This window comes from Romboutsia sp. (assembly GCF_051659545.1).
Lineage (GTDB): Bacteria > Bacillota > Clostridia > Peptostreptococcales > Peptostreptococcaceae > JBOFOR01.
Genome location: NZ_JBOFOR010000218.1, coordinates 1 through 52,512, shown reverse-complemented (window position 1 = coordinate 52,512; position 52,512 = coordinate 1). Strand labels below are relative to the sequence as shown.

Annotated in this window: 59 protein-coding genes and 1 riboswitch; of the genes, 50 read left to right on the top strand and 9 right to left on the bottom strand. The window is 28.4% G+C overall.

What is annotated here, in order from left to right:
* Positions 1-290 precede the first annotated feature (290 nt).
* Positions 291-335, top strand: a riboswitch (PreQ1 riboswitch).
* A 100-nt stretch (positions 336-435) separates the two neighbouring features.
* From ACRC03_RS11990 to ACRC03_RS11840, 31 genes are all read left to right on the top strand, one after another.
* Positions 436-1,404: a nucleoside hydrolase gene (locus ACRC03_RS11990; protein WP_438652802.1), complete on the top strand. Its 969-nt coding sequence runs from the start codon at positions 436-438 to the stop codon at positions 1,402-1,404.
* 1 nt (position 1,405) lies between these two features.
* Positions 1,406-1,993: an ECF transporter S component gene (locus ACRC03_RS11985; protein WP_438652801.1), complete on the top strand. Its 588-nt coding sequence runs from the start codon at positions 1,406-1,408 to the stop codon at positions 1,991-1,993.
* Positions 1,980-2,669, top strand: coding sequence for a radical SAM protein (locus tag ACRC03_RS11980; protein WP_438652800.1), 690 nt, complete (start codon positions 1,980-1,982; stop codon positions 2,667-2,669). The genes ACRC03_RS11985 and ACRC03_RS11980 overlap by 14 nt, the downstream gene beginning before the upstream one ends.
* Positions 2,670-2,775: 106 nt before the next feature.
* Positions 2,776-3,438 carry a DNA-binding protein gene (locus ACRC03_RS11975; protein WP_438652799.1) on the top strand — a complete coding sequence of 221 codons (663 nt, stop codon included), beginning with the start codon at positions 2,776-2,778 and terminating at the stop codon, positions 3,436-3,438.
* A 123-nt stretch (positions 3,439-3,561) separates the two neighbouring features.
* On the top strand, positions 3,562-4,395 hold the full coding sequence (locus tag ACRC03_RS11970) for a hypothetical protein (RefSeq protein ID WP_438652798.1): 834 nt from the start codon (positions 3,562-3,564) through the stop codon (positions 4,393-4,395).
* A 78-nt stretch (positions 4,396-4,473) separates the two neighbouring features.
* Positions 4,474-4,656 (top strand): hypothetical protein, encoded by a 183-nt coding sequence (locus ACRC03_RS11965; RefSeq protein ID WP_438652797.1) that lies wholly within the window; start codon positions 4,474-4,476, stop codon positions 4,654-4,656.
* A gap of 53 nt (positions 4,657-4,709) precedes the next feature.
* Complete coding sequence (locus ACRC03_RS11960; protein WP_438652796.1) at positions 4,710-4,925, top strand: hypothetical protein; 216 nt, start codon at positions 4,710-4,712, stop codon at positions 4,923-4,925.
* Positions 4,926-5,093: 168 nt separating this feature from the next.
* The gene (locus ACRC03_RS11955) at positions 5,094-5,765 is read left to right on the top strand and encodes a response regulator transcription factor (protein WP_438652795.1); all 672 of its coding nucleotides are present in this window, start codon (positions 5,094-5,096) and stop codon (positions 5,763-5,765) included.
* Positions 5,755-6,993: a sensor histidine kinase gene (locus ACRC03_RS11950; RefSeq protein ID WP_438652806.1), complete on the top strand. Its 1,239-nt coding sequence runs from the start codon at positions 5,755-5,757 to the stop codon at positions 6,991-6,993. The genes ACRC03_RS11955 and ACRC03_RS11950 overlap by 11 nt, the downstream gene beginning before the upstream one ends.
* Before the next feature lie 149 nt (positions 6,994-7,142).
* Positions 7,143-7,460 carry a thioredoxin gene (gene trxA, locus ACRC03_RS11945; RefSeq protein ID WP_438652794.1) on the top strand — a complete coding sequence of 106 codons (318 nt, stop codon included), beginning with the start codon at positions 7,143-7,145 and terminating at the stop codon, positions 7,458-7,460.
* Positions 7,461-7,478: 18 nt separating this feature from the next.
* A complete protein-coding gene (locus ACRC03_RS11940) occupies positions 7,479-8,357 on the top strand; it encodes an NAD(P)/FAD-dependent oxidoreductase (protein WP_438652793.1) in 879 nt (292 codons plus the stop codon).
* A 103-nt stretch (positions 8,358-8,460) separates the two neighbouring features.
* Complete coding sequence (locus ACRC03_RS11935) at positions 8,461-8,619, top strand: hypothetical protein (protein ID WP_438652792.1); 159 nt, start codon at positions 8,461-8,463, stop codon at positions 8,617-8,619.
* Positions 8,610-9,356, top strand: a complete 747-nt coding sequence (locus tag ACRC03_RS11930) for a protein kinase family protein (protein WP_438652791.1) — start codon at positions 8,610-8,612, stop codon at positions 9,354-9,356. The genes ACRC03_RS11935 and ACRC03_RS11930 overlap by 10 nt, the downstream gene beginning before the upstream one ends.
* A gap of 238 nt (positions 9,357-9,594) precedes the next feature.
* Entirely contained in the window at positions 9,595-11,013 is a 1,419-nt protein-coding gene (locus ACRC03_RS11925) for an alanine/glycine:cation symporter family protein (protein WP_438652790.1), read from the top strand.
* Positions 11,014-11,251: 238 nt separating this feature from the next.
* A complete protein-coding gene (ilvB, locus tag ACRC03_RS11920; protein WP_438652789.1) occupies positions 11,252-12,859 on the top strand; it encodes a biosynthetic-type acetolactate synthase large subunit in 1,608 nt (535 codons plus the stop codon).
* Between the two features lie 2 nt (positions 12,860-12,861).
* Positions 12,862-13,356, top strand: a complete 495-nt coding sequence (gene ilvN / locus ACRC03_RS11915; RefSeq protein WP_438652788.1) for an acetolactate synthase small subunit — start codon at positions 12,862-12,864, stop codon at positions 13,354-13,356.
* A 30-nt stretch (positions 13,357-13,386) separates the two neighbouring features.
* On the top strand, positions 13,387-14,949 hold the full coding sequence (locus ACRC03_RS11910; protein ID WP_438652787.1) for a 2-isopropylmalate synthase: 1,563 nt from the start codon (positions 13,387-13,389) through the stop codon (positions 14,947-14,949).
* Positions 14,942-16,531 carry a citramalate synthase gene (gene cimA, locus ACRC03_RS11905; protein WP_438652786.1) on the top strand — a complete coding sequence of 530 codons (1,590 nt, stop codon included), beginning with the start codon at positions 14,942-14,944 and terminating at the stop codon, positions 16,529-16,531. The genes ACRC03_RS11910 and cimA overlap by 8 nt, the downstream gene beginning before the upstream one ends.
* Positions 16,532-16,548: 17 nt before the next feature.
* A complete protein-coding gene (gene leuC / locus ACRC03_RS11900; RefSeq protein WP_438652785.1) occupies positions 16,549-17,832 on the top strand; it encodes a 3-isopropylmalate dehydratase large subunit in 1,284 nt (427 codons plus the stop codon).
* Between the two features lie 14 nt (positions 17,833-17,846).
* Positions 17,847-18,338: a 3-isopropylmalate dehydratase small subunit gene (gene leuD, locus ACRC03_RS11895; RefSeq protein WP_438652784.1), complete on the top strand. Its 492-nt coding sequence runs from the start codon at positions 17,847-17,849 to the stop codon at positions 18,336-18,338.
* 14 nt (positions 18,339-18,352) lie between these two features.
* The gene (leuB, locus tag ACRC03_RS11890) at positions 18,353-19,432 is read left to right on the top strand and encodes a 3-isopropylmalate dehydrogenase (protein ID WP_438652783.1); all 1,080 of its coding nucleotides are present in this window, start codon (positions 18,353-18,355) and stop codon (positions 19,430-19,432) included.
* 253 nt (positions 19,433-19,685) lie between these two features.
* Entirely contained in the window at positions 19,686-22,148 is a 2,463-nt protein-coding gene (gene recQ, locus ACRC03_RS11885) for a DNA helicase RecQ (RefSeq protein WP_438652782.1), read from the top strand.
* A 78-nt stretch (positions 22,149-22,226) separates the two neighbouring features.
* On the top strand, positions 22,227-22,448 hold the full coding sequence (locus tag ACRC03_RS11880) for a hypothetical protein (protein WP_438652781.1): 222 nt from the start codon (positions 22,227-22,229) through the stop codon (positions 22,446-22,448).
* A gap of 394 nt (positions 22,449-22,842) precedes the next feature.
* Positions 22,843-23,688 (top strand): DegV family protein, encoded by an 846-nt coding sequence (locus tag ACRC03_RS11875; protein ID WP_438652780.1) that lies wholly within the window; start codon positions 22,843-22,845, stop codon positions 23,686-23,688.
* 162 nt (positions 23,689-23,850) lie between these two features.
* Complete coding sequence (locus ACRC03_RS11870; protein ID WP_438652779.1) at positions 23,851-24,219, top strand: CoA-binding protein; 369 nt, start codon at positions 23,851-23,853, stop codon at positions 24,217-24,219.
* A 153-nt stretch (positions 24,220-24,372) separates the two neighbouring features.
* The gene (gene yqeB, locus ACRC03_RS11865) at positions 24,373-25,188 is read left to right on the top strand and encodes a selenium-dependent molybdenum cofactor biosynthesis protein YqeB (RefSeq protein ID WP_438652778.1); all 816 of its coding nucleotides are present in this window, start codon (positions 24,373-24,375) and stop codon (positions 25,186-25,188) included.
* A gap of 27 nt (positions 25,189-25,215) precedes the next feature.
* Positions 25,216-26,016 (top strand): XdhC family protein, encoded by an 801-nt coding sequence (locus ACRC03_RS11860; protein ID WP_438652777.1) that lies wholly within the window; start codon positions 25,216-25,218, stop codon positions 26,014-26,016.
* Positions 26,017-26,131: 115 nt separating this feature from the next.
* Entirely contained in the window at positions 26,132-26,635 is a 504-nt protein-coding gene (locus tag ACRC03_RS11855) for a MogA/MoaB family molybdenum cofactor biosynthesis protein (protein WP_438652776.1), read from the top strand.
* 47 nt (positions 26,636-26,682) lie between these two features.
* The gene (moaA, locus tag ACRC03_RS11850; protein WP_438652775.1) at positions 26,683-27,642 is read left to right on the top strand and encodes a GTP 3',8-cyclase MoaA; all 960 of its coding nucleotides are present in this window, start codon (positions 26,683-26,685) and stop codon (positions 27,640-27,642) included.
* Between the two features lies 1 nt (position 27,643).
* Complete coding sequence (gene moaC, locus ACRC03_RS11845) at positions 27,644-28,111, top strand: cyclic pyranopterin monophosphate synthase MoaC (protein WP_438652774.1); 468 nt, start codon at positions 27,644-27,646, stop codon at positions 28,109-28,111.
* 21 nt (positions 28,112-28,132) lie between these two features.
* Positions 28,133-28,564 (top strand): MOSC domain-containing protein, encoded by a 432-nt coding sequence (locus ACRC03_RS11840; protein ID WP_438652773.1) that lies wholly within the window; start codon positions 28,133-28,135, stop codon positions 28,562-28,564.
* A 20-nt stretch (positions 28,565-28,584) separates the two neighbouring features.
* On the opposite strand, the gene ACRC03_RS11835 is transcribed toward ACRC03_RS11840, so the two are convergent.
* Positions 28,585-29,334 carry a lysophospholipid acyltransferase family protein gene (locus ACRC03_RS11835; RefSeq protein ID WP_438652772.1) on the bottom strand — a complete coding sequence of 250 codons (750 nt, stop codon included), beginning with the start codon at positions 29,332-29,334 and terminating at the stop codon, positions 28,585-28,587.
* A gap of 259 nt (positions 29,335-29,593) precedes the next feature.
* On the opposite strand from ACRC03_RS11835, the gene ACRC03_RS11830 reads away from it, so the two are divergent.
* A complete protein-coding gene (locus ACRC03_RS11830; protein ID WP_438652771.1) occupies positions 29,594-29,857 on the top strand; it encodes a hypothetical protein in 264 nt (87 codons plus the stop codon).
* Positions 29,858-29,890: 33 nt separating this feature from the next.
* Here ACRC03_RS11830 and ACRC03_RS11825 read toward each other — a convergent pair whose 3' ends face one another.
* Positions 29,891-31,507 (bottom strand): Na/Pi cotransporter family protein, encoded by a 1,617-nt coding sequence (locus ACRC03_RS11825; protein ID WP_438652770.1) that lies wholly within the window; start codon positions 31,505-31,507, stop codon positions 29,891-29,893.
* Positions 31,508-31,846: 339 nt separating this feature from the next.
* Between ACRC03_RS11825 and ACRC03_RS11820 the strand changes: the two genes are divergently transcribed.
* The 4 genes from ACRC03_RS11820 to ACRC03_RS11805 all read left to right on the top strand — a co-directional run bounded on the left by ACRC03_RS11820 (position 31,847) and on the right by ACRC03_RS11805 (position 33,373).
* A complete protein-coding gene (locus ACRC03_RS11820; protein WP_438652769.1) occupies positions 31,847-32,137 on the top strand; it encodes an arginine deiminase family protein in 291 nt (96 codons plus the stop codon).
* A complete protein-coding gene (locus ACRC03_RS11815) occupies positions 32,080-32,274 on the top strand; it encodes an arginine deiminase family protein (protein ID WP_438652805.1) in 195 nt (64 codons plus the stop codon). The genes ACRC03_RS11820 and ACRC03_RS11815 overlap by 58 nt, the downstream gene beginning before the upstream one ends.
* Positions 32,253-32,408: an arginine deiminase family protein gene (locus tag ACRC03_RS11810; RefSeq protein ID WP_438652804.1), complete on the top strand. Its 156-nt coding sequence runs from the start codon at positions 32,253-32,255 to the stop codon at positions 32,406-32,408. The genes ACRC03_RS11815 and ACRC03_RS11810 overlap by 22 nt, the downstream gene beginning before the upstream one ends.
* A gap of 392 nt (positions 32,409-32,800) precedes the next feature.
* Positions 32,801-33,373: a 3D domain-containing protein gene (locus ACRC03_RS11805; protein ID WP_438652768.1), complete on the top strand. Its 573-nt coding sequence runs from the start codon at positions 32,801-32,803 to the stop codon at positions 33,371-33,373.
* A 65-nt stretch (positions 33,374-33,438) separates the two neighbouring features.
* On the opposite strand, the gene ACRC03_RS11800 is transcribed toward ACRC03_RS11805, so the two are convergent.
* From ACRC03_RS11800 to ACRC03_RS11775, 6 genes are all read right to left on the bottom strand, one after another.
* Positions 33,439-33,633 carry a hypothetical protein gene (locus ACRC03_RS11800; protein ID WP_438652767.1) on the bottom strand — a complete coding sequence of 65 codons (195 nt, stop codon included), beginning with the start codon at positions 33,631-33,633 and terminating at the stop codon, positions 33,439-33,441.
* Positions 33,634-33,708: 75 nt separating this feature from the next.
* Positions 33,709-34,821: a DEAD/DEAH box helicase gene (locus tag ACRC03_RS11795; protein ID WP_438652766.1), complete on the bottom strand. Its 1,113-nt coding sequence runs from the start codon at positions 34,819-34,821 to the stop codon at positions 33,709-33,711.
* A 180-nt stretch (positions 34,822-35,001) separates the two neighbouring features.
* Positions 35,002-35,307, bottom strand: a complete 306-nt coding sequence (locus ACRC03_RS11790; protein ID WP_438652765.1) for a hypothetical protein — start codon at positions 35,305-35,307, stop codon at positions 35,002-35,004.
* Positions 35,308-35,325: 18 nt separating this feature from the next.
* Positions 35,326-35,634, bottom strand: coding sequence for a hypothetical protein (locus tag ACRC03_RS11785; RefSeq protein WP_438652764.1), 309 nt, complete (start codon positions 35,632-35,634; stop codon positions 35,326-35,328).
* Positions 35,635-35,712: 78 nt separating this feature from the next.
* Positions 35,713-36,051 (bottom strand): hypothetical protein, encoded by a 339-nt coding sequence (locus tag ACRC03_RS11780; protein WP_438652763.1) that lies wholly within the window; start codon positions 36,049-36,051, stop codon positions 35,713-35,715.
* A 23-nt stretch (positions 36,052-36,074) separates the two neighbouring features.
* The gene (locus ACRC03_RS11775; RefSeq protein WP_438652762.1) at positions 36,075-36,374 is read right to left on the bottom strand and encodes a hypothetical protein; all 300 of its coding nucleotides are present in this window, start codon (positions 36,372-36,374) and stop codon (positions 36,075-36,077) included.
* A 191-nt stretch (positions 36,375-36,565) separates the two neighbouring features.
* Between ACRC03_RS11775 and ACRC03_RS11770 the strand changes: the two genes are divergently transcribed.
* A complete protein-coding gene (locus ACRC03_RS11770; protein ID WP_438652761.1) occupies positions 36,566-38,719 on the top strand; it encodes an FkbM family methyltransferase in 2,154 nt (717 codons plus the stop codon).
* A 15-nt stretch (positions 38,720-38,734) separates the two neighbouring features.
* Here the strand turns inward: ACRC03_RS11770 and ACRC03_RS11765 are convergent, their stop codons facing one another.
* Positions 38,735-40,081 carry a hypothetical protein gene (locus ACRC03_RS11765; protein ID WP_438652760.1) on the bottom strand — a complete coding sequence of 449 codons (1,347 nt, stop codon included), beginning with the start codon at positions 40,079-40,081 and terminating at the stop codon, positions 38,735-38,737.
* 194 nt (positions 40,082-40,275) lie between these two features.
* On the opposite strand from ACRC03_RS11765, the gene ACRC03_RS11760 reads away from it, so the two are divergent.
* From ACRC03_RS11760 to ACRC03_RS11700, 13 genes are all read left to right on the top strand, one after another.
* The gene (locus tag ACRC03_RS11760) at positions 40,276-41,463 is read left to right on the top strand and encodes a D-alanyl-D-alanine carboxypeptidase family protein (RefSeq protein ID WP_438652759.1); all 1,188 of its coding nucleotides are present in this window, start codon (positions 40,276-40,278) and stop codon (positions 41,461-41,463) included.
* 207 nt (positions 41,464-41,670) lie between these two features.
* Entirely contained in the window at positions 41,671-42,390 is a 720-nt protein-coding gene (gene rpsB / locus ACRC03_RS11755; protein WP_438652758.1) for a 30S ribosomal protein S2, read from the top strand.
* A gap of 68 nt (positions 42,391-42,458) precedes the next feature.
* Positions 42,459-43,367 (top strand): translation elongation factor Ts, encoded by a 909-nt coding sequence (gene tsf, locus ACRC03_RS11750; protein ID WP_438652757.1) that lies wholly within the window; start codon positions 42,459-42,461, stop codon positions 43,365-43,367.
* 81 nt (positions 43,368-43,448) lie between these two features.
* Positions 43,449-44,153, top strand: a complete 705-nt coding sequence (gene pyrH, locus ACRC03_RS11745) for a UMP kinase (RefSeq protein ID WP_438652756.1) — start codon at positions 43,449-43,451, stop codon at positions 44,151-44,153.
* Between the two features lie 108 nt (positions 44,154-44,261).
* Positions 44,262-44,819 (top strand): ribosome recycling factor, encoded by a 558-nt coding sequence (gene frr / locus ACRC03_RS11740; RefSeq protein WP_438652755.1) that lies wholly within the window; start codon positions 44,262-44,264, stop codon positions 44,817-44,819.
* Between the two features lie 2 nt (positions 44,820-44,821).
* Positions 44,822-45,025 carry a hypothetical protein gene (locus tag ACRC03_RS11735; RefSeq protein WP_438652754.1) on the top strand — a complete coding sequence of 68 codons (204 nt, stop codon included), beginning with the start codon at positions 44,822-44,824 and terminating at the stop codon, positions 45,023-45,025.
* 30 nt (positions 45,026-45,055) lie between these two features.
* Positions 45,056-45,778 (top strand): isoprenyl transferase, encoded by a 723-nt coding sequence (locus ACRC03_RS11730; RefSeq protein WP_438652753.1) that lies wholly within the window; start codon positions 45,056-45,058, stop codon positions 45,776-45,778.
* A 12-nt stretch (positions 45,779-45,790) separates the two neighbouring features.
* A complete protein-coding gene (locus ACRC03_RS11725; protein WP_438652752.1) occupies positions 45,791-46,570 on the top strand; it encodes a phosphatidate cytidylyltransferase in 780 nt (259 codons plus the stop codon).
* Between the two features lie 202 nt (positions 46,571-46,772).
* Positions 46,773-47,918, top strand: coding sequence for a 1-deoxy-D-xylulose-5-phosphate reductoisomerase (locus tag ACRC03_RS11720; protein WP_438652751.1), 1,146 nt, complete (start codon positions 46,773-46,775; stop codon positions 47,916-47,918).
* Positions 47,919-47,923: 5 nt separating this feature from the next.
* The gene (rseP, locus tag ACRC03_RS11715; RefSeq protein WP_438652750.1) at positions 47,924-48,931 is read left to right on the top strand and encodes an RIP metalloprotease RseP; all 1,008 of its coding nucleotides are present in this window, start codon (positions 47,924-47,926) and stop codon (positions 48,929-48,931) included.
* Between the two features lie 31 nt (positions 48,932-48,962).
* The gene (ispG, locus tag ACRC03_RS11710) at positions 48,963-50,018 is read left to right on the top strand and encodes a flavodoxin-dependent (E)-4-hydroxy-3-methylbut-2-enyl-diphosphate synthase (RefSeq protein ID WP_438652749.1); all 1,056 of its coding nucleotides are present in this window, start codon (positions 48,963-48,965) and stop codon (positions 50,016-50,018) included.
* Between the two features lie 148 nt (positions 50,019-50,166).
* Positions 50,167-51,255 carry a non-hydrolyzing UDP-N-acetylglucosamine 2-epimerase gene (gene wecB, locus ACRC03_RS11705; RefSeq protein ID WP_438652803.1) on the top strand — a complete coding sequence of 363 codons (1,089 nt, stop codon included), beginning with the start codon at positions 50,167-50,169 and terminating at the stop codon, positions 51,253-51,255.
* A gap of 280 nt (positions 51,256-51,535) precedes the next feature.
* Positions 51,536-52,483: a polysaccharide deacetylase family protein gene (locus ACRC03_RS11700; protein WP_438652748.1), complete on the top strand. Its 948-nt coding sequence runs from the start codon at positions 51,536-51,538 to the stop codon at positions 52,481-52,483.
* Positions 52,484-52,512: the final 29 nt, after the last annotated feature.

The window sequence follows — 52,512 nt, the reverse complement described above, 5'->3', positions numbered from 1 at the left end:
CCCCCTATGTCAAAATTATAATTTAAATATATAATATTCTACACCATGGGATATTATACCATAATAACTAAAAGGATATATATAATAGTAATAACAATTATAAAAAAAGACATAACATATGTATGGAATCATATATTATTTCTATATAAATATAAAAACATTTTATATAGAAAAGTAATTCTGCTTATGTTAAAATAATAAAAGTCAGCTAATTATGAATAAAACTCAATTAACAATTAAGGTTATAAAACTTAATAAAATGTTGATAAATCTAGTGTTTAGTATTTTCACTAGGACTTGTTCGAGAACCTCCAAGTATAAAAAACTAAGGTATTTATATAGTGGCAGTATATAAGTTATATCCTTAGATATGGCTTTTTTTATGCAAAAAAGCTATTAGGTTCTCCTTATAAAATTTAAGGAGGAGAGAAATAAATGGAAAAAAGAAAAGTAATAATTGATTGTGATCCAGGGATAGATGACTCTCTGGCAATACTTCTAGCAGTAAACTCACCAGAGCTAGAAGTATTAGGAATAACAGTATGTAGTGGGAATGTACCTGCTAAGCTAGGAGCAAAAAATGCTCTAAAAGCACTTCAAATGTGCTCTTCATTGCATATACCTGTATATATAGGAGAAGAAGAGCCGCTCAAAAGAAAACTTGTAACAGCACAAGATACTCATGGAGAAGACGGAGTAGGAGAAAAATTTTATGAAGAAATAAAAACTCCTAGTATTAAAGACGGTGGTGTTGATTTTATAATTAATATTTTAAAGAATCATGACAAAGTATCTATTATAGCGTTAGGACCTCTTACAAACATAGCAAAAGCAATTATGAAAGACAAAGAGGCCTTTAATAACTTAGATGAAATTATATCTATGGGGGGAGCATATAGAATCCATGGTAATTGTTCTCCGGTAGCAGAATTTAATTATTGGGTAGACCCACATAGTGCTGACTATGTATACAAGAATTTATCTACTAAAATTCATATGGTAGGATTAGATGTAACTAGAAAGATTGTACTTACACCTAATATAATAGAATTTATTAATAGGCTAGACGAAAGAATGGCTAAATATATAACGGAAATAACAAGATTCTATATTGACTTTCACTGGGAACAAGAAGGCATTATAGGATGTGTAATAAATGATCCATTAGCAGTAGCGTACTTTATAGATAGAAGCATATGTAAAGGATTTGAATCCTATGTTGAAGTTGTAGAAGATGGAATAGCTATGGGGCAATCAATAGTAGATTCTGTTGGTTTTTATAAAAATAAAACTAATGCAGTAGTACTTACAGAAGTTGAAGAAAAAAGATTTATGTATATGTTTTTAAAGAGAGTATTTAAAGGATATGAGAATGTTATAGACTCTGTGGAAGGAGTAATATAACATGAAAAAAAGTATGGATATTAGAAATATTACTTTAATTGGTCTAGGTATAGCTTTAAATGTTACAGGAGCTTTTATAGCGTTTAGCTTAAAACTTCCAATATATTTAGACTCTATAGGAACAATACTAATAGCGTGCTTATTAGGACCTAAATATGCAGTTATAACAGGGGTATGTGGTAGTTTAGTTAGCGGATTTACATTTGATATATATTCGATGTATTTTGCACCTGTACAGATTACTACAGGATTTATAGCGGGTATGATGTATAAGCATGGATTTTTAAATGGAAAAAAAACGCCTTTAGGTGTGCTTATCTTTACAATTCCAACCTCAATAATAAGTGCAATAATAACAGCATTTTTATTTGGAGGCATTACATCCTCTGGTTCTTCTTATATAGTTCAGTTGTTGAAAGTAGTAGGAATGCCAGAGATAGCTAGTGTATTTATTACACAAATATTAACAGATTATGCAGATAAATTTATAGCGGTGGTTATGGTAGGATTAGGTGTGAATGCCTTACCTAAAAATATTAGACTATCTATGACTGAGGGCAAACAAAGGAGAACGTATGGAAAGATATAGTGAAGTAACAAATAAAAATACTAGAGAAATAGTACTTCTAAAAGGATTTCCGTGTATATGGGGAAAATGTAGTTTTTGTGATTATATATTAGATAACTCTACTTCAGAAGAAGAAATAAATGAATTGAATTTTAAAGTTTTAGAAAATATAACAGGAAAGTATAAGGTGCTTGAGGTAATAAACTCAGGAAGCTGTTTTGAATTGCCAAAAGCTACTTTAGAAAAGATAAAAGAAATAGTAGTACAAAAAAAGATAGAAAAATTATTTTTAGAGAGTCATTGGTGCTATAAAAATAAAATAGAAGAAATGAGAAGTTTCTTTCCAATACCAATAGTTTTTAAAATAGGTGTTGAAAGTTTTGACTACAATTTTAGAAATGTAACTTTAAATAAAAATGCAAAATTTAAGACACATGAAGATGTAAAAAAATACTTTGATTCACCTTGTATGATGGTAGGGATTAAAGGTCAAACGAGAGAAATGATAGATAAAGATATAGAAATAGTATTAAACAATTTTCAACATGCAACAATAAATGTATTTATAAATAATACTTCAAAATTAAAAAGAGATGAAGGATTAGTAAAATGGTTTATAGAAAAATATAAATTCTTAGACGAAAATAAAAATATTGAAGTTTTATATAATAATACTGATTTTGGAGTAGGAGATTAGTAAAGAGCTTCCTAGGTAACTAGGGAGCTTTTGATATTTTGAACAAAATTTTAGAATATGGTAGAATACTAATAAGTTAAAATTAGATATTGACGGAGGGAACAATATGAAAGGCAACGAGAGGATAGCAAAATTTTTAGAATTACAAAATAAAAATATAGATATTGAGGATATAGCAAAAGAAATAGGTATTACAGTAAAAACATTAAGGGTTTTTTTAAATAAAAATAACTATAAGCTTAAAGATGGAAAATATATATTTAATGAAGAAGAATATTCTAAAAAAGATAATCAGATGTCATTTAATCAAATAGAAAAAAAACAAAAAAAGGTTGTTTCATCAAATGAAAAATTAGAAAAAAATAAAAAAAACAAGACTAAAGTAGAAAATAAACCTAAAAATAAAGCTAAAGTAGAAAATAAACCTAAAAATAAAGCTAAAGTTGAAAGTAAGCCTAAATCAGTAAAGGTAATAAAAGATAAAAAAATAAATATAACTCAAGAAGACTTAGATAAATTATGCGAGGTTTATGATTGGTACTTGCAAGTGAGAGATTATAAATCTATGAAACCAAAAAGTATATCCTCTAAAAAAGATATCGTTATAGAAGATAATAAAGTAAAAGAATTAAAAACTGCAAGTATAAGATTAGACAAGAAAACTTGGGAAAATTTTGAAAGGCTTTGCAGTAACTCGAATTTTACCAAACAAGAAATAATTACACAAGCATTAAAAGACTTTATGAAGCAGTATAAAAATTTATTATAAAGAAAATATGAAAAAATATGAAAAAATATAAGTTTTTAAAAAATATGAAAATTAAAGAATGTAATGACTTTCTTGCAAAAAATGAATATAATATATAGTAATATTAAAATTGAGGTGCTTAATATGAAAAAACTTCTAAAGAAATCGTATGTAATATTAATTGCAGCGTTTATAGGAATATTTACTTTAGCTGCATGTACAAATAAGGATGATGTGAAAAGCCGAGGGAGCTCTTTAGGAAGTAGTGCAGATATAAATGAAGACAGTGCAAAAGCAATCAGTATTGAAAATGAAGAGATAGTAAATATATCTACAAGCAATGAAAATAAAATAGATATAGCCACTAGAATAGAGAATACTTCTAATTTTGATATATCAAACATTTTAATAAACTATGAAGAATATGATAAAAATAAAAATGTTATATCAAAATCTCAATCTTTTTTAGATATAACATTAAATCCCAATGAATCAGCACATATTGGATTTAGTCATGTAAAATATGCAGATAGTATAAAGATTATATCTTATACTTATATTTTAGCAAATAAATCTGTTTTTGTAGATTTAAAAAATGATAGTGTATCAATAACGAAAAATTCTGCCAAAATAGAAGATAGTAAGAGTTATGAAATTTTAGCTATGGAAGAACCCTATAAAAAAGATGATTCGAGCAATTTAAATAATTATAAAATAAAAATAAAAAATACATCATCTAAAAATATAGGTAATATAACTCTAAAAATAGGTGAGTTAAATGAAAATGGAGAATATATTACTGCAACTGATATATCTGAGTATGATATTTTAAAGCCTAAAGAAGATATGGAAATTGAGATACCAGTTTCACAACATGCAAAAAAAATAGAGTTAATAGGTTATAGTTATGACGATGTTAAAGAAAATTCTAATGTAAAAGTAGATATTAAAACCCACAAGGTTGAGATAAATAAATAATAAATAAAAGGGGTGAAGTAGAATGTATAAATCCTATATCTATGACGAATAATAATTATATTCTAAGGGGTGATAAAAATGAATGAAGAAAACAAATTAAATCAAGAGAATTTAGATTTTGAAAAAATGAATGCAACACTTGCAAATCCAGAATTTGCAAATTGGTATTATAGCCAAATGGTAAATGGAGTAAATAATAATATAAGTATTGAAGATTTTGTACAAATAGTTCAAAAATACAATTTAAATAAAATGGATTAAGAACATACTAAGAATAGATAAAAGTTTTATTCTAACAGAAAGAAGGATTAGTTATGTTCAACAAAACAAAAAAAACAAAAGATATAAGCTATACTGGAATGTATAAAGCTTCTGTAGATCCAACAGATATAGTAAGTTGTTACTTTAATGCTTTAAATCAAGTGAAAGGATGTTCTTATACTGGACAATGCAATTGGATTGATATGTATAATAATTTATCCAGTTTAGAATACAGAACAAATGTGATTTATGAAAATGAGTACAAGTAGTAGGTGCCCGTTATATTTACTAATTATAAATTAGGTAATATAGCGGGCTTTTATTTTATAAAATTTTATACTTAAAATTATCTAACGAAAGTTGTATAATTTATAAGTAATAAGAAAATGATTAAATCGAATTTTATTTATGATTATAGATTATATGAGGAGAGAAAAATGAGAATTTTAGTGGTAGAGGATAATAAAAAAATATTGCAGAGTATTTATAAAGAACTAAGCTATAATTTTGAAGTTGAAACTTGTGAAGATGGAGAAGAAGCTTTGTTTACAATAAGTCAAAATATATATGATTTAATGATATTAGACTTAATGCTTCCTGGAATAGGAGGAATTGATATATTAAAAAATATGAGAAATAATAATATTGATACACCAGTATTAATATTAACAGCAAAAGAGGAATTAGATAATAAGGTAGAGGCATTTACCATAGGAGCAAATGACTATTTAACAAAGCCTTTTTATATGGAAGAATTAGTGGCAAGAGTCTATGCAATACTTAGGACTAATGGTAAATTAAAAACAAATAACGAGTTAAACTTTAAAGACTTACATTTAGATATTAATAAAAGAAGAGTATTTATAAATGACAACGAAATAGAATTACAAAATAAACAATTTAATTTATTAGAATACTTTTTATTAAATAAGGGAGTTATTCTTTTAAAAGAACAAATTTATGATAGAATATGGGGTATGGACTCTGATGCAACTATAGAAATAGTAGAAGTATATGTAAGTAATTTAAGAAAAAAATTAAGTGATTTTGGATATGAAAAATATATAAAAACTAAACGTAAGGTAGGTTATATATTTGATGATAAATAAAAATGTATTCTCTAAGACTAAAAATAGTTTAATAAAAATGAATATAGCAGTAGTATCCATTTTTTTGATTATATTTTCAAGTCTTATATGTTTATATTTCGGAAAGATAACATATGATAGTATAGATAATAAACTAAAAGAAGAAATAGAGTATATTACCATTCAATTAAGTAGCAAGTCCTTATTTTATCCTATTGTACTTAAGTATCCAAGTAATATGGTTTATGTCTACGAGGGGAATAGAATAAGATACTTTACAGAAAATGGATACTTTGATGAGATACTTCCAAATAAAAAAGATACTAAAGAAAATGGATTTTTTACATATACTGAAAATGGATATACATTTAGAGAATTAAGTGTAAATGCAGGTAAGTACGAAATTCAAATAATAAGAAATATTGACTCAGAAATGAGTTCTTTAAAACAACTTATATTTATATTTACAGTAGGTGTTTTTATATCGGTTTTAATTACTTATTTTATAGCATTATACTTAACTAAAAGAGCATTGGTTCCAATAGAAACTGCATGGAGCAATCAAGCTAAGTTTATACAAGATGCGTCTCATGAACTTAGAACTCCAATAACTATAATTTCATCTAAATTAGAATCTTTGCTAAAGGCACCAGATAATACTGTAAATGATGAAGTTGAAACTATAGCAGATGCTATGAGGGAAACTAGACGTGTAAAAAAAATGATAAATGATTTATTATCTCTTACAAAAGAAGAAGCTATAATAAAACCAATTTTGGAAAAAATAGATTTAGAAGAATTAGTAGAAGAAATTTCAAAAAACTATGTAGAGATAGCAGAAATTCAAGAAAAATTATTTAACTTATATAGTAATTTAAAAAATAAAATCATTATTACAGATAAATCTAAACTAAGGCAATTAATAATTATATTTATAGATAATGCATTTAAATATACTAAAATGGAAGATAAGATATCAATAGAAGTAAGACAAAAAGACAATAATTTTATAAGTTTATATATAATTGATAGTGGGATTGGTATTGCAGAAAAGGATATTCCATATTTATTTGATAGATTTTTTAGAAGTGAAAATGTAAGAAATAAAGATATAGATGGCTCAGGAATAGGATTATCCATTGCGAATATGATAGCTTTAAATTTAAATATACATATAAATGTAGATTCTATATTAAATGAATATACAAAGTTTGAACTTGTAATACCTATAAATAAGTCAAAAATATAGATTTAGATTTAATTTTAATAAAATGATTTAATAATATTATATTGGGTATATTTAGAATAAAATAATATAAAATAAAATTATTGTAATAATTAATAACTATATTATGAAAAGTATCATATTATATATTAGAATATTAGGAGGTTAAGAGTATGGCTAAGATTATAAACACATCTCAATTTAGAGGAAATGTAGAAGAAAGTAAAGGGGTAGTTGTAGTAGATTTTTATGCTACATGGTGTGGACCTTGTAAAATGTTAGCTCCAGTATTTGAATCATTAGGAGACGAAATGAAAAATGAAGCTAAATTTCTAAAAATAGATATAGATCAAAGTTTAGAAATAGCTCAAAGATTTAATGTATCTACAGTACCTACAATGATAATATTTAAAAATGGAAGAATGGTAGAATCATTAATTGGATTTATGCCAAAGGAAAAAATAAAGGCGAAAGTTAAGTCACATTTATAAAAAAGATAGGTGAGAATAATGAGATATGATATAGCTATAATAGGTAGCGGACCAGCGGGTTTATCAGCTGCTATAAATGCTAAAATTAGAAATAAGAGTATAATACTGCTTGGAAATGAAAATTTAAGTAATAAGCTTATAAAAGCACCGATGATAGATAATTATTTAGGATTTTATGAAATAAGTGGAGAAGACTTAAAAGATAAGTTTAGAGACCATTTAGAGCAAATGGATATAAATATAACTTCTAAAAAAATAAATAATGTATATGCTATGGGTGATTATTTTGCACTAATGTCAGGTGACGAAATGATTGAGGCAACTACTGTAATACTAGCTACAGGTGTTGAATATGGTAAGCCAATAAAGGGAGAGGAAGAATTCTTAGGAAAAGGTGTAGGATATTGTGCAACTTGTGATGCACCATTATATAGAGATAAAAAAGTAGCTATAATAGGGTATAATGAAGAAGCGAAAGAAGAAGCTAACTTTTTAAGTGAAATAGCTTCTAAAACTTATTTTATACCTATGTATAAAAAAGAAGGTTTAATGAGATCTTCTAATATTTTAGATAACTCTATTGAAGTTATAAACGATAGACCGATTCAAATACAAGGAGATAACCTTGTAAATAAAGTTGCTTTCAAAGAAAAAGAAATTGATGTAGATGGAGTGTTCGTAATAAAAGACAGTACGTCTCCAAAAGCATTAGTTCCTGGAATAGAAACTGAAGGTGCTCATATTAAAGTAGATAATAACATGAACACAAGTATACAAGGGTGTTTTGCAGCAGGAGACTGTGTAGGTAAACCTTACTCATATATAAAAGCAGCAGGTCAAGGTCAAATAGCAGCATTAAGTGCCGTTTCATACTTAGATAAATTGAAAATAAAATAGAATAATAGCGAAAAACTCTAGTATATTTCTAGAGTTTTTTTGTGAAAATATTTAACTAATCGACTATAATATTAGTAAGAAAGATATATAGAGGGGGAGTGTAATGGGATTATTTAGTAGTTTTTTTAGTTTTAGTAGATCATCACACAGAAGAAAAAGATCACATCAAGGTTCTAATTACTATAAAAGAAGAAAATTAAGTAGTGGAATAATAAGCGCTATTTTTTCTAGCAAATCTTTTTCTAGCTCTAGATGGTCATAATATATCTAAAATCAATTTTTCAAAAGGATAAAAGATACGGAATAGGAGATAAGGTTAGTAATTATAAAATAGAAAAAATAATAGGTCAAGGAAGATTTGGAATTGTTTATTTAGCTATAAATGAACTTAATGAAAAGGTAGTTATAAAACAATTAAAAAAAAATATGTTAAAAAAATCAAAAGATAAACTTAAATATGAAAAAGAAATATTAACAAAATTAAATGACAAAAGATTTCCTAAATTTATAGTCCAATTTAAAGATAAAGATAAAATTGGTTACATTTTAGAATATAAAGAAGGCAAAACATTTGATGAAATAATTTATAAGGATAAAGTTATATTTCAAAAAAATGAGATATACAATGTAGCATCGGAGTTGGTAAATATAATAAAAACATTGTATGAAAATAATATAATACATAAAGATATAAGGGTATCGAATGTAATCCAACAAGAAAATAAGGAGGTAGTATTAATAGACTTTGGATTAGCTAGATATATCAATGATTTTAAGTATAAAAAAGAAGAAGATTTTTGGTATCTTGCAGATTTTTTAATACACTTACACTATACTTCTTATAATCAAAAAAGTATTACAGATAAACCTTGGTATGAAGAGTTAAGTTTAATAAAAGACGAAGAAAAATTCCTTAAAAAACTAATGGGTTTAGATGGAGAGCACAGTAATATATATGAGGTAGAAAATGAATTGAATAAAATAAAACTTAACTTATAACTCTAGGTGTATTATATCTAGAGTTTTTTATTTTGAAATTAAAACTGGAAAACATTCTCTTTACTGCTAATTGCGAAAAATGCAACTTTTAAAAAAAAAATTGCATAATTCTATTGAATTTTGTTTAAACAAAGGGTATAATGAGTTTAAATGAATAAAGAACATATAACTATTCATTAGTTATGAACTTTTGAAAATTTATCAGACATAAATAATTAATCTTATAGGGGGAATTAAAATGGAATTTTTACTTAATATAGTAGACACAATGAATACTTTTTTATGGTCATATATACTAATAGCCATGTTATTAGTGTTAGGAGTGTATTTTACGTTTAAAACTAAATTTGTTCAGTTTAGATATTTTGGAGAAATGTTTAGACTACTAGGAGAAGGAACTTCTAAAGTTGAAGGAAAGGTATCATCTTTCCAAGCATTTTGTATAAGTACTGCATCAAGGGTTGGAACAGGTAATATAGCCGGTATTGCAATAGCAATAATTGGTGGAGGACCTGGAGCAATATTCTGGATGTGGTTAATAGCATTAATAGGTTCAGCATCTAGTTTTGTTGAGAGTACACTAGCTCAAATTTATAAAATAAAAGATGGAAAAGGATATATAGGCGGACCTGCTTACTATATGGAGCAAGGTTTAAATAAAAAATGGATGGGTGTTACATTTGCAGTATTGATAACGATATGTTTTGGATTTGTATTTAATGCAGTTCAAGCAAATACAGTAGCAGCTGCATTCAACAATGCATTTGGTATAGATAAATTAACTATAGGTTTAATACTTGCAGCATTAACAGCAGCAGTAATATTCGGTGGAGTTCATAGAATAGCTAAAGTTTCTGAAATAATAGTACCAATATTTGCAGGAGTATATATATTAGTAGCTTTATTTGTAATAGTAACTAATATAAACATGTTACCAGATGTATTTGCATTAATATTTGAAAGTGCATTTGGAGTAAGAGAAGTTACAATGGGTACGATGGGTGGTATGATGTTAATTGGTATAAAGAGAGGATTATTCTCTAATGAAGCTGGTATGGGTTCTGCACCAAATGCAGCGGCTACAGCAGAAGTATCTCACCCTGTAAAGCAAGGTTTAATACAAACATTAGGTGTTTTCACAGATACAATAGTTATATGTAGTTGTACAGCGTTTATAATATTATTATTCCCTACTTACCAAGCAACGGGTCTTGAAGGGATAGAATTAACTCAAGCAGCTTTAACTTATCACATAGGTCCAATGGGAGCTATATTTATAGCCGTATGTATTTTCTTATTTGCATTTAGCTCTATAGTAGGTAACTATTATTATGGAGAATCTAATATGGGATTTGTTAAATTAAATAAAGCAGGAATAAATGTGTTTAGAGTTTTAGTTGTAGGAATGGTATTATTTGGTGCAGTAACTAAAGTACAAATAGTTTGGGACTTAGCAGATGTATTTATGGGATTAATGGCAGTAATAAATCTAATTGCAATAGCATTATTAGGAAAATATGCTTTCATTGCATTAGATGATTATACCGCTCAAAAAAAGGCTGGAATAAAAGATCCTATATTTGATGCGTCAAAAATAAAAGGACTTGAAAATGTTCAGTGCTGGAATGATAAAGAACAAACACAAAAAATTGGATAATAGAAATTCAAGGCTCTCATTAATAATGAGAGCCTTTTTTACGCTTAAGGAAATTATATTGCCATCAAATCTTTATTTTATTAAGTAAATAATCTTAAATAAATCTATTTATAAATTAAACAACATATAAAATTTAAATTTTTAAAATATAGTTATTGAAATAATCTGAAAATTCAAATAGAATATAGTAATATTACCATTTTATAAACAAAAATAAAAAAGGGAGGAGGATAGATAAATGAAATTATCAGATGTACTTATTCGATGTTTAATGGAAGAAGGAGTAGATACTGTATTTGGTTATCCAGGTGCATCAGTTATATCAATATATGAATCTTTAAGAATATCTCAAATACATCATGTTCTTGTAAGACAGGAGCAAGCATCAGTACATAGTGCTAGTGGTTATGCCAGAATTACCAATAAAGCTGGTGTATGTGTAGCTACATCAGGTCCAGGAGCAACAAATCTTATTACTGGAATAGCGACAGCATATATGGATTCGATACCTATAGTAATAATAACAGGGCAAGTAAAGTCCACGCTTATAGGAAGAGATGTATTCCAAGAAGTAGATATAACCGGTGCTACACAACCATTTATAAAACACAGTTATTTATTAAAAGATCCACAACAATTACCTAAAATAGTTAAAGAGGCATTTTATATAGCTAAAACTGGAAGACCGGGACCAGTACTCATAGATATACCTATGGATTTACAAGAAGAACAAATCAATTACTCATATCCAAAGGATATAAAAATTAGAGGATATAAGCCTACTGTAAATGGACATATAGGTCAAATAAAAAGAGCAATAAGACTAATAAAAAATAGTAAAAAACCACTTATTTGTGCAGGTGGTGGTGTAATACTATCAGGAGCACAATATGAATTAGAAGAGTTCGTACAAAAGTCTAACATACCTTTAGTTCATACACTTATGGGAGTTGGAGTAATGCCAACTAAATTAAGTTTAAACTTCGGAATGATAGGTAGTCATGGATTTAACCATTCAAACTGGGCAATAAGAAATGCTGATACAATTCTTTTTATCGGAGTCAGAAAAGCAGATAGAGCAATAGCTAATGCAGGAAAGTTAAATGAAAATACAAATATTATTCATATTGATATAGATCCAGCTGAAATTGGAAAAATTACATCAGCAACAGTACCAGTAGTAGGAGATGCTAAAAACATATTAAAAGAGCTATTAGACTTAATTGAATATACAGATACTGAAGATTGGAAAAAAGAAATAAAATCAAAAATACAAATAAAAGAAGAAATTCATCAAGATGGATTTGTAAATCCTAAACTAGTAATTCGAGAGTTATCAAACTTACTTGATGATAATGCTGTAATAGTAACAGATGTTGGTCAAAATCAATTATGGACAGTAAGAAATATGGAAATGAGGGGTGACAGAAGGGTACTTTGTTCAGGTGGTTTTGGAACCATGGGTTATAGTATACCTGCATCAATTGGAGCAAGTATAGGAGATAAAGGTAAACAAGTTGTAAGTATACTTGGAGATGGAAGTTTTCAAATGAGTTTATTTGAACTATCTACTCTTAAACAAGAGGATGTAAAGCCTATAATAGTCTTATTTAACAATAGTGGTTTAGGTTTGGTGAGAGAGATACAAAGAAATGGAGATAGCAAAGAGTATGGAGTTTGCCTAAATTATAATCCAAACTTTATCCAAATAGCACATGCCTATGGAATAGACTCAAAAACTATAAATAAGAAAGAAGATATTTCATCAAGTATAAAAGAAGCCATAGAGAGCAATAGACCATATTTACTAGAGTTTATTGTGAGTGATAATGAGAGTACTTTATAGAAATGAGTGATAATATGGAAAAGCATACAATATCTGTTTTAGTAGAAAATAGCCCAGGGGTGTTAAGTAGAATAGTAGGATTATTCAGCCGAAGAGGGTACAACATAGATAGTTTATCTGTAGGAGAAACAGAAGAGCCTAGTATTTCTAGGATGACAATAGCTTTAAGCTCAGAAGAGCACACCTTAGAGCAAATAAAAAAGCAATTAAATAAGCTAATAGACGTAATAAAAGTAATTGAGCTTAAAGAAAATTTAGCTGTGTATAGAGAGTTAGCTCTAATAAGAGTTAAATCGGATAATCCTAGTAGACCTCAAATAATAGAAATAAGCAATTTATTTAGGGCACATATAGTGGACGTATCTCATGAAGAACTTATTATAGAGGTAACGGGAGATCAAGAAAAAATAAGTACGCTTACATCTCTCCTTAAGCCATATGGAATAAAAGAGTTTATTAGAACTGGTCTTACAGCACTTCAAAGAGGAGAAAAATAAGGGAAATTTGTTAATGGGGGGATTTAAGTTATGGGAAATAGAATTAAAATTTTTGATACTACTCTTAGAGATGGAGAACAATCACCTGGTTGCAGCATGAACTTAACTGAAAAAGTTGAGATGGCATTACAACTAGAGAGATTGGGGGTAGATATTATTGAAGCTGGCTTTGCCATAGCATCTCCAGGAGATTTTACATCAGTAAAAACTATAGCATCCACAATAAAAAATATAAAAGTAGCAAGTCTTGCTCGTGCATTAAAAAAGGATATAGATGCAGCAGGTCAAGCACTTGAAAATGCAAAATATCCGAGGATACATACTTTTATCGCTACATCTGACATTCATATGAGATATAAATTAAAAAGAACCGAAGAAGAAGTTCTTGAAACTGCTGTAGAGATGGTGAAGTATGCCAAAAAATATGTGGAAGACGTAGAGTTTTCAGCAGAGGATGCATCGAGAAGCAATAAAGAATTTTTATATAGAATTTTCGAAGCCGTAATAAATGCAGGAGCTACAGTAATAAATGTACCTGATACAGTAGGTTACACATCGCCTTGGGAATATAGTAAATTAATAAAAGGCATAAAAGAGAATGTTTCTAATATTCATAGGGCAGATATATCTGTCCATTGTCATAATGACTTAGGTATGGCGGTAACAAATTCTTTAGCAGCAGCATTAGCGGGTGCTACTCAAATAGAATGCACAGTTAATGGCATAGGAGAAAGAGCTGGAAATGCAGCACTTGAAGAAATAGCTATGAATTTAAATACTAGAAAAGACTTATACAACATAGATTGCAATATAAATACTAAAGAAATTTATAGAACGAGTAAATTATTAAGCGGAATAATAGGTGTTAGAGTTCAACCTAATAAAGCTATTGTCGGTGAAAATGCATTTGCCCATGAATCAGGAATACATCAACATGGTATGTTGGCAAATAGTAGTACTTACGAGATAATGACTCCAGAATCTATAGGACTTAAGAAAACAACATTAGTTTTAGGTAAACATTCAGGTCGTCATGCCTTTGAAGATAAAATTAAATCAATGGGATATAATCTTAAAGAAGACGCATTGAATAAGGCATTTGAGCAGTTTAAGGTTTTAGCAGATAAAAGAAAAGAAGTTAGTGACAATGATATAGAAGCATTAGTTGTAAGAGGTACTATAGTTATTCCAGAAACTTATAAATTGGATAGGTTTGTAGTTAATTCAGGAAACACTATAACTACAACTTCTTCAGTAAGATTGATACACAAAAGTGGAGAAATTTATGAAGCAGTAATGTCTTCTTATGATGGCCCAGTGGATGCGTCATACAAAGCCATAAATAAAATAGTTGGTGGAGAGTTTGCTTTAGCAAATTTCTCAATTAATGCGGTAACAGGTGGAACTGATGCACAAGGTGAGGTTAGTGTAAAAATAAATAAAAATAGGAAAGTATACAATGGACATGGTATAAGTTTAGATATAGTTGATGCAAGTATACTTGCTTATATATCTGCAATAAATAATATGATTTATGATAATGAGACTGATAGTGAGGATGAAGTTCAAAGGGAGGTTGCTACAAGTGAATAAAATATTAATATTTGATTCAACTTTAAGAGATGGAGCACAAGCTGAAGGAATTTCTTTCTCTGTAGCAGATAAGTTAAAAATCGTAGAAACTTTAGATGAATTAGGAGTAAGTTATATAGAAGCAGGAAATCCAGGTTCTAATCCCAAGGACCTGGAATTTTTTAAAAATGTAAGAAAAATAGAGTTGAAAAATGCAAAGCTTACAGCCTTTGGTAGTACAAGAAGAATGAATACACCGGTTGAAGACGATGCAAATATAAATTCATTGATAAGAGCAGATACACCTACAGTAGCTATATTTGGTAAAACGTGGGATTTTCATGTAGAACATATATTAAAAACTACACTAGAAGAAAATTTGAATATGATTTATGACACCATAAAATTTTTTAAGGACAATAATAAAGAAGTAGTTTTTGATGCGGAACATTTTTTTGATGGATACAAAAATAATAAAGAATATGCTTTAAAAACACTACAAGTAGCATTAAAAGCAGGTGCAGACTGTTTAGTACTTTGTGAAACAAATGGAGGTTCTTTTCCAAATGAAGTATATGATATTGTAAAAGAGGTATCTGAAAGTATTGATGCTAATATTGGAATACATGCCCATGATGATACGGGAATGGCTGTAGCTAACAGTATAATGGCTGTACTTGGAGGAGCTAATCATGTACAAGGTACTTTGATTGGATTTGGAGAAAGATGTGGAAATGCAAATTTATCTACTATTATACCGAACCTTCAACTAAAAAAAGGATATAGGTGTATAGAACAAGATAACATAGAAAAACTAACTATCACATCTAGGAAAATTGCAGAAATATCAAATATAAGTTTAAAAAGTAATATGCCTTATGTAGGAAGAAGTGCTTTTACTCATAAAGCTGGAATGCATATAGATGGAGTTACAAAAGCTTCTAAATCTTTTGAACATATAGAACCAAGTATGGTTGGAAATGAAAGAAGATTTTTGATGTCAGAAGTAGCAGGTAGAAGTACTATAATAGAAAAAATACAAAAGTTATACCCTCATTTAGAAAAAAATCATGAGTTAACAACTAAAATTATAGATGAAATAAAAAAAATGGAGCATAGGGGCTATCAATTTGAAGGAGCAGATGGAACTTTTGAACTTTTAGTAAGAAAGACACTTGGAAAATATAAGCCATTTTTTGATGTAGGTGAATTTAAAATAATAGGAGAACAACCAAATTCCCAAAAAGGAATAAGTTCATCAGCTATAATAAAACTAGTAGTCGATGGCAAAAAAGAAATAACAGCTGCAGAAGGTGAAGGTCCAGTAAATGCACTTGATAAGGCACTTAGAAAAGCTCTTGAAGGATTTTATCCAGAACTTAAAAATATGCACCTTACTGATTACAAAGTGAGAGTGCTTAATACACAGGCTGCTACTGCAGCTATAACGAGGGTATTAATAGAATCTACTGATGGAGAAGACTACTGGAGTACTGTAGGAGTTTCATCTGATATTATAGAAGCGAGTTGGATTGCATTAGTAGACTCAATCGAATACAAATTGATAAAAGATATTGAAAAGAAATTTAAGACGTACTTATAGAAAGAGGGGGAATTTATATGGGAATGACAATGACTCAAAAAATATTAGCTGCTCACGCTAATCTTGAAAAGGTGGAGGCAGGTCAATTAATACAAGCAAACTTAGATTTAGTACTTGGTAATGATATTACAACTCCAGTGGCAATTAATGAATTCAATAAAATAGGATTTGATGGAGTTTTTGATAAATCAAAAATTGCAATTGTACCAGATCACTTTACACCAAACAAGGATATAAAAGCAGCGGAGCAATGTAAATATGTAAGAGAATTTGCACTTGAAAAGGAAGTAGAAAATTATTTTGAAGTAGGGGAAATGGGAATAGAGCATGCCTTAATCCCAGAAAAGGGATTGGTTGTTCCTGGAGATGTTGTAATAGGAGCAGATTCACATACTTGTACTTATGGAGCATTAGGAGCTTTTTCTACGGGAATAGGAAGTACTGATATGGCAGCTGGAATGGCAACAGGTAAAGCCTGGTTTAAAGTTCCTTCAGCTATTAAATTTGTACTTAAAAATACTCCAAGTAAACATGTAAGTGGAAAAGATATAATACTTAATATAATAGGTATGATAGGTGTTGATGGTGCTTTATATAAATCTATGGAATTTGTGGGAGAAGGTGTACATAATCTTTCTATGGATTCTAGACTTTGTATGGCTAATATGGCAATAGAAGCTGGAGCTAAAAATGGAATATTTATAGTAGATGAAAAAACAATAGAGTTTGTAAAAGAGCATAGCATAAAACCATATACAATCTACGAACCAGACAAAGATGCTTATTACGATGAAGTTATAGAAATCGATTTATCTAAAATTCGACCAACGGTAGCTTTTCCACACTTACCAAGTAATACAAAGACTATAGATGAAGTTGGAATGGTAGAAATAGATCAAGTTGTCATAGGCTCATGTACAAATGGACGAATGGAAGACTTAAGAATAGCTAGGGATATATTAAAAGGTAAAAAAGTAAAAAAAGGAATTCGTACAATTGTGTTCCCAGGAACTCAAAAGATATATTTACAAGCGATAAGAGAAGGAATAGTTGAGGATTTAGTTGAAGCAGGATGTGTATTTAGTACAGCTACATGTGGACCTTGCTTAGGAGGACATATGGGAATACTTGCTAAAGGAGAAAGGGCAATAGCTACAACAAATCGTAACTTTGTAGGGCGTATGGGTCATGTAGAATCAGAAGTATACTTAGCTAGCCCGGCAGTAGCAGCGGCATCAGCTTTAACAGGATACATATCAAATCCTGAAAAGGTAGAAGTATTAGAAGAAGTAGGAATATAAGGGGGGGACTATTTATGGAAGCAAAAGGAAAGGTATTTAGATATGGAGATAATGTTGATACAGATGTAATAATACCTGCAAGATACTTAAGTACATCAGATCCAAAAGAGCTTGCAAAATTCTGTATGGAAGATATAGATAAAGATTTTGTAAATGAAGTAAAGGTAGGAGATATTATAGTTGCAGATAAGAATTTTGGATGTGGTTCTTCGAGAGAACATGCACCTATAGCTATAAAGGCTAGTGGAATATCTTGCGTCATTGCGAAATCTTTTGCACGAATATTTTATAGAAATTCAATAAATATAGGGCTTCCTATATTAGAGTGTGAAGAAGCTGTAAAAAACATAGAAAAAGGAGATATGGTAGAAGTAGACTTTGCATCGGGGCTAATAAAAAATATAACTAAAAATGAAAGTTATAATGCTCAACCGTTCCCTGAATTTATGCAAAATATTATTAAGTCCAATGGGCTTGTAAATTACGTAAAGGAAAATCAAAAATAGGGGGCAATTATAAAATGGAATATAATATAGTAACATTACCTGGAGATGGAATTGGACCAGATATAATAGAGCAAGCACTAATTGTTTTAGATAAAGTTGGAGAAGTTTACGGTCATAAATTTAATTATAAAGAAAAGTTAATGGGTGGAATAGCAATAGATCAAAAAGGAACATCTCTTCCTCAAGATACTGTAGATGAATGTAAAAAGGCAGATGCAGTTTTATTAGGAGCAGTAGGTGGACCGAAGTGGGAGAATCTTTCTAATGGAGATAGACCCGAAAAAGGTCTATTAGGTATAAGAAAGGAGTTAGGGCTTTCTTCAAACTTAAGACCTGCAATACTATACAAACAGTTAAAACATGCAAGTCCTCTGAAAGAGGAGATAATAGGTGATAAATTAGATATGCTAATAGTAAGAGAGCTTACTAGCGGAATATACTTTGGGAAAAAAGAAAGAGTTGACAACGAAGATTACTCAAAAACTTATGCAACTGATACTGAATATTATAATGTAGAAGAAATAGATAGAATTACTAGGGTTGGATTTGATATAGCAATGAAAAGAGATAAAAAACTAGTTGTTGTAGATAAAGCTAATGTACTAGAATCTTCTAGGCTTTGGAGAGAAGTAGTACAAAAAGTAGCTATAGAATATCCTGAAGTAGAATATTCTCACATGTATGTAGATAATGCAGCAATGCAACTCATTGTAAATCCAAAACAATTTGATGTAATTGTTACTTCGAATATGTTTGGTGATATATTATCTGATGAAGCTAGTATGTTAATAGGTTCTATAGGAATGTTACCTTCTGCTAGCTTGGGAAGTGGTAAATTTGGATTATATGAACCTATACATGGCAGTGCTCCAGATATAGCAGGACAAAATAAAGCAAATCCTATAGCTACAATATTGTCAGTATCAATGATGCTAAGATATTCATTAGACTTGGAACAAGAAGCAAATTCAATAGAGTATGCAGTAAATCAAGTTTTAGATAAGGGTTATAGAACAATCGATATAATGAGTGAAAATATGAATTGTGTAGGAACTAAAGAAATGGGAAGTTTGATAGCACAATTTATAAAATAGGAACAAATATATACTATTTAAAAATGGTTTAATTTGATATTGCAATTAAGCAATAAAATAAAAATATATTTTGAATTAACTTAATTTAAATAATTTATAAATAATAGCTATGATATAATAGAATTTAATCTCTATAGAATCATAGCTTTTATTTATATGTTAAAATAGAGATAAGGTATAAAGTACAATGAATAAAAAATAAATAAAATGATTATAATTACAACAAACATAAGTTCGGTAGAAGGAGGTAAAGATGAATAAAAAACCTTTAGATATATTACATAAATACTATGGCTACACTAGCTATAGAAAAGGACAAGAAAATATTATAAATTCAATTATAAATGAAAATGATGTACTTGCAATAATGCCAACTGGTGGAGGTAAATCTATATGTTATCAGGTGCCAGCACTAATACTTGAAGGATTGACTATTATAATATCTCCCTTAATATCTCTAATGAAAGATCAAGTAGATACCCTGAAAACTATGGGCATAGAAGCTGATTTTATCAATAGTTCACTTTCAAATAGTGAGTACAGTAATATATTACAAAACATTGAAGATGACAAATATAAAATAATTTACGTAGCACCTGAAAGACTAGATAATACAGACTTTATAGAAATAATGAAAAATAAAAATATTACTCAAGTAGCAATAGATGAAGCACACTGTGTATCACAATGGGGACATGATTTTAGGGTAAGTTACAAGAGAATACCTTACTTTATAAAAAAATTAAAAAAAAGACCTATAATAACAGCTTTTACAGCTACTGCATCAGATGAAGTAAGAGACGATATAGTAAATGTATTGAATTTGGACAACCCTCACATATTTGTAACTGGATTTGATAGAGAAAATTTATCTATAAATATTATAAAATCAGGAGCTAAAAATAAATATATTCTTAACTATGCACAAAATCATAAGAATGAAAGCGGTATAATATATGCTGCAACTAGAAAAGAAGTAGAAAATATCTATGAAGGATTATTGAAAAGAGAATTTTCAGTTTCTAGATATCATGCAGGTTTATCGCAAGAAGAAAGAAAAGTGAATCAAGAGCAATTTATAAATGATGAAATAAAAATAATGGTTGCAACAAATGCTTTTGGTATGGGTATAGATAAACCTAATATTAGATGGGTAGTACATTATAATATGCCTCAAAGTATTGAAAACTATTATCAAGAAATTGGTAGAGCTGGTAGAGATGGAGATAAAAGTGAATGTATATTATTATTTTCACCAGGAGATGTTCATACTCAAAAATATTTAGTGGAAGTTGGAATAGAAAACCCAAACCGAAAAATGGTCCAATATAAAAAACTACAACAGATCGTAGACTTGGTATACAGTAATGATTGTTACAGAAAAAGTATATTATCGTACTTTGGAGAAAGTGTAGTAAAAGATTGCAACAATTGTAGTAACTGTCTAAATGAAGGTGAGGTAGTGGATAAAACTTTAGATGCACAAAAAGTAATTTCTTGTATTGCCAGAATGAAAAGAGCATATGGTGTAACTATGATTATAGATGTACTTAGAGGGTCAAAAAATAAAAAAGTATTAGAATTAAATTTTGATTTAATTACTACTTATGGAATTATGAAAAATTACTCTAATGAAGAATTAAAAAACTTTATCAATACCTTAGTGTCGCATGGATTTCTAGATGTAGTAGAAAATGTAGGTTATAAAGGTAGCTACCCAACTATAGTATTAAATCAACAATCAATGAAGGTAATCAAAAATGAAATAAAGGTTGAATTTAAAGAAGTTAATGTAACTAAATCACTTTATGTAGAAAATGAATTATACGAAAAACTAATAGAATTAAGAAGTCAAATAGCAAGAGAAGAAAAAATAGCACCATATATGGTGTTTGGAGATGCTACTTTAAAAAGCATAGCAATAAACTTTGCTACAAATAAAGATGAAATGTTAGCTATATCTGGTATAGGAGAAATAAAATACCAAAAATATGGAAGTGAATTCGAAGAGATAGTAAAAGAATATATAATAAAAAATAATATAGATAAGAAGGTTACACAGGCTAAGAACAGCGAGAGTGAAGAGAATATTGAGGATGATGAATTTTTCCATGTAAGCACAGATACAAATTTATATGAAGAACTAAGAGCGTTTAGATTAAGTGTTGCCAAAGCTGAAGGAAGCTTGCCTTATATGATAATTAGTGCAACAACTCTAAAAGAAATCAGTGGTAGATATCCTTTAGAAGAAGAACAACTCAAAGATATAGGCGGAATTGGTCCAGTTAAAATAGATAAATATGGCACTAATATTATAAAAATAGTAAAACAACATGTAGAAGAAAATAACATAACTCCAAAATGGAATGACAAAAAAAAGCTTAAGCTTGTAATAGATGGAGATAGCCGAAAAAATGATGAAATAGCCTTAGACTTATTAAACCAAGGTAAGGATATTAAAGAAGTATCCGAAGAAATAGAAGTTTCTATATCTACTATACTTGGTTATATTTATGATTATATAAAACTTAATCAAAACATAAACTTTGATATAGATGTTAAAAAATTCTATACAAAAGATGAAAAAGAAATGGTGTTAGAGGCCTGTGAAAAATTTGGAGATGAAAAGATTAGTGTAATAAAAAAGGCGTTACCAGACCATATAAAATACGAAAGTATAAGAGGGGTAATACTAGAAAAATACCTAAATAATTAAAAAATATATAAAGGTATTTATAACCTAAATATAGAAATTGTATAAATATAAGGTTTTAAGTCTAAGGGGGATAGATTCATGGAGAGATGGTATAAATTAAATTTAAGTTTAGGATTAATGGGAGTATTAACATTTATAGTGAGTATGTTATTTTTTAAAAAACTCCCTTTATTTATACTTCCAGCTATGTTCGGATTAGGAATTGCTTTTAAATGTATAAAAAATGTTTATAGAGGAAATGCTCCAAGGGATAAAAAATTAAAGAGGCCAGATTATAACAATAAAAATAAAAAAAAATAATGAAAAAATAGTCAATTAAGTATTTTTACTTAATTGACTATTTTTTTACGATTAAGGATATTATATAGCCTAAAAAACTGTGAATAAGTTGTTATATTTAGGCTACGTCGATAGACTTAGTGAGAGTAAAAAAAGTTTTTTAGCAACGCGCAGAGCCGTTGGCGATATGAAGTGTTTCGCCGACAGGTCGCTTAAGCGAAGTAAAATTTTTATTATTTGCTTTAAATTTCCTGGGAAATATTGAAATAAAATATGGAGAATTAAATAATAGAATAAAGTACCTATTAAAAAATAATATTGAAATAAAATTTAAATAATGATAAGATATTAATACCTAGTAATAATATCTTAATATAGTACATGGTACATAAAAATAGCAAGATGGAGGAATGTAATGAGTAATATAAAAATAGTTTGTGATAGTTTATCGGATATACCTAAGGAGTTAATAGAAAAATATAATATACATGTAGTACCGTTAAGTGTGATTTTCGAGGAAAAAGAATATATAGATGGAATAGATATAACAAAAGAAGATTTTTATAAAATGCTTAGGCAAAGTGATAACTTACCTAAAACATCTCAAGTAACATATATGAGTTTTAAGAACGTATTTGAAAAATATATTAATGAATATAAATCGGTATTATATATAGCAGGTTCTTCAAATGCCTCAGGTACATACCAGAGTGCAGTAATGGCAAAAAATGATACAGAAGGAGATATTCATACATTCGATAGCTTATCTTTATCAATAGGAAGTGGATGTGTAGTTCTTTCTGCAGCAAGATTAGCACAAGAAGGAAAAACTATTAATGAAATAGTTAATCATTTAGAAAAAATTAAAAGTAATATGTCTGTATTATTTACAGTTGACACTTTAGAATACTTACAAAAAGGAGGAAGAGTATCTTTAGCAAAAGCAACGATAGGAAATATGCTTAATATTAAGCCGATTCTTTGTATTGAAGCTGGAAACGTAAAGTCATTATCACAAAGTAGAGGCAAAAAGCAAGTAGTAGGTAAAATTATAGAAATTATAAAAGAAACTTATGGAGACAATTTAAAAGATAAGCAAATTTTAATTGGTTGTGGAGATAATAATGGTGATCTTGAAAACCTAATGAAGAAAATAAATGAAGAATTACATGTTGATGAAATTATGATTGTTAATATAGGAAGTTGTATATGCGCGCATACAGGACCTACAGTATTAGGCATAGCTTGCTGCGACAAATAAAAATATAATAAAAAGCTCTCAGTTAATTTAAAATATATTCTGAGAGCTTTTTATTGTATAAAAACCTTTGATTTAATTTTACTACAATGATAAAATGGAGTAAACACTTTGAAATATATCATATAATAGTTTGTAGAGAAGTATTTATTTGGAGGAATATATATGAATTTGCTTAGATACAATTCATGGGCAGTTTTAATTAAGGATAAAAGTCAAGAATCTATAGAATATAAAGTTATAGAAGCACTTATGGAGAAAAAACATACTGTAGTAGGCATAGATGCAAATAAAAATTATATTGATGGAGTAGAGATTTATGAAAGCTTAAAAGATGTACCTTATAACATAGATGTTGTAGCTATTTTAGAACAATCTATAGATGTATATTCAATACTTGAAGAAATGGAGCTTTTAGATATAAAGAATATATGGATTGATAAAGATAGCTGCAATGAGCAAATATTAAAAATATCAAAAGATATGAAATTAAATGTGGAGAATAAATTAAATCTATATAAAGAATTAAAATAAAAAAGAAATCTAAATGGATTTCTTTTTTATTTTAGATAAAATTAAGTAGCTAGATATACGCATAAAACAAATCATAAATCTATAAAACGATAAAAATGTATTGTATAATACTAATGTATATGACAATAATTCAAATAAGGTTTGGAGAAAAATATGAATAATATAATTTTAGTAAGAGGAGCAGGAGATATAGCTACTGGAATAATCCATAGATTAAATAAATGTGGCTTTAAGGTAGTAGCCTTAGAGGTAGAAAAACCATTAGCTATAAGGAGACATGTGGCATTTTGTGAAGCTGTGTATGAAAAAGAGATAATAGTTGAAGAAGTTACTTGTAAGTTTAGTAAGAATGTAGAAGAGGTAAAAGCCACTTTAAAAGAAGGTAAGGTGGCTTTAGTAATAGACCCTACAGGAGAGTACATAGAGAAATTAAAACCAAGCGTAGTAATAGATTCTATACTAGCAAAAAAAAATTTAGGGACTAATAAAACTATGGCACCACTAACTATTGGATTAGGACCTGGATTTTGTGCAGGAGAAGATGTTCATATGGTTATTGAAACTATGAGAGGGCACAATTTAGGAAGAGTAATTAGTATTGGAAAAGCACTAAAGAATACAGGAGTACCAGGAAGTATAAATGGAGTTAGTAAAGAAAGAGTAGTGTATTCTAATACTTCGGGAAGAATAGAAAACTTATGTGATATAGGCGATATAGTGAAAAAAGGACAAGTATTAGCCTATATAAAAGATGGAAATGGAGAAAAATATGAAGTTATAGCTACAATAGATGGAATATTAAGGGGTATAATAAAAAGTGGGAGCCAAATACCTGCGAAATTAAAAATATTAGATATAGACCCTAGGATAGAAGAACTAAAAAATAGTTGTACAATTTCAGATAAAGCAAGATGTATATCAGGAAGTGTATTGGAGGTAATACTTTCAAAAAAAATATTTCCAATATAATATTTTAATTAGATAGAGAGGTTGAATATGGATCGAAAGATATTAGAAAGAATAAGCGAAGAATTAAAAAAAGGTGCCTCTGTAGCAATGGCTACTTTAACAGAAGTAAAAGGTTCTAGTCCTGGAAAGCAAGGAGCTATACTTTGTATGTTTGAGAATGAAAGTGTGATTGGAACTGTTGGTGGAGGTATCTTAGAGCATAAAATTATGAATAAGTGCAAAGATTGTTTAGAAAAAAATGAAGATAGCATATTTGAATATAATTTAAATAACACATCTAAAGATACGCCTATGGAATGTGGAGGCGATGTAAAAGGATATATAAAGGTATTTAAACCAAATCCTAAGTTATTAATAGTGGGAGGAGGTCATATAGGATTTAATATATATAAAATTTCTAGAAGTTTAAATTTTCATACTATAGTAGTTGATGATAGAGAAGACTATGCCAATGAAGAAAGATTCAAGGAAGCAGAAGAAGTTTATTCAGGAGAGATATCTAAAATATTAAAAGAGATATACATAGATAAAAATACTTATGTGGTAATTACAACGAGAGGTTATGAAAAAGATTTAGAAGCTTTAAGAGAAGTTATAAATAATGAAGTAGCTTACATAGGAATGATTGGTAGTAGAAAAAAATGGTTAACTATAAAAAAAGAGTTAATAAAAGAAGGAATAAAAGAAGATAAATTAGATGAAGTCTATGCACCGGTAGGTATTAATATATCTTCAACTGAAGTAAGTGAAATTGCTTTTGGAATTTTAGCAGAAATTTTAATGATAAAAAATAAAGGCGATTTATCACATAGAAAAGATAAAAAATAAGATCAAACAACAAATAAAAATTAAAAAATACAAAATAAATATAGAGGAAAGTAATTGTTAAATAGATAATATATATATATGGCGATTTATGACAAATTAAATAAGGAGGCAGTACATGTTTAGAGTTGCAATTATAACGCTTAGTGACAAAGGATATGAAGGTAAAAGAGAAGATATAACAGGCCCTAAATTAAAAGAATATGTTGAATCTATAGGGAATTATAAAGTAGTAAGCTACACGTTAATAAAAGATGATGAAGATACCTTAAAAAAAAATCTTGTAGAAATCTGTGACAATAATAAAGCGGATTTAGTTTTAACTAATGGAGGGACGGGTTTTTCCAAAAGAGATATAACTCCAGAAGCAACTAAGGCTATTATTCAAAAAGAAATACCAGGTCTTAGTGAGTATATGAGAATGGAGTCAACTAAAATAACTAAAAAAGCAATACTAAGTAGAGGTATAAGTGGCATAAGAGGTAATTCAATAATAATAAATTTACCAGGGAGTCCTAAAGGAGCAATTGAAAATTTAAGCTTCATAATTGATGTATTAGACCATGGAATAGAAATTTTAACAGGAGAAGCTACAGAATGTGCCACTAAAATTGAAAAGTAGTATATAATTAAATATATATAAATAGTAGGCAAAGAGGGTAGCTAGATATGAAAGATAAATTTGGAAGAAACATAAATTATGCTCGTATTTCACTTACAGACAAATGTAATTTAAGGTGTGTTTACTGCATGCCATCAGATGTTAAATTTGAAAAAAATTATATGAATGATGAATTAAGTTTTGAGGATTATAAGTTTATTATAAAAGGATTATCAGAGTTAGGTATAACAAAGGTTAGATTTACGGGAGGAGAACCATTATTATATCCCTACTTAAAGGAACTTATTAAATTTACTTATGAAGAATGTAATATAAAAGATGTAGCAATAACTACAAATGGAATTGGACTTGCAGAAAAAGCAAGAGAATTAAAAGCGGTTGGTCTAAAAAAGGTAAATATAAGTTTAGACTCATTAAAGTCATACAAGTATAAAAGTATAACAAGAGGCGGAGATATAAAACATGCTCTAAATGCTATAACAACTTGTGTAAAATTAGGACTTAATGTAAAAGTAAATTGTGTTATTATAAATGAATTTAATGATGATGAAATAGAAGACTTTATGCTTATGACTAATTTTTATCCTATAGACGTAAGATTTATAGAACTAATGCCATTAGGAGAAGGACAAAAACTTTATCAAAAGGGATATTTTAATATAAGAGAATTTATTGAAAATATAGATGGAATCTATAAATTAAATAGTAATGAAAATAGTACAGCAGATTACTATGAATATAGAACATCAAAAGGTAAAATAGGTATAATAACTCCGTTAGGTTGTTCTTTCTGTAAAAATTGCAATAGAATAAGAATTACATCAAATGGGAAAATAAAACTATGTTTACATTCTCGTGAAGAAATAGATATAAAATATTATTTAAATAGGCCAATGATGTTTAGAGAAATAATGAAAGAGATTATTTTAAATAAGCCAGAGAAACATCACTTAAATGAAAATCTAAGCAGTGACACGAATAGGTGTATGTATGAAATTGGAGGATAATATGTTAACTCACATAAATGAAAAAGGTTATGCAAAAATGGTAGACATAAGTAACAAGGATGAAACTACTAGAATAGCAGTAGCAACAGCGACAATTACCATGAGTAGAGATGCATTAGATAAGATAAAAAATGGACAAATTAAAAAAGGGGAAGTAATTTCAGTAGCTCAAGTAGCAGGAATAATGGGAGCTAAAAATACTTCTTTAAATATACCAATGTGCCATCAAATAAATTTAGTTGGATGTGACTTAGAATTTGAAATAATAGAACAATCTTCATCTATAAAAATTTATTCGACTTGTAAGTCTCATGGAAAAACAGGTGTAGAGATGGAAGCATTAAATGCTTGCACAATAGCAGCTCTTACAATTTATGATATGTGCAAGGCTGTAGATAAAAAGATGATAATAAGCAATATTCATCTTGTTGAAAAAACAGGTGGAAAATCTGGAGATTTTAAATTTTAAGTATATTAAGGTGGGAGATTAATGGCAAAAATAGTATCTATAAATACAAGTACAGAAAAAGGCGTAGTAAAAATACCTGTTGATAAAGCAGAAATAAAAATTAATTATGGAATATGTGGGGATGCTCATGCAGGAAACTGGCATCGTCAAATAAGTATCTTAGCTAAAGAGAGTATAGATAAAATGAAAGCTAAAGGCTTTGATCATCTGAAATTTGGAGATTTTGCAGAAAATATTACTACAGAAGGAATAGAAGTACATACATTACCAATAGGAACTATGATTAAAATAGGTGACTGCCAAGTAGAAGTAACTCAAATAGGAAAAAAATGTCATGGTGGTTGTGAAATAAAAAAGACTACTGGAGACTGTGTAATGCCAAGAGAAGGGATTTTTGTAAAGGTTATTAAAGAAGGAATTATAAAAGTAGATGATCTTGTAGAAATAATGTAAAAAAGTATGAAGTTTTATCTTCATACTTTTTTTGTTCTAAAATCATTTATTTTATTAATCATTTTGTTTTTTATATTTTCTCCTAGAGTTGTAGATTTTAATCGTGGATTTTCTATATGATCGTAGATTGGATCTAAAAACTCCACCTCTACAGGAACAGAACTTATTTTTCCAATAGGTTGGTACCCTTCATAAGTTTCTTTAGAATTTTTTATAACAAAAGGAACAATTGGACAATTAGCTTTATAAGCTATTTTTAATGCTCCATTTCGAAAATCAGAGATTAAGGCATTAGGATCTTTGACCCAAGTTAAATCTCCCTCAGGGAAAACTGCCATACTGTGACCTTCTAGTATGTTGTTAGCAGCTTGAGAAATACTTTTTATTCCATCTCTAGGATTTTTTCTATTAATATATACACATTTAATAAGATCAGCCCATTTATTAACAATAGGTAGGTTTTTCCACACAGGCTCATCAGCTATTAAGCAACCAATAGGTCTATCTACGCTAGAGATTAAAATAAAACTATCTAGCATGCTAGAATGATTAGCTACAAATAAAACAGGTTCGTTAGGCAAATTTTCTTTTCCTAAAATAGTAAGGTCTATATCTACGAGTTTTAATGATGTTTTAGCTTGTTTTTGTAAGAAGCTAAAAATCTCATGATTGCTGAATTTATTTAAGTTTTTCTTTAGTTTCATTAATAAAGGTATAGATGAAATAAATCCTATTACTTGGTATATAGCAAATTTGATGTAATTAAACAAAGTTAATCGTCTCCTTAAAATAAAGTGGTATTTATAGTAATCCTAATAGATTAATATGAAATATTTCAATATAAAACATTTTAACATAAAATAAATATGGTTACAAATATATAATATTAAAAATCAGCATATTTAGGAATATATATTATAACATACAGAATATAAAATAGAGTATTAAATTAAACACTGTAGATTTACAGTGATGATTATATTTTTGACAAAGTTTAAATTTATATTTATAGAAATTTTAGGAGGAGTTATGATAAAAAACCATGGAGAAAAATTGGTAAGAATAAGAATTATATCTTATATGGGAGACAAAGTTAGCATAAAATTGCCTATAGATTTTGTTAAGAAAATGATTAAAAATAATGCTATAGATTTCTTTAATAGCAAAGCTGATATTATAGACAGCCAAAAACTTTTAACGGTATTGATGCAAGCTTTTGATCATGACTTAGTTGGAGAAATTGCACACATAGAGAGAAAAAATGGAGACAGTATTAGAATTATAATTGATTAATAAAAATAACCCTAGCAAGAAGGGTTATTTTTATTAGCAGTAACGTAGCATTAGAACTTGTTCTGCAATATTAGCAGAATGAATAGATATTTTTTCTAAATTAGATATTAAGTTTAAATACATAATGCCTATTTCAATATTACAGTTACCTTCGTTTAACTTATTTATATGAGCTTTTCTAGATGTTTTTTCAAGATAGTAAATTTCCTTTTTAGCTTCTATAACTTTGTTAGCTAGGGTTGTATCTTTATTTTGTAAAGATATAATTGCATTATTAAAATTAGTAATAATCTTATTATATAAGCTAATAAGTTCATCTCTATCAATTTCAGATAAATCAAATTTTGCTATAATAGCTGTATTAGTCATATTAGCAATATCTTCAGCATAATTACAAATTTTTTCAATATCATTTACAGTACTAAAAATACTAGTAGTTCTATAACTTTCATCTTCACTAAGATTAGTTTTAGATAAACTTAATAAATAGTTTAAAATATCTTTTTGTATTTTGTTGACTTTTTCCTCATGATAGAGTGCTTTTTTTACTTTATCTAAATCAGAAGTTAAAATTGCTTGTAAAGAACAATCTAAAGCAAGTAACGTTCTATCACCCATCCTACCAACTTCTTTCATAGTGTTAGATAAAGCAAGAGATGGCGTTTGAAGTATCCTTTCATCTAAGTACATAGTGGTATTTACCAAAGAATTTTCAGTATGATCATAAGGTATTATTATATTAGTAAGTTTTACTATATAATTAGTAAATGGTAAAAGTAAAATAGTATTTATAAGATTAAATAAAGTATGAGAATTTGCTATTTGTCTAGAAATATCACCTGGAGACATTTTAATAACTAAAGATTCTAAAGGTCTACTTAAAAATAGTACAAATATAATGGTGCCTATAACATTAAATATTAAATGCATAATAGCAGCTCTTCTTGAGTTTTTATTTGCACCGACACTAGAAAATAACGAAGTCACACAAGTACCTATATTTCCTCCGTAAACTATTGGAAGAGCTGAAGTTAAAGGTAAAAGCCCATTAGAACATATAGCCATCAACATACCTATTGAAGCACTAGAACTTTGAATAACACCTGTTACTAAAAAACCAGCTAAAATACCTAGAGTTGGATGAGCAATAAAGTATAATAAAGTATTTTTAAAAGCTGTAAGATACATTAAAGGTTCCACTGACGTTTTCATAATATTCATACCAACAAATAAGATTCCTATTCCCAACAAAACCTCAGAAAAATATTTATACTTGGCACTTGGCGGAAATAAATATAGCAATATACCAACTATTAAAGCTAATGACTCGATACCATGTAGATTAAAAGAAACAAGCTGACTAGTAATAGTAGTGCCTATATTTGCACCCATTATTATACCTAAAGCTTGAGGTAGTCCTAATATACCTGCATTTACTAATCCTACAACCATAACTGTAGTAGCACTAGAACTCTGAATAATTACTGTAACTATTAAACCTACCAAAATTGAAAATAGTATATTTTTAGTAATAAGATCTACAATTTTTTTTATATTTTCTCCAGCGCATCTTTGTAGTCCACGCCTCATTAAATCCATTCCAAAAATAAAAAGACCTAAGCCACCCATTAGACCTATTATAATTTTCAAATTAATTTCCTCCCTATACTAATGTATAAAGCTTGATTTAAATATATAGTAGCAAAATATTAGGCAAAGAGGATTAGAAGATTATTAACTAAAGGTTAAAATCGCGTTAAGAATATGAAATATACATAAAAAGTATAAAAAAACACATAAAAACACATAAAAAATAAGCGGAAAAATACCTTGAATGTAAAAACTAAGTAAAATTTAAAATATAATAAAAATATAGTAAATTAAAAATAGTTGTAGGTTACCTAAGGTAACTTTATATAATAATTGTAAAATTATAAATATCAAGGGGTAAGTAGTATAAAGTCTAAAAAAGAGTTGGTACAAAAAACTATGTCAGGAATAAATAAACTAGAATTACCTAAATATGATAGAAAAATGTTATCAGACTATATAGAGTCAGATTATCCATTTATAACTGATCCTATGCCAAATTTATACTTTACTAGAGACCCATTTGCTACAATAGGAAATTGTGTAAGTATGAACAAAATGTATTCTGTTACAAGAGGTAGAGAAACTATATATGCGGATTATATTTTTAATATCATTCAGATTACAAAAATATTCATAGAGTATATGATAGAAACTTTGAATACTCTATTGAAGGTGGAGACATTTTAAATATAAATGAAAATATCATTGCAGTAGGAATATCTCAAAGAACACCACCGCAAGCTATTGAAATATTAGCTAATAATATATTTTTCAATATGCCTTATAGTACAATAAGTACAATATTAGCCCTGGTGAAGTTGTAGTATATTCAAGGAATTATGTTACCAATAGAATATTAGAGGAAAATGGAATTAAAGTTAATACAATGCCCTCCTCTGAATTATCTAGAGGCAGAGGCGGACCTAGATGTATGTCAATGCCATTGGTTAGAGAATAAAAAAGATATCTCCTATTTAGGAGATGTCTTTTTTGATATAAGATAAATATGGAGGTTCCCAATTACCATAATCTATTAAATTTACAAACATAAAATCCATGATTCCTCTAGGTGCACGGCTAAGATAGTATTCATAAAAAACTCCTATTATTATGTGGTTAGAATATAGTAACAAATCGTATTTAAACTCCTTATGTTTATATAATAGAGTATAAAATTTATAGGATAATAATAATGGATTTGTAACCTTTTTGTAAATAATTTCAAAAAATACTTTACAAAAAGGTTACAAATCAACTACCATGTAATTAGAGATAAAAGTTACAAAAAAGCAACAAATACAGAAAAATATAAAAGGTTAAATAAAAATGAAATAGGATGGGAGAGCTTTTATGATAAAGAAAACTGTAATAACAGTAATGTTACTTTTAACAGTAATATTTACATTAGGAGCAACTAGTTCATACGCTGATAACACAGGAAAAGTAACTATAAGTAGTTTAAATATTAGAAAAGGTCCATCAACTAAGTACAATGTAATAGGCTCTTTACAAAAAAATCAAACAGTTACAATATTAGATAGTAATAATGGTTGGTATAAAATACAAGGGCCAGATAATAAAAAAGGATGGTCAAATGGTAAATATATATCATTAGATAAAGAGTTAGTTAAACCAGAGGGTGATAACAATAATAGTAAAACTAGTGTTCAAGTTGTAGCTACTGCCTATACTGGATATGGTATTACATCAACTGGCCAAAAACCAATATGGGGTACAATTGCAGTTGATCCAAGAGTTATACCTTATGGAACTAAGGTTTATATACCCTGCTTTAATAAGGTGTTTATAGCTAATAATACTGGTGGAGCTATAAAAGGAAATAAAATAGACATATATATGAATAGCAACAAAGAGTGTTACAACTGGGGAAGAAAAACAATAGAGATACAAATTTTAAAATAATGACTTTTACTTAAGAAAAAAGGTAGTTTCACTAAGAAACTACCTTTTTAATAATTACTAAAGAATTATTTTTTGACTTTTGAACCAATAAATTTATTTAAAAAATTTCTGTTGCCCCATAGTAGCATAACTAAACTTAAACCAATTCCAATTACAGATAAGAAAACAAATATTAACTGATTTGAAGTCCAAAATAAGTTAAATGAAAAAATACATATACCCATTGCTACAAGTAATAAAAAACTAAACAACCTATCCATCTAAATAGATATTCCCCCTTTAAATTGACAGCTAAAAAACTGTAAGTAATAAATGTTAATTATATTATATACTATTTATTGGTTTAGTTGTCTTTTTGATATCCTCATTTTTATGGTTTTTTCAATTTCTTCTAACATTTTTTGATTTTTAGGATCTATAAAAAGGCAAGTATACCCTTCTTCACCTGCTCTACCAGTTCTACCTATACGATGTACATAAGATTCAACAGTTTCAGGTATATCATAGTTATAAATGTGTGTTACACCGCTCACATCTAATCCACGAGCAGCAACATCGGTAGCGATAAGATATTGAATATCAGAATTTCTAAATGACTTCATTATTCTTTCACGCTTAGATTGTTGGATATCACTATGCAGCTTAGCACAATTGTATCCACGTTGGTGTAGACCTTCTTCAAGTTTATCAACTCTTACCTTAGTTCTACAGAAGATGATTGCCATAAAAGGGTTATCTTCATTTAGAACAGAACAAAGTGTGTCTTGCTTATGTCTATCTGTAGTTTCAACTACTTCTTGTTTTATATTGTCAAGAGTTAACTTTTCTTCTTTTTGAATAGTGACTACACAAGGATCATTCATATATCTATAAGCTAATTTTTTTACTTGAGAATCCATAGTAGCAGAAAAACATAACATCTGACGTTTTTTTGGCATAAATTTCATAATAGTTTCTATATCGTTTTTAAAGCCCATAAATAACATTTCATCAGCTTCATCCAATACTAAAGTATTTAATTTGCTTAAGTCTACAGTTTTTCTCATAAGATGGTCTATAAGCCTACCTGGAGTAGCTATAACTAAATGAATGCTTCCTTTTAATTTTTTTATTTGAGAAGAAACGTCTTTACCTCCATAAGCAGCTAAAATATTTATATCTTTGCCTTGTGATAGCTTGTTGGCTTCTTCTGTTATTTGTATAGCAAGCTCTCTAGTTGGAGATATAATTAATCCTTGAACAAAGTTATTGTTAGGAGATATCTGTTCAAATATTGGAAGTAAAAAAGCTAAAGTTTTACCTGTGCCAGTAGCAGCTTGAGCAATAACATCAGAACCATTCATTATAAGGCCAATGCTTTGTTCTTGAACTGGAGTTGGCTCATTTATACCATTTTTCATTAAAACGTTGTATATATTATCACTTATTCCTAATTTTTTAAAATTCATAATAACGTACCTTTCATTAATCTATATTTAGTATTTATTCTTTAATATAATTATGTATAAAAACAGGTTAGTTTATAACTTTTATATAATAGCATAATATAAAAATTAATACCAATTATTTTGTAATTATGGATTTTAAAAAAATAAAGTGACATAAATAATATATCACTTTTACATTTGTTACGGCGAAACTATTTCAGTTGTAGGCTCATTGTAAACAACGGTGATATGATAATCCAGGCTAGTATTTTTTATACCAAACATAAAATTACCATGAATATCAGTAAAACTAAAGGTAATAGGATTTAAAATACCATTGTAGATATAACTTAGCAATATTGTAGCATTGTATACAGGAGTAATACCATCAGGAAAAGTAACTGTGCCAGAAATAATAGCTCCATCTTGGCCAGTTAATTTTATAGTGATGTTTTTTAACTCTCCTTGATTGACTTTTACATCAATGCCACCATTAAAAGTACCCATAAATTTACACCTCATTTTTTACGAATTAGTACTTGGATAATAAACAACTATCTTATATTTTTTATATTCTTCAGGAGTGAAAGAAATTAGAAAATATCCTTTTTCATCAGTAAAAGTAAGATATTTATCTACGTATTGCTCTTCGTTTGATTTTGATTCTTGAAGAGATACCAATGCATTCTTAGCAGGGGTGTAGTTATCTACATAAACAGCTATACCATGTATAATAGTTTTATTTTCTTCTTCAAGAGAAAAACTTTTATAAAGTATTGAATTATTTTTTAAGTCTTCTTTTTTTATTAACCACTCTATTGACTTATAGACCATATTTTCACCTCTAAAATATATCTAGAGGTGGGTATTTCACAATACCCACAGATATATTTTTAGATAAAGTAAATTATCTTATTTTAGAAATATTACAACAGTTTGTATAATTATAATAGTAACAGCTATTATAAACAGGCCGTATACATGTTTTTTTGAATGTTTATTTTCCTGAGAGTTTATATTATTATTAATAAACTCATCTTCTGTAGTTAAATCTTTAGTATTTAAAGAATTCACGTTATTATTTTCTAAAAAATCTTCACTAGCAGAATTCACTGGTTCAACTAATTTAACTAATAAATCAACACTAGAACTTTCTAATTTAAATTCTTTGTCAATTTTATTACCATCAATATATATATCAACAATATCTAATTCAACATACTTTTTTCCATCTATAATCTTGGTATTCATAAAAATACTCCTTAGAGATTATACTATAAGCTTGGTAAGTAAACTTTTATAGTATAACTAGTAGTTCTATTATCAGTAATAATTCTGAAATCGCCGAGTGGGCTATTTGAAAACACTTGTTGAATAACTTCACCAGAACCGTCTAATAATTCAACTACTGCATTAGCTGCTGTAGCACCATTTATATAAGTTGTAAACCCATCAATTATTCCACTTGGATGAGTATATCCTACAAAAGTAGTAGCAAGAACCGTAAAACTTTTAGAAACTCCTACAGAAAATGTTGAATTTGTAGTATTTGAATATATATTCATATTTGCCATATATATCACCTCATATCAAATTTGTAGTATTTTATACTACACTATATAATATTGAAAAAGAATGAAATTGTTGCATAACTATGTAAAAATAAAATGTAAAAAGAATAATAATATTTGAACATTAGAAAGCAAGTAAGAATAAAATGTTATTAAGTAAATACTTCTTAAAAAATAAGAGGAAGTGGTGAAACATGAATAACACAATAAGTGCTTGTTTAATAGTGAAAAATGAAGAAAAACATATAAAAAGATGCTTAGATAGCATAAAAGACATAGTTGATGAAATTATTGTAGTGGATACAGGATCTACAGATAAAACTATTGAAATAGCAAAAGAAATAGGAGCTAAAATTTATCACCACAAATGGGAAAAAAATTTTAGTAAAGCTAGAAATGTATCCTTAGAAAAAGCTACAATGGATTGGATTTTATATATAGATGCAGATGAAGAAATTAGGGAAGAAGATAGGAAAAGAATAAAGGGAATTTTAAATAATAATCTTAACTATGAAGGGTTTTATGTAAGGGTATTAAATATAATAGAAGGAAAGTGTTCTTATGAGGCAGCTGGAGTAAGATTATATAAAAACAATCCTAAATATAGATTTAAAGGCAAACTCCATGAGCAAATTATAAATTCCATTAAAGAGATGAGAGGTCTTGAAAGTATAAAAGAAACTGATATAGTATTTTATCATTATGGTTATGATGGAAACATGAGTAATCTAGATAAAAAAAACAAAAGAAATATAGATATATTAGAGTCATATGAAGAAAAAGATAAGGATGCATATTATTATTTTGTTTTAGGTAATGAATATGGAAAGATTGATGAATATAAAAAAGCCATAGGAGCCTATAAAAAATCCTTAAATAATATGGATTTAGAAAAATATCAATACACATATTACCCATCACTAGTCATGAACATAGTAAAAGTTTTAAATAATGAAAAGAGATTCAATGACACGATAAACTTTATAAAGAAAATTAAGGAAACTACTCCAGGCTATAAAGATTTGTATTTTATGGAATGTATGTCATGGATACAATGTGGAAAATTTTCGAGAGCAAAAGAAAGCTTAGAAGAATATATAAATTGCAACGAGGAACAAAAATATGACTACCCAATAAGTCATTTTGAAAATCAATACAATATAAATCTTATGAGGGATAAATTAGAAAATTTATCAATAAAAAAAGAAGATGATATTTTAAGTATCATGATAACGGTTGATGAATTTTCTAATAAGGGCTTAATTGAGACAATAAAAAGTATTAATGAAGTAAGTGAAAATGTAGTAGTAGTTAGTAATGAAGATATAGATGTAGACATCGAGATGGTACTAAATTTAAGAGCGCAAGTAATTCAAATACCAAAAGAAATAGATGACAAAAAAATAAGTATAGGGAGAGATGCTTGCAAAGGTAAGTATATAATGATTATGAGAAGTGGAGATTTATCATCTCCAGATATTAATGAAAAAGTATTAATAATGATAGAAAATAATAATTTGAACTTTATTAAAGGTGTTAATGGAGAAATTATAAAGATTTTTAGACATGATGATATAAGCTTTAAGTTTAATGAATATATACAATATCTTGAGCAACTAGGTAAAGTTCAAACCGATGATGGGAAAATTAAATTTGATTATGATGGAGTATACTTTGAATTTAAAGAGTTAGAAGAAATAGAAATTTTCAATGAAGTTTTTAGAAATAAAGAATATGAAATCGTTACCAATAAAGAGTGTGTAGTGATTGATATAGGAGCTAACGTTGGAATTGCGAGCATATATTTTGCGTCTAATTCAAATGTAAAAAAAGTATATAGTTATGAACCTTTTAAATTAACTTATAGTTGTTTACTGAATAATTTAAAATTAAATCCAGATCTACAAGATAAAGTTCAAGCTTATAATTATGGATTAGGCAAGAGCGATATTTTAGGTAAAGGGATATTCAATGAAAAATTAAAAGGAAACTCTAAAATTACATTACTAGAAGAAAAGCCTAGGTCTTATAACGAACATGAAGGAGAATATAAAATAGAGGAGGTGGAAATTAAAAGAGCTGCAAATATATTAGAGGATATAATAAAAGAGCATAAAGGTATAGATATTGTTATAAAAATGGATTGTGAGGGAGGAGAAATTGAAATCTTTAAAGATGAAAAATTTATAAAATTACTTGTAGACACTAAATCAATAATAATGGAAACTCATACTCCAGAATCATTTGTAAAAATATGTAATATACTAAAAAGAAATGAATTTACTATTCAAGGAAGAATGGTTTCGAGAACAAATGGATATATAAAGGCAACAAAAAACTGTGGTTAAAGCCACAGTTTTTTGTTATTCAATCCATTCTATAATATTAGGGGAAGGATCAAGTATTGATAAATATTGTTCCATAGATCCATATTGTCCATCGGAATCGTATTCCATGTATCTGTTAAATTTTTCGAGTCTATCATTTTCATCAGCCCAACCGTAGTGTTTAATTCTTAAATCACAAGTGGTAACAGAAAGGTCTGTTACATTAGCAGGCATTCTACCGCAGTGGTGAGGGACTTCGTTAAATTTATAATTGAAATTTTCTTGATATCTAATCATAAAAGGCTTATAAAATTTATGAGCATGCCATAGTTCATCTTCTCTGTAGTGATTGTTGTCCCAAAAATCATATAATCTAAATAAATATCCATCATATTGAGAATTTTTTATTAAATCTTTAACTAAACTTTTAAATTTATCTTCTAAAACTTCATCTGCATCTAAAAACAATATCCACTCAGAATTAGTGCTGATTGTTTCATCCCATTGTTGTTTTCGAAGAACTATTTCGTTAGAAAAGTTTGAAAAAGTATTTTTCTTATATTCATGAACTTTTAATAAATCAGACTCTCTATAGATGTGAAAAGCTGGATAATAAGTATCAACAAAAAGGTCTATGCCTAGAGCAGCAGCTCTTATACAAAAATGTCTATCTTCACCCCAAAAGGAAATATTATAAAGTGGATTAAAATTAACTCCTTTTAATAAAGCGCTTTTGCTTATTAAAGTGCAAGCGCCTAATCCTCCAACTTTATACACACCATGCTCTTTGAGGAGGTTTATAAAATCAATAGTTTTCTTTTGGATTTCTGTATCTGTAAGATTTTCATTTTGTATAGCATCATATAATTTATAGTCATCCTTAAGCCATACTTGAGGTAAAGGAGGATTATCTGGAGTCCATTGAGTCCAAAAAATATTTGAAATAATTTCTTTTTCATTACTAATTAGTTGGTGTAGAGTTTTTGGATGAAGTACAATATCGGAGTCGATTAGAAATAAATAATCATAATCCTTTTCTATTGAAAAATTAATAATATTATTCTTGAACATAGATACTTTTTCTATCAATTTATCACTCCATCTATGAGTGTAGTTATCAAAGTAATATTCATTATCATCGGTCTTGCTGGTTTCTAAAAAAACATTATCATGTTCAGTTTTAAAATTCCAAAGGAGTTGTTTTGATTGTAAGTCAACATTATCATCAATAAAGTAATAATCAACAATTAGATTATCTTTTTGTAATTGTTCTAAGGAAAGTAAAAATTCTTTTAATATATCTTTTTTTTGGTATATTGGGCTACCGATTAAAATTTTTTTAAAAGGTAATTGTTTACTTGATATATGATTAATATTACTCATTCTATCCTCCTATATTTAGTTTTTACCACATTGTATAGTATGTAGAAATTAAAAAATAGTACATCAAATAGTTTACTATTTTGGAAGATATATTTATAAAAATAAGAATTATAGCTAGTAAATAATTACTGATATATTATTAGCCTAAAAAGGAAAAAATTAAAACATACTTATTATTTAAGAAGGTGAGCATTTTGAGAAAAAGACTACAAAAATTAATAATAGTTGTTTCAATAGTTACAATGTTAGTGTCAAATCTATCCTACGCTTTGCCACAACAAAAAGTAGATAAATTTTCTAAATCATCAATACTTATAGATCAAGATACAAATAGAGTACTATTTGAAAAAGATCCTGATGCAAAACGACCATTAGCTAGTTTAAGTAAAATGATGACCTTTTTATTAGCTATAGAAGCTATAGAAAATAGAGAAGTAAATGCTAATGACATTATAACTGTTGATAAATCAATAGCATCAGTAAGAGGGTCAAGTTATCATTTAAAGGAAGGAGAAAAAGTACCTCTAATAGAGTTAATGAAAGGTCTTATGATTGTATCAGGAAATGATGCTGCAATAGCTATATCAAGACATATAAGTAAAGATGAAAAGAAATTTATAAAACGAATGAATATAAAAGCTAAGGAAATTGGAATGACAAATACTAATTTTGTCAATCCTCATGGTCTTCCTATATATGATTTAAGTCAGCCTAAAAATCCACCTAGAGAAAATATATCTACAGCTAGGGATATAGCTAAACTTGGTAAATATATGTTTGATAATTATGAAAAGCAAGTTGTAGCTATTACAGATATGGCTACATATTCATATGCAAAAAGAGGATTTGTAAAAAATAATACTAATGCGTTGTTAGGAATAATTCCTAATGTAGATGGGATAAAGACAGGATATACAGGTAATGCAGGATACTGTCTAGCTTTTTCTATGAACGTAGATAAAGATGACTTAAATGAAAAGGAGCATAGAATAATAGGTGTAGTACTAGGGACTAACCACAAAGATAAAAGGTTATCTACATCTCTTTCAATTTTAAAGTTTGGAAAAGAAAATTTTACAACAAAAAAAGTAATGACTAAAAATCAATTAATAGGAAAAAAATATATAAAAGGAATACTGGAGTTAGAAGTAATACTAAAAGCGGATAAAGAACTTTATACAATAATAGGAAAAGAAGAAAAATTAAACTCACAAATTACCTTTAAGGAAGTAAGATATCCTATTAAAAAAGGCGATGTTCTTGGTGTAATAAAATACTACACCGAAGATGGAGAAATTTTAGGTAGTGTAGACATAGTAAGTGACAATGATGTAGATACTGCATCTTTAAAGACAAAAATAAAAATGATTTTTACTGATTAAGAAAATAGCAAACAGTATATAATCTAGATAAAAAAGGATAAAAATAAAAGGGATAAAACATATTGTATTTTGCAAATTTCTATGATATACTACTAGAGGTGAAAAAATAAAAAACTAATCACACACGACATAGGATCTTAAAACGGTGCCCAAGAGGTTGTTTTAAGAGTTGATTGTGTCGGAGGTATAAAACCAAGGAGGTACTAAATGTCAGTAATATCAATGAAACAATTATTAGAAGCTGGTGTTCACTTCGGACATCAAACTAGAAGATGGAACCCTAAGATGGCTAAATACATCTTCACAGAAAGAAATGGAATATATATAATAGACTTACAAAAAACAGTTAAGAAAGCTGAAGAAGCTTACAGAGCTATGAAAGAAGTAGCTGAAACTGGTAAGCCAGTATTATTCGTAGGAACTAAGAAACAAGCTCAAGATGCTATAAGAGAAGAAGCTCAAAGATGTGGAATGTTCTACGTTAACGAAAGATGGTTAGGTGGAATGTTAACAAACCACAAAACTATACAAACAAGAATAAACAAATTAAGAAAATTAGAAAAAATGGAAAACGAAGGTGTATTCAATGTTCTTCCTAAAAAAGAAGTTATAAAGTTAAGAGCTGAAAAAGAAAAATTAGAAAAATACCTAAATGGTATGAAAGATATGCCTGAATTACCAGGAGCTATGTTCATAGTTGACCCAAGAAAAGAAAACATAGCGATACAAGAAGCTCATAGATTAGGTATACCAGTATTTGGTATAGTTGATACTAACTGTGACCCAGAAGAATTAGATTATGCTATACCTGGTAACGATGATGCTATAAGAGCTGTTAAATTAATAACTGCTGCTATGGCTAATGCGATAATTGAAGGTAGACAAGGTGCTGAAGAAGAAGTAGAAGAGTCTGAAGACCAAAAATAATCTATAAATAAAAACTGAATGGTAAGGGTCATGCCCTTACCATTACTAATATATAGGAGGTAACCCAAATGGCTATAACTGCACAAATGGTTAAAGAGTTAAGGGAATTAACAGGTGCTGGAATGATGGATTGTAAAAAAACTTTACAAGAAGCTGAAGGTAGCATGGAAAGAGCTGTAGATTTATTAAGAGAAAAAGGTTTATCTAAAGCTGCTAAAAAAGCTGATAGAATAGCTGCTGAAGGATTAGTTGCTATAGAAATGAACGATGATAATACAGTTGCTTCTATAGTAGAAGTAAATTCAGAAACTGACTTCGTTGCAAAGAACGAAGATTTCAAAACTTTTGTTAAGGATGCTGCAATGATGGCTTTAGCTACTGATAAAGAAGATATAGCTGAATTATTAGCAGAAACTCATGCTGAAGGAATAGCTTTATCTGAAGTATTAAACAACAGAATAGCTACAATAGGAGAAAAGTTAGACTTCAGAAGATTCAACAAGATAGTAACTGATGGACAAGTTGCTGGATACATACACGGTGGTGGAAAAATAGGTGTCTTAGTTGAAATGAAAACTACTGCAAGAGATGCAGAAGTTATAACTATGGGAAGAGATATAGCTATGCAAGTTGCTGCTATGAACCCTAAGTATGTTTCAAGAAACGATGTAGATGCTGATTACATAGCTCATGAAACAGAAATATTAACTCAACAAGCTTTAAACGAAGGAAAGCCAGCTAACATAGTTGAGAAGATGATAAAAGGAAGACTTGAAAAACAATTAAAGGACGTTTGTTTATTAGAGCAACCTTTCGTTAAGAACCCTGATTTAACTATAAAGCAATTAGTTGCAGATACTGCTAAAAAAGTAGGAGCTGAAATAGAAGTTGTTAGAGTTGTAAGATTCGAAGTTGGAGAAGGTATAGAAAAGAAAGAAGAAAACTTTGCAGAAGAAGTTGCTAAGCAACTTAAGTAATTATAAGAGAGGACACTTAAGTGTTCTCTTTTTTTAAAAAATAGAAAAAGCATGATTCAATTCCAATTAGGAGGATTTCTTATGAATAACCCAATGTACAAAAGAGTACTGCTAAAACTTAGTGGTGAAGCATTATCAGGTGATAAAGGTTTCGGTATAAACAATGATATCGTAAACGAAATAGCTATAGCTATAAGAAAAATACATGAAGTAGGTGTAGAAGTATCTGTTGTCGTAGGTGGTGGTAACTTCTGGAGAGGTAGAACATCAGAAGGTATGGATAGAACTACAGCAGACTATATAGGAATGCTTGCTACTGTAATGAATTCAATGGCATTACAGGATGCACTTGAAAATATAGAGGTACAGACAAGAGTTCAAACAGCTATAGAAATGAGACAAATAGCGGAACCTTATATAAGAAGAAAAGCAGTTAGACACTTAGAAAAGAACAGAGTTGTTATATTTGGTGCAGGAACAGGAAATCCGTATTTCTCAACAGATACTGCTGCAGCTTTACGTGCTGCTGAAATGGAAGCCGAAGTTATATTACTTGCTAAAAATGTTGATGCAGTATACGATAAGGATCCAAAGGTACATTCAGATGCTGTTAAATTTGAAGAATTAAGTTATATAGAAGTTCTTCAAAAAGAATTAAAAGTTATGGATTCAACTGCAACATCTTTATGTATGGATAATAAGATTCCTATAAAGGTATTTGAACTTTCAACAGAGAATATAATAAAGGCAGTAATGGGAGAAAACATAGGAACAACAGTAAGATAAAGTTGACAATAATAAATAGTAGATTTATATTATTTATTTCACTAATAAAAATTTTAACAAGACTTTGTACATTAAAGTCAAATTATAAAAATTAGGAGGATAAAACTAATGAAATTAGAACTACACAAGCAATTAGAATCTAAAATGACTAAAACAATTGATGCACTTAAATATGAATACACTACAATAAGAACAGGAAGAGCTAATGCTCAAATGTTAGACAAAGTAAGAGTTGATTACTATGGAACACCAACTCCAGTAAACCAAATGGCTGCAATATCAGTTCCAGAACCAAGAACATTAATGATAAGCCCATGGGATAAAACTTCTATGGCTGAAATAGAAAAAGCTATAAGAAACTCTGATTTAGGTTTAAATCCAAGTAATGATGGACAAGTTATAAGAATAGCAGTGCCAGCTTTAACAGAAGAAAGAAGAAAAGAATTAGCTAAAAAAGCTCATAAAATATCTGAAGAATTCAAAGTTAGAATAAGAAATGAAAGAAGAGACGCTAACGAAGACCTAAAGAAAATGGAAAAAAACGGGGAAATAACTGAAGATGAATTAAAGAAGGCACAAGATGAAGTTCAAAAAATGACCGATAAATTCATCAAAGAAATAGATACAGTAGCAGTATCAAAAGAAAAAGATATAATGGAGGTATAATATTGGAAAAATATTATAACCTTTTAGGCCTTCATGTAAATACAGTAGAGGAATTTTTAAAAGAAAAGAATATAAACTACACTATAAAAACTGTTGAAGGTAGAAAAGATAGGGATAAGTTAATTATTCCTAAGGTAATTAAAATATCAGAAATGGAAAATGGTGTAGAGCTATTAATCACATATTTTTCTGACTCCTTAAAATAGGAGTCAGAAATTGTAATGGAGGCATAATATATGAAATATGATATAGAATTAAGTAAAGTGCCTGCTCATATTGCTATTATTATGGATGGTAATGGAAGATGGGCTAAGGGAAAGTTCCTTCCAAGATCTGCTGGTCATAAGGCAGGAGTAGAGACGATTAGAAAAGTTCTAAAAGAATGCCAAAGATTAGGTGTTAAACATCTAACTCTATATGCTTTTTCTACAGAAAATTGGAAAAGACCTAAGCTTGAAGTTGATACTCTAATGAATTTATTATCATCATATTTAAAAAATGAAACTAGAGTATTGCATGAACATAATGTAAGAATTACTACAATAGGAAGTGTAGATGGTCTACCAAAAAATTGCAAAAGTGAAATAGATAGAGCTTATGAATTAACTAAGTTTAATACAGGAATAAATTTAAACTTAGCACTAAACTATGGAGCTAGACAAGATATAAAAAATGCAATAATAGATATAGTAAAAGATACAAAATGTGGTAAACTAGATATAGGTAATATAGATGAAGATACAATAAAGAAATACTTAAGTACAAATTCTATTCCAGATCCAGATTTAATAATAAGAACAAGCGGAGAAGAAAGATTAAGTAACTTCTTAATATGGGAAGCTTCTTACTCAGAGTTTTACTTTACAGATATACATTGGCCAGATTTCAATGAAGAAGAATTACAAAAAGCAGTCTATATTTATCAAAATAGAGATAGAAGGTTTGGAGGCCTTAAGTAAGGAGAGTATTATATGCGTACAAGAATTATTGCTGCATTAGCCTTAGTGCCATTATTTATATTGATTATAATAGGTGGTTTGCCTTTATACATAGCAGAAAGTATAATAGTTGGAATTGCTTTAAATGAATTTTATAAAGCCTTTGAAGCAAAAGAAATACATCCTCTATTTAATATAGGGTATATATTCTCTGTCTACTTAGCATTAAAAAATATACTAGGCTTACATACGGAATATACATATGTAATAGTTTTTGTATTATTCTTATGCTCAATAACCTATCTTCTTAGAGTGAAAAACGACATAATAGATATTACAATTACATTTTTTGGGATTGTATATGTAGGAATGTTTTTAGATTTCATAGTACTAACTCTAAATACTTTTCAATTTGGAAAAATTTATGTGTGGATTATATTTATAATTGCATTTATGACTGATATATGTGCATACTTTGCAGGATATTTATTTGGAAAACATAAATTAATTCCAAAAGTTAGTCCTAAAAAAACTATTGAAGGTGGTATTGGTGGAATATTAGGAAGTACCTTAGGTTGCATATTATTTGGATATATATTCAATTTAGATTTGACATCTATGGTTATAATAGGAAGCTTAGGAAGTATAGTAGCACAGTTTGGAGACCTATTTGCATCTTCAATAAAAAGATACGTAGGTATAAAAGATTATGGAAAATTAATACCAGGACACGGCGGTATATTAGATAGATTTGATAGTGTTATATTAGTAGCACCATTTGTATATTACACAATAAGCCTATTTATAAGATAGCTTCAGTTTAAGAAAAACTGAAGCTTTAGCTGTTTATTGGCTAATTAAGTAAGTTTATAGATTGTATGTAGATATAAAGGTGTACAATATAAAATCTAGTAATATTCATATATGAATTTTATTTCAAATTACAGAATAATATGAATAAAAGTGGTATAATAATACAATGACAAAAATTACAATAAAATAGAAAGGGAAAGTTATGAAGAGAATATCAATACTAGGATCAACAGGATCTATAGGGAAGCAAACTTTAGATGTAGTTAGACAACACAAAGATAAGTTTGAAGTTATTGCAATATCAGCTAATAGCAGCGTAGATTTATTGCTAGAGCAAATAATAGAATTTAGACCTAAATATGTAGCTGTATATAATGAAAGTAGTGCATTAAAACTAAAATCAATGATACCTGTTAATATAAATATAGAAGTATTTAGTGGTATGGAAGGACTAAAAATAATATCTTCCTTAGATGAAATAGATGTACTTTTAACTGCAATAGTAGGCATGATAGGTTTAGTTCCAACACTAGAAGCTATTAAAAAAGGTAAGGATATAGCTCTTGCAAACAAAGAAACATTAGTATGTGCAGGAGATTTAGTAATGAGAGAAGCTAAGAAACATAATGTAAGCATTCTACCAGTAGATAGTGAACATAGTGCAATCTTCCAATGTTTAAATGGAGAGCAAAATAAAGAGATAGAAAAAATAATATTAACAGCTTCAGGTGGTCCATTTAGGGGTAAAAGTAAAAATGATTTATTAAATGTAACTAAAAATCAAGCACTAAAGCATCCTAATTGGTCTATGGGAAGAAAAATAAGTATAGATTCTTCTACACTTATGAATAAGGGGCTAGAAGTTATAGAAGCTAAATGGTTATTTGGAGTGGGTCAAGAACAAATAGATGTAGTGGTACATCCTCAAAGTATAATACATTCAATGGTACAATTTATAGATAGCTCTGTAATTGCTCAATTAGGATGTCCTGATATGAGATTACCAATACAATATGCTTTATCTTATCCTGATAGAGTAGAGTGTGACTTTGAAAGATTAGATTTAGCTAAAGTAGCAACATTAACTTTTGAAGAACCAGATTTAAATACTTTTCCATGCTTAAAACTTGCTTATGAAAGTTTAAAAATGGGTGGTACATATTCTGCAGTTTTAAATAGTGCAAATGAAGTATTAGTAAATGAATTTTTAGAGGATAAAATTGGATTCTATGACATACCATATTATATAGAAAAAACATTAGAAGTCCATAATAGTATAAGTAATCCAACACTAGAAGAAATACTAGAAATAGACAAATGGACAAGAGAGTATTTAGAAAGAAGGTGAAATAAATGACAATAATAGCAGCTATATTACTCTTTGGAGTAATTATATTTGTACATGAACTAGGTCATTTTTTACTTGCAAAAAAGGCTGGAATTAAAGTTCATGAATTTGCAATAGGAATGGGTCCTAAAATATTTAGCACTCAAAAAGGAGAAACAAAGTACTCCTTAAGACTACTTCCACTTGGTGGATACTGTGCTATGGAAGGTGAAGATGGAGAATCTAACGACCCTAGATCATTTGGAGAAAAAAGTATATTACAAAGAGCGAGCGTACTTTTTGCAGGTCCACTTTTTAATATAGTATTTGCTGTAATTATTTTAATACCTGTATTCTTATATATGGGTTCACCAAGTACTACATTAGGTCAAATTACTCCAAATACTCCAGCTCAAGCAGCAGGACTAAAAGTAGATGATAAAATAGTAGAGATAAATGATGTTAAAATTAAGTCTTGGGAAGACATAGTTAAAAAATTAAGAAGTTCTGAAGGTAAAAAAGTAAATATTGCAGTAGAAAGAGATGGTAATAAAAAAGAATTTAATTTAGTGCCAGAAAAAAATGAGCAAGGTCAATATGTTATAGGGATTGGTCCCAAATATGAAAAAAGTATTTTAGGTGCAATATCAGGAGCTTTTACAACTACAATTGATATGAGTAAACAAATGGTAGTATTCTTTGGTCAATTATTTACTGGTTCAGTACCAGGAGGCGTTGAAAATGCAGTAACAGGTCCTGTAGGTGTTATAAGTATAGTATCAGATCAAGCAAGTAAAGGATTCTTTAATTTAATGTATATAGGTTCAGTAATAAGCTTAAACTTAGGTATATTAAACTTATTACCAATACCTGCACTAGATGGTGGTAGATTGGTTATGTTAGCTATAGAAGCTATTAGAGGTGGTAGAAAGTTAGATCCTAATAAAGAAGCTGCAATACATATGGCTGGATTCGCTCTACTAATGGCATTTATGGTATTTATAACATACAAAGATATACTTAGATTATTTTAAATAAGTGTTGCTTACTTAAAGGAGAAAATATATGAGTTACAAAAGAAGAATATGTAGAGAAGTTAGTGTAGGTAATGTTAAAATAGGGAGTAATAATCCTATTAGCATACAATCTATGACTAATACAGATACAAGAGATGCAGATTCTACAATTTCTCAAATAAAAAGATTAGAGGAAGTAGGTTGTGAAGTTGTTAGGGTAGCAGTACCTGATATGGAAGCTGCGAAGAATATAGGAAAAATAAAAGCTAATGTAAATATACCAGTAATAGCTGATATACACTTTGATTATAAATTAGCACTAGAAGCTATAGATCAAGGTGTAGATGGAGTTAGAATAAATCCGGGAAACATTGGTAGTATAGAAAAAGTAAAAATGGTAGTAGAAAAATGTAAGGAAAAAAATCTAAAAATAAGAATAGGTGTAAATGGTGGTTCTCTAGAAAAAGAGCTTTTAGAAAAGTATGGAAGTGCTACAGCTGAAGCTTTAGTTGAAAGTGCTTTAGGTCACGTAAAAATTCTTGAAGAATTAGATTTTTATAATATAGTAATATCGCTTAAATCTTCCGATATATATAAAACGATAGAGGCTTATGAATTAATATCAAAAAAAATAGACTATCCATTACATATTGGTATAACTGAATCTGGAAGTGTAAAAAAAGGAACAATTAAATCTTCTATAGGAGTAGGAGCATTATTATTAAAAGGAATAGGAGATACTATAAGAATATCTTTAACTGGAGACCCATGCGAAGAAGTAATAGTAGGTAAAGAAATACTTAGAAGCTTGGAATTGCTAAATGATAAGATAAAAGTTGTATCTTGTCCTACTTGTGGAAGATGTAATATAGATCTAATAAGTGTCGTAAACGAAGTAGAAGATAAGATAAGCAGTATGGACAAAGACATTACAGTAGCTATTATGGGATGTGCAGTTAATGGACCAGGAGAAGCCAGAGAAGCGGATATAGGTATTGCAGGTGGAAAAGGTGAAGGTTTACTATTTAAAAAAGGTGAAATCGTTAGAAAAATAAAAGGTGAAGATTTAGTAAAAGAACTATTAGATGAAATAGAAAAATACTAAAAGGAAATACCAATATAGTTAAACTATATTGGTATTTATTTATTTATAAATCATAGAATGACTATTGAAATAACTAATACAACTTAAAAGCTGAAAGATAATGAATAATATATAAAGTGGGGGGAGGATGTAATATTTGAAAAAAGTTATGGTTGTATTTGGAACTAGACCAGAAGCTATAAAAATGTGTCCTTTAGTTAAAGAACTTAAAAGCAGAAGTGATTTTAAAACAGTAGTATGTGTCACAGGACAACATCGTCAAATGCTAGACCAAGTACTAGAGGTTTTTAATGTAGAGCCAGACTATGATTTGAGCATCATGAAGGATAAACAAGATCTATTTGATATAACACAAAATATTTTATCTGGTATGAAGAATTTGTTAGAAAATATAAGACCAAACCTAGTATTAGTACATGGTGATACAACAACAACTTTTGTTACCGCACTTACAGCTTTCTACCTTAACATACCAGTTGGACATGTAGAGGCAGGCCTTAGAACTTACAATATTTACTCGCCATATCCTGAAGAATTTAATAGACAGGCTACAGGTATTGTATCAAATTATCACTTTGCACCTACATTATTAGCAAAGGAAAATTTAATAAAAGAAGGCAAAAATATAAATCAAATATATGTAACAGGCAATACTGGAATAGATGCACTTAAGACTACAGTAAAGGATGATTATAGTCATTTTCAATTAGAATGGTTAGGTGATAAGAAGCTAATAATGTTAACTGCACACAGAAGAGAAAATTTAGGAGAACCTCTTAAAAATATGTTTAGAGCGATTAGGAGAATAGTAGATGAACATAAAGATATTAAAGTTATTTATCCTATACACAAAAATCCTATAGTAAGAAAAATTGCAGAGGAAATTTTAGGGAATAATAATAGGATTAGGATTATAGAATCATTAAACGTTTTAGATTTTCATAACTTTTTAAATAAATCTTATCTTATATTAACTGATAGTGGAGGAATTCAAGAAGAGGCACCATCATTAGGCAAACCAGTTCTTGTTATGAGAGACACTACAGAAAGACCAGAAGGTGTAGAAGCAGGAACACTTAAATTAGTAGGTACAGGTGAAGAGTCAATTTATAATAATTTAAAATTGTTACTTAATGATAAATCTGTATATGAACAAATGAGCAAATCATCTAACCCTTATGGTGATGGATATGCTTGTGTAAGAATAGTTGATATATTAGTAAATAAAATATTGTAGTATTTTAATTTAATATTATACTATATTTTAAAATAAAATACATGATGAAAAGCTGCCACAAAAAATTGATGGCAGTTTTTATTTTTCAAAATATAATTACATCATAAATTATTAAAAATATGACATTTAAATTTAAAATTATGTTACAATTTAGTTTTTAAACTATATAAAATGAAATGTAACTAAATTGTAATTATTATACATTTGATTTTTTTGTATAAAGTAATGTAATATATATAGTGGAAATATGACAAAAAACAACACTTAAAGGGAGGTTAATATGGCTAAAAGGAGTAAAATAAATTTCGGTTCAAAGCAGAAGAAAACAGCAAAAACTAAAAAGAATATAATAGTTGCAATTATAGCAATTATAGCAATATTTATAGGAATAAAAATAGTTGGAGCAACTACTTCATATATATCGGACAAAAAACAAGAAAAAATAGAAATGCAACAAAAAGCAGAAGCAGAAAGAATTGCAGCAGAAAAAAAGCGTAAGGAAGAGGAAGAAGCAAAAAAGAAAATCGTTGGAGTAAATAATGAGGCGAAAAAATATACTTACGATGCAACTAAGGTGGCTGAAAAATTAAAAAAATTTAATTATTTAAACAATGGTGAAAAAATAGTATTTTTAACATTTGATGATGGGTCATCTACTACAGTTACACCTCAGATTTTAGATGTATTAAAAGAAAATGATGTAAGAGCAACTTTCTTTGTTACTGGGACGAACATAGAAAGAGGAGGACAAGCTGCAAAAGATCTTATTAAACAATCTTTTGATTATGGAAATGCAATAGCAAACCATTCTTATAGTCATGATTATAAATATTTATATCCAAATAAAACTTTAAATTTAGAAAATTTTAAAGCGGATTTTGCTAAAACGGATGAAATATTAAAAGAGATTTTAGGACCATACTTCTCTACGAGAGTTATAAGATGTCCAGGTGGATTTATGTCATGGAAGGGGATGGATGCTTTAGAGAATTATTTAGATGAAAATAATATGGCATCAATAGACTGGAATGCTTTAAATGCTGACGCTCAAGGAAGAAAAAAAGTAGCGAGTCAATTAGTTTCAGAAGCAATAAAAACATCAGAAGGTAAAGAAATAGTAGTTTTATTAATGCATGATACTTATGGAAAAGAAGAAACAGCTAAAGCTCTTCCTGATATAATAAAATATTATAAAGATAATGGATATACTTTTAAAACATTGTCATAGACAAAACCAAGGAATTTCCTTGGTTTTTT

Bases quoted from the DNA above. Each gene is read 5' to 3' on its own strand.
- ACRC03_RS11990 (WP_438652802.1), top strand. From the start codon at position 436: ATGGAAAAAAGAAAAGTAATAATTGATTGTGATCCAGGGATAGATGAC.
- ACRC03_RS11985 (WP_438652801.1), top strand. From the start codon at position 1,406: ATGAAAAAAAGTATGGATATTAGAAATATTACTTTAATTGGTCTAGGT.
- ACRC03_RS11980 (WP_438652800.1), top strand. From the start codon at position 1,980: ATGGAAAGATATAGTGAAGTAACAAATAAAAATACTAGAGAAATAGTA.
- ACRC03_RS11975 (WP_438652799.1), top strand. From the start codon at position 2,776: ATGAAAGGCAACGAGAGGATAGCAAAATTTTTAGAATTACAAAATAAA.
- ACRC03_RS11970 (WP_438652798.1), top strand. From the start codon at position 3,562: ATGAAAAAACTTCTAAAGAAATCGTATGTAATATTAATTGCAGCGTTT.
- ACRC03_RS11965 (WP_438652797.1), top strand. From the start codon at position 4,474: ATGAATGAAGAAAACAAATTAAATCAAGAGAATTTAGATTTTGAAAAA.
- ACRC03_RS11960 (WP_438652796.1), top strand. From the start codon at position 4,710: ATGTTCAACAAAACAAAAAAAACAAAAGATATAAGCTATACTGGAATG.
- ACRC03_RS11955 (WP_438652795.1), top strand. From the start codon at position 5,094: ATGAGAATTTTAGTGGTAGAGGATAATAAAAAAATATTGCAGAGTATT.
- ACRC03_RS11950 (WP_438652806.1), top strand. From the start codon at position 5,755: ATGATAAATAAAAATGTATTCTCTAAGACTAAAAATAGTTTAATAAAA.
- trxA (WP_438652794.1), top strand. From the start codon at position 7,143: ATGGCTAAGATTATAAACACATCTCAATTTAGAGGAAATGTAGAAGAA.
- ACRC03_RS11940 (WP_438652793.1), top strand. From the start codon at position 7,479: ATGAGATATGATATAGCTATAATAGGTAGCGGACCAGCGGGTTTATCA.
- ACRC03_RS11935 (WP_438652792.1), top strand. From the start codon at position 8,461: ATGGGATTATTTAGTAGTTTTTTTAGTTTTAGTAGATCATCACACAGA.
- ACRC03_RS11930 (WP_438652791.1), top strand. From the start codon at position 8,610: ATGGTCATAATATATCTAAAATCAATTTTTCAAAAGGATAAAAGATAC.
- ACRC03_RS11925 (WP_438652790.1), top strand. From the start codon at position 9,595: ATGGAATTTTTACTTAATATAGTAGACACAATGAATACTTTTTTATGG.
- ilvB (WP_438652789.1), top strand. From the start codon at position 11,252: ATGAAATTATCAGATGTACTTATTCGATGTTTAATGGAAGAAGGAGTA.
- ilvN (WP_438652788.1), top strand. From the start codon at position 12,862: ATGAGTGATAATATGGAAAAGCATACAATATCTGTTTTAGTAGAAAAT.
- ACRC03_RS11910 (WP_438652787.1), top strand. From the start codon at position 13,387: ATGGGAAATAGAATTAAAATTTTTGATACTACTCTTAGAGATGGAGAA.
- leuC (WP_438652785.1), top strand. From the start codon at position 16,549: ATGGGAATGACAATGACTCAAAAAATATTAGCTGCTCACGCTAATCTT.
- leuD (WP_438652784.1), top strand. From the start codon at position 17,847: ATGGAAGCAAAAGGAAAGGTATTTAGATATGGAGATAATGTTGATACA.
- leuB (WP_438652783.1), top strand. From the start codon at position 18,353: ATGGAATATAATATAGTAACATTACCTGGAGATGGAATTGGACCAGAT.
- recQ (WP_438652782.1), top strand. From the start codon at position 19,686: ATGAATAAAAAACCTTTAGATATATTACATAAATACTATGGCTACACT.
- ACRC03_RS11880 (WP_438652781.1), top strand. From the start codon at position 22,227: ATGGAGAGATGGTATAAATTAAATTTAAGTTTAGGATTAATGGGAGTA.
- ACRC03_RS11875 (WP_438652780.1), top strand. From the start codon at position 22,843: ATGAGTAATATAAAAATAGTTTGTGATAGTTTATCGGATATACCTAAG.
- ACRC03_RS11870 (WP_438652779.1), top strand. From the start codon at position 23,851: ATGAATTTGCTTAGATACAATTCATGGGCAGTTTTAATTAAGGATAAA.
- yqeB (WP_438652778.1), top strand. From the start codon at position 24,373: ATGAATAATATAATTTTAGTAAGAGGAGCAGGAGATATAGCTACTGGA.
- ACRC03_RS11860 (WP_438652777.1), top strand. From the start codon at position 25,216: ATGGATCGAAAGATATTAGAAAGAATAAGCGAAGAATTAAAAAAAGGT.
- ACRC03_RS11855 (WP_438652776.1), top strand. From the start codon at position 26,132: ATGTTTAGAGTTGCAATTATAACGCTTAGTGACAAAGGATATGAAGGT.
- moaA (WP_438652775.1), top strand. From the start codon at position 26,683: ATGAAAGATAAATTTGGAAGAAACATAAATTATGCTCGTATTTCACTT.
- moaC (WP_438652774.1), top strand. From the start codon at position 27,644: ATGTTAACTCACATAAATGAAAAAGGTTATGCAAAAATGGTAGACATA.
- ACRC03_RS11840 (WP_438652773.1), top strand. From the start codon at position 28,133: ATGGCAAAAATAGTATCTATAAATACAAGTACAGAAAAAGGCGTAGTA.
- ACRC03_RS11830 (WP_438652771.1), top strand. From the start codon at position 29,594: ATGATAAAAAACCATGGAGAAAAATTGGTAAGAATAAGAATTATATCT.
- ACRC03_RS11820 (WP_438652769.1), top strand. From the start codon at position 31,847: ATGTCAGGAATAAATAAACTAGAATTACCTAAATATGATAGAAAAATG.
- ACRC03_RS11805 (WP_438652768.1), top strand. From the start codon at position 32,801: ATGATAAAGAAAACTGTAATAACAGTAATGTTACTTTTAACAGTAATA.
- ACRC03_RS11800 (WP_438652767.1), bottom strand. From the start codon at position 33,633: ATGGATAGGTTGTTTAGTTTTTTATTACTTGTAGCAATGGGTATATGT.
- ACRC03_RS11795 (WP_438652766.1), bottom strand. From the start codon at position 34,821: ATGAATTTTAAAAAATTAGGAATAAGTGATAATATATACAACGTTTTA.
- ACRC03_RS11790 (WP_438652765.1), bottom strand. From the start codon at position 35,307: ATGGGTACTTTTAATGGTGGCATTGATGTAAAAGTCAATCAAGGAGAG.
- ACRC03_RS11785 (WP_438652764.1), bottom strand. From the start codon at position 35,634: ATGGTCTATAAGTCAATAGAGTGGTTAATAAAAAAAGAAGACTTAAAA.
- ACRC03_RS11780 (WP_438652763.1), bottom strand. From the start codon at position 36,051: ATGAATACCAAGATTATAGATGGAAAAAAGTATGTTGAATTAGATATT.
- ACRC03_RS11775 (WP_438652762.1), bottom strand. From the start codon at position 36,374: ATGGCAAATATGAATATATATTCAAATACTACAAATTCAACATTTTCT.
- ACRC03_RS11770 (WP_438652761.1), top strand. From the start codon at position 36,566: ATGAATAACACAATAAGTGCTTGTTTAATAGTGAAAAATGAAGAAAAA.
- ACRC03_RS11765 (WP_438652760.1), bottom strand. From the start codon at position 40,081: ATGAGTAATATTAATCATATATCAAGTAAACAATTACCTTTTAAAAAA.
- rpsB (WP_438652758.1), top strand. From the start codon at position 41,671: ATGTCAGTAATATCAATGAAACAATTATTAGAAGCTGGTGTTCACTTC.
- tsf (WP_438652757.1), top strand. From the start codon at position 42,459: ATGGCTATAACTGCACAAATGGTTAAAGAGTTAAGGGAATTAACAGGT.
- pyrH (WP_438652756.1), top strand. From the start codon at position 43,449: ATGAATAACCCAATGTACAAAAGAGTACTGCTAAAACTTAGTGGTGAA.
- frr (WP_438652755.1), top strand. From the start codon at position 44,262: ATGAAATTAGAACTACACAAGCAATTAGAATCTAAAATGACTAAAACA.
- ACRC03_RS11730 (WP_438652753.1), top strand. From the start codon at position 45,056: ATGAAATATGATATAGAATTAAGTAAAGTGCCTGCTCATATTGCTATT.
- ACRC03_RS11725 (WP_438652752.1), top strand. From the start codon at position 45,791: ATGCGTACAAGAATTATTGCTGCATTAGCCTTAGTGCCATTATTTATA.
- ACRC03_RS11720 (WP_438652751.1), top strand. From the start codon at position 46,773: ATGAAGAGAATATCAATACTAGGATCAACAGGATCTATAGGGAAGCAA.
- rseP (WP_438652750.1), top strand. From the start codon at position 47,924: ATGACAATAATAGCAGCTATATTACTCTTTGGAGTAATTATATTTGTA.
- ispG (WP_438652749.1), top strand. From the start codon at position 48,963: ATGAGTTACAAAAGAAGAATATGTAGAGAAGTTAGTGTAGGTAATGTT.
- wecB (WP_438652803.1), top strand. From the start codon at position 50,167: ATGGTTGTATTTGGAACTAGACCAGAAGCTATAAAAATGTGTCCTTTA.
- ACRC03_RS11700 (WP_438652748.1), top strand. From the start codon at position 51,536: ATGGCTAAAAGGAGTAAAATAAATTTCGGTTCAAAGCAGAAGAAAACA.